Below are 57,671 nucleotides of genomic sequence, written 5' to 3' on the forward strand. Positions count from 1 at the left end.
AAGTTTAGTATATCTTGACCTTCAAAATTATCCATATATCAATGTTTTAAAGCTATAAGATACGGAAACTAAATGACTAACTCAATAAAAGATAATAAAACAGCCTATGAGTTTTTAAAAGGAGAAGGAGGTAGGGTTGTTACTTTAAGCGATGGAAATACAGTCACTTTATTTAATATTGATAAATACGAGAAACATTGTAAACAATATTTTAAAAAAAACAGAACAAAACTAAATAATTTATTATCAGAAGATATTCCTGAAGGGTTTATAAATAGACAATTAAATGATAGTAGATATATCAGTAAAGTTGTTAAAACTCTTTTAAGTAATATTGTTAGAGAAGAAGGAGAAAAAGAAGCTACAACAAAACGTCTTGTGCCAGTTACAGGCTCAATTACTTCTAGATTAAAACAAGATTGGGGTTTAAATGATAAATGGAATGAAATTGTTGCTCCTAGATTTATGAGATTAAATGAATTGACAAGCTCTAACGATTTTGGAGAATGGGATTCAAAAATTAATGCTTTTAGAACAAAGGTACCAGATGAAATTTCAAGAGGATTCAGTAAAAAAAGAATAGATCATAGACACCATGCGTTAGATGCTTTAATAATAGCTTGTTGTACAAAAAAGCATACTAATTATTTAGGCTCTTTAAATTCTGAAAGAGAAAATTACGGTTTAAAAGAGAGTTTGTTAATAAAGAATAAACAAGGAGATTTTACAAAACATTTTCAACTTCCTTGGGCAAATTTCTCTACAGAAGCTAAGGAAGACTTAGAAAAGATAATTATCAGTTTTAAGCAAAATTTAAGAATAATAAATAAAACGAATAATAAAACTTGGCAATGGGAACCATAAAGCGATGGAACTTTTAAAAAAATATTAAAAAAACAAAAAGACGCTACAAACTCAACTAATAAAACAAATTGGGCTATTAGAAAACCAATGCATAAAGAAACAGTATCTGGTGCTGTTAAAATAAAAAAGATAAAAAAAGGGTTTAGTAATATTACTAGTTATTTAGATAAACCTGACTTAATTGTTGATAAATCAATTAAAAGAAAAGTAAAGAGTTTATTAACTCTTTTTGATAATGATTTAAAAAAAGTTAGAAAATATTTAAAGGAATCACCTCTTTTAATTGAAAGAAAAGAAATTACTAAAACAAAAGTATTTGAATGGTCTGAAAATGCAACTGCTACTAGAGTAGCTTTAAATGAAAAGTTTACTAGAAAACAACTTGAATCTATTACTGATGGTGGTATCATAACTATTTTAGAAAGACATTTACAGAATTATATTGAGGATGACCAAAAAGAGCGATTTGATTTAGCTTTTAATACTGATGGTGTTGATGCTTTAAATAAAAATATAAAAGTATTAAATAATGGTAAAAATCATTATCCAATTTATAAAGTACGTTTGTATGAAGAAGGTAGTAAATTTAGTATTGGAGAAAGTGGTGCTAAAGGAACTAAGTTTGTAGAAGCTGCCAAGGGAACAAATTTATTCTTTGCAATTTATTATGATGAAGAAAAGAAAAAAAGAGTATTTGAAACCATTCCTTTAAATGAGGTTATAGCACATCAAAAGCAAACAGCATCACTTCCAAAAGAAAAACGATTACCAATACAGCCAAGTAATATAAAAGGGGGTTTTTTATTTACTCTTTCTCCTAATGATTTGGTCTATGTTCCAACAAATGAAGAATTAGAAAATAAATCTTTAGTCGATTTTAATAATCTATCTAATAAACAAGTTTCTAGAGTTTATAAGATGGTTAGTTCTACTGGTACAGAATGTCATTTTGTTAATAATCATATAGCCAAATTAATTAAAACCTATAATTCAAAAACTAAAACGGGTGAGTTTGGTAGTCTAAATAAGTCTGAATTGTCGATTGATAATATTAGGATAAAGGAAAGGTGTTTAAAATTAAATTTAAGTAGAATTGGTAATGTAAAAATTCTATCATGATAAAAAGAACTATCTATATTGGTAATCCATCCTATTTAAAACTGAAACAAAAGCAATTAGTTGTCCAAGAGCCAGAAACGAAAGAAATTAAAGGAACTGTGTCAATTGAAGATATTGCTTTGTTAATGCTAGATCATTATCAGATAACAATTTCTAATCAATTATTGATAAAGCTACAGGGCAATAATGTTGCCATAATTAGTTGCGATGAACATCATTTGCCTTTCGGTATGATGTTACCATTGTATGGTCATTCAGAATATTCTGAGAGAATTAAACATCAATTAGCAGCTTCAGAACCTTTAAAAAAACAACTTTGGAAACAAACAGTTGAGCAAAAATTAGAAAACCAAAAAGCTCTTTTAGATTTAAATAATAGAGTATCAGAACCATTGGCAGAATATAGATTAAATGTAAAAAGTGGAGATACTTCTAATAGAGAAGGTATTGCTGCTCAATTTTATTGGAAACATTTATTTGAGAATTTTTCTAGAGAACGTTACGGAGAAGAACCTAATAATTTATTGAATTTTGGGTATGCAGTTTTAAGAAGTATTGTAGCTAGAGCTTTAGTAAGTAGCGGACTATTGCCTGTTCTAGGTGTTTTCCATAAAAATAAGTACAATCCCTATTGTTTAGCAGATGATATTATAGACCTTTTGTAGATAAGCTAGTTTACAATTATATAGCTAATAACAATAACTATGAGCTAAATAAAGATGCTAAAGCAACGATTTTAGCAATTGCAACACAAGATGTATTTATTGATGGAGTTGTAAGACCACTATTTATTGCTGTTTCTACAACAACAGCTAGCTTGTATAAATGTTTTACAGGAGAGTTAAGACAGATAAAGTACCCCGAACTAGATTAATTAAAATGTCATCAAAAAGATATAATGCTTATAGAATTATGTGGATTTTAGTGTTTTTTGATTTACCAACAGAAACCAAGAGAGAAAGAAAGGTTGCAGGTCAATTTCGTAAAAAATTAATTGACGATGGGTTTACTATGTTTCAATTTTCTATTTACTTAAGACATTGTCCTAGTAGGGAAAATGCTAAAGTACTTACTAAAAGAGTGAAGTTAAGTTTACCAAAACACGGTAAAGTTTGTATTTTAGAAATTACAGATAAGCAATTTGGTAATATGGAATTGTTTCATGGAATAAAAGAAGTTGATTTACCTAAACCAAGTCAACAATTACAATTATTTTAATTAGGATAAAAAAAATCAAAATAAAATGCCTTTAAGCTTTTCTTGCAATAGTTATTTTTTATCTAAAAAAGGAATCCCAAAGTATTGATTTTACTCAATATTTTGGGATTGACCTTGTGATTGCTCACGTAAAAATACAATTTGAAATCAATTCACAACATTATGGCGTACGATAAGGATAAAATATACCTTGTGATTGCTCACGTAAAAATACAATTTGAAATCAATTCACAACTGCGCTCCTCTATTGATAAAGATGTGTCTTCTTGTGATTGCTCACGTAAAAATACAATTTGAAATCAATTCACAGTAAGTCATGAAGTTTTAAAAAAAAAATAAATTTAAAAAGAGTATGTATATAGAAATAAAGAGGTTATTTTTTTTAAAATAAGAATATTGACACAAAGATGTCTTGTTTTGAATGCTTATTATAGCAATTAATAGCTTTTAAGGTAATTTGTATTGTTCTACTATGATGAGTAAAAAAAATCAATTTGTTGTACCTATGTTGTACCTAAACAAAAAAAGTCAAGATATAAATCTTGACTTTTCGTACTATACTTGTAGCGAGAACGAGAGTTGAACTCGTGACCTCCGGGTTATGAATCCGACGCTCTAACCAACTGAGCTACCTCGCCAGGTGTTTTTTTTAACGGCTGCAAATATATATATCTTTTTCCTGATAATCAAAATAAATTTTCATAAAAATATTATATCATTTTTTGTTTTTTTATCATAGAGAAATATATATATTGCCTTTTCTAAACATTACGAGAATGAGTGATAAAATTAACTATGAGCTAGAGTTTGTGATACAATCATCACCACAAATGCTTTATCAATATATATCTACACCATCTGGATTATCAGAATGGTTTGCAGACAACGTGAATTCTAGAGGAGAGAAATTTACCTTTATTTGGGACGGATCTGAAGAAGTTGCTAATTTACTAAAGAAAAAAAGCGACGAATTTATCCGTTTTACCTGGGAAGAAGAAGAAGATGACAGCTGTTATTTTGAACTACGTATAAAAGTAGACGACATAACATCTGATGTTTCTTTGTTTATATCTGATTTTGCTGATGAAGATGAAGTAGAAGAAGGTAAATTATTATGGACAAACCAGATTTCTAGTTTAAAACAAGTTCTAGGATCTGCCTAGAAATTATGAAATAAACAATATCTTTGGCCTTGAATTTTTTTCAAGGCTTTTTTTATGATCAATTTTAACGGAGAATTACTAGAAAACAACGCATTATTTTTAAATGAAGAAAATAGAGGGTTGCGTTATGGCGATTCATTATTTGAAAGTATACGTGTTGTAAACGGTAAAATTTACTTTTGGGAAGATCACTACCTACGCCTTATGGCATCTATGCGTATTCTACGTATGGAGATACCTATGAATTTTACGATGGAATATCTAGAAGAACAAATTCTAGAAACCATAGAAGCTAGTCAAATGCAAAATAGTGCCGTGCGCATACGTATTACGGTGTATAGAGATAATGGCGGTTTGTACTTACCAGTTACAAATAATATTAGTTATATAATTGAGACTAAAGCACTAGATAACCCTTTTTATATACATAAAGAAGGAGCTTATGAGGTAGAGCTTTTTAAAGATCATTATGTTAATACGGGATTGTTAGCTACATTAAAGTCTAATAATAGAATTATAAACGTCTTAGGAAGCATTTACGCTAACGAAAATGGTTACGACAACTGTTTACTGCTAAACAATGCAAAACAGGTTGTAGAGGCTTTAAATGGCAATTTATTCTTGGTGAAAGGATCCGTTATAAAAACACCTCCTTTAAAAGATGGATGTTTAAATGGTATTACCCGTAAAAAATTAATCGCAAGTTTAGAGAAGCTAGAAAATTATACACTAGAAGAAGCATCTATTTCTCCTTTTGAATTGCAAAAGGCCGATGAACTTTTTGTAACAAATGCAATTACTGGTATACAGTCTATTACAAAGTACAGGAAAAAAGAATTTGATAATAAGGTTGCTAAAGATTTATTAGGTAAATTAAATGCTTTAGCTAGGTTGTCTTAGTTTAATGCAGGGTTTTCTGGAGCGTTAGACCATAGTAAATAATCGCCACCAAGCTCATCCATTTTTTCTTTCCAAAGATCAATGGTACATTTTTCTAAAATAGCACTTTTGTATATGTTGTGCGTTACAATCCAAGATTTAGAACTTAACTCAAAGTCTAACTGAAGAGAATCCCAACCAGAATAACCAAGGAAAAAGCGGATATCTTTATGGGTAATGGTATTGTCATTTATTAAACCTACTATTTTTTGAAAATTACCTCCCCAAAAAATACCGTTAGATATTTCTATACTGTCTTCTATAAGGTGTGGTACTTTGTGTATAAAGTATAGATTGTCTTGTTCTACTGGTCCGCCATTATATACTTTAAAAGAGGCTTTTATATCCTCTACTAAATCATTAATGGTATATTTTAATGGCTTATTAAGAATAAAGCCTACAGAACCTTCTTTGTTATGCTCTGCTAATAATACAATAGATCTGTTAAAAGAAACATCGCCTGTTAAAGACGGTTCTGCAACAAGAAGATTTCCTTTTTGTGGGTGGTTAGTTGGCATATAATCGTGTTTATTCAATTAAAGTAAATAAATTTTACGAGAAATAAAAAATAACCCCATAAAAAAAGCGCTTCTCAAGAGAAGCGCTTTTATATCTTAAAAAACTATTACTTAGTTTACAGAGTTGCTTAACTCAGTACCAGCTTTAAATTTAACAACGTTTTTAGCTGCTATTTTGATAGTTTTACCAGTTTGTGGGTTTCTACCGTCTCTAGCTTCTCTTCTTGTTACAGACCAAGATCCAAAACCTACTAAAGAAACTCTACCACCTTTTTTAAGTGATCCTTCAACGTTTCCTAAAAAAGACTCTAATGCTTTCTTTGCTGCTGCTTTAGTGATGCCAGCGTCAGCTGCCATTGCATCGATTAATTCTGTTTTGTTCATAATTAAATTAAATTAATTGTTGTTTAATAACTTATATTCTCCTAACAAATTTATATGGATTTAACTTTAACGCAAGTAAATTGCAGGGAAATACGCCATTTTGTTAATAACTAGGAGTGTTTGTTAATAAAGTAGGGGTTTTTCTACGCATTTTTGGATCAAAAAACGTGTTAGCTAGCCTAAATATGCAGTTTCTTTTAATTGTAAGCCGTTTAAAACATCGCTAGTTTTCATTCTTCGCTTGCCAGAAAGCTGTATTTCTAACAAATTAATGTAGCCATTTGGAACTGCAACTTTAATTGTTTTCTTATCAAAAACTAATTTACCAGGAGTTAGGTTGTGTTCTATTTCTTCTAATTCTGTTGTGTATACTTTTAGTGGGGTGCTACCATCATCATTATATAAGGTAGTCCAAGCTGCTGGGTATGGACTTAAACCTCTTATTAAATTGTAGGTTTTTGTGGCGTTTGCTGTCCAATCTATTTTACAAGTGTCCTTATGTATCTTGTAGGCTAACTTTAAATCGCTGTGATCTTCTTGTTTTTTGGTGTTTACACTGCCATTTTCAATCTGTTCTAATGTTTCTATCACTAGTTCTGCACCAAGGTTCATTAACCTGTCGTGCAATACACCTGCGTTTTCTGTTGTAGTAATGTTTGTTTTTTTGTGTAGTATGGTTTCACCTGTATCAATTTTATCATCAATAAAAAATGTAGTAACCCCTGTTTCTGTTTCTCCATTTATAATAGCCCAGTTAATTGGCGCGGCCCCACGGTACTGTGGTAATAAAGATGCGTGTAAATTAAATGTACCATACTTAGGCATTTGCCAAACAACTTTAGGTAGCATTCTAAAAGCGACAACAATTTGTAGGTTTGCTTGTAGGTCTTCTAGTTCCTTAATAAAGCTAGGGTCCTTTAAGTTTGTTGGTTGTAGTATGGTAAGGTTATTTTTTTCTGCATATTGCTTTACTGCAGAAGTGTGTATTTTTCTACCACGTCCAGCAGGTTTGTCTGGAGCGGTTATAACACCAACTACTGTATACTTGTTTTGTACTAAACTATCTAAAATGGTAACAGCAAAATCTGGTGTTCCCATAAAAACAATGCGTAAATTGCTCATATTATTGTATTGTATATTGGTTTTGTGTATTAATTGCTATTTTACTGTCTTCTAATAAAGACTGTAAGGTGTTTAAAACGACTTCTTCTTTATAAGGTAGTGCTTGTATGAGTTCTCTAGAGCTTAGGTTCGCAAAATTTAACTTTGTAATAATTTCTGCGGCAACTAGTTCTAAGATTAAATTATTTGTTGGTGGTCCCTGTTTTAAACAAACATCACATTTACCACATCGTTTCTTTTTTTCTCCAAAATAGGCTAGTAGTTGTACATTTCTGCAAATAGTATCAGTTTTAATATACGTTAACATTGCATCTATGTTGTTCACCTTTACCTGTTGTAACTCTTTTACCTTTTTAGAAAATGCATTTATAGTTAAATCATCTTCTCTTGGCACTAAAAAAGTAAGTTCTAAGTCACTGTTTTGTGCAGTGTAGGCTATAATTTCGTCTTTTTGTAATTTTTCTAAAGCTAACGTAATTGTATTTTCTTCTATGTTCAATTTTTTAGAAAGTAATACTGTGTTAATCTTTATTTCATATTCAAAAATACCACCATACGTCCTTAACAATGTTTGTATAATAGTAACCAAACTCTTATGGGTACTTAAATACTGATTAAGTGTGGGTTTTGTAGCTGTAAATTGAATAGTTGCTTGTTTGTTGTAATTCTCTTCTAAGGATATAACAGAATGCTGATCTAATATTTTTAGTGCATTATAAGTTAGCATACCCTTTAGTTTATAGGTGCTACAAAATGCATTAAAGTTTAGTTGAAACTTTTCTGGTCGATCTTCTCCGTAAGAAATCTGAAAATAATTATTTAACTTATTGTATAACAGTTTTAAAAATGTAATGTCTGGTAAAACACTTAAAAACTGTTGTTTTACTTGAGTTTCATCTTCTTTATTTAAAAGTAATACAGCATTAGATTCTTGACCATCTCTGCCAGCTCTACCAGCTTCCTGGTAGTAATTTTCTATACTATCTGGAATTTGGTAATGCACAACCAAACGAACATCTGGTTTGTCTATACCCATACCAAACGCATTGGTAGCTACAATAATTTTACTTTTATTTTTAAGCCAATTTGTAAGTCTATTTTGTTTTTCTTTTCTAGAAATACCGCCGTGAAAAAACGTAGTTGCAAACCCATTGTTATTTAAATACGCGGATATTTGCTCTGTTAAACGCCTAGATCTTACATAAACAATAGCACTGTTTTCAGTTTGCGCGCAAAGTTCTTTTAATTGATGTAACTTATCTTCGTTCCAAACAATTTTATAGGTAATATTATCTCTAGAGAATGAATCTTTAATAATTAAAGAATCTCTAAATTGAAGACTCTGTATAATATCTTCTGCTACTTTTTTTGTAGCTGTGGCAGTAAGCGCTAAAACAGGAACTGCTGGGAACATATCTCTTAATATGCCACAACTTTGATATGCAGGCCTAAAGTCGTTTCCCCATTGCGAAATACAATGTGCCTCATCTATAGCAATAAGGTTTACATTCATCTGTAAAATACGCTCCTTAATAAGATCTTGTTGTAAACGTTCTGGAGATAAATATAGAAATTTATAATTACCAAAAACACAATTGTCTAATAGGTTTATAACTTCATCTATAGAAATGCCGCCAGTAAGAGCAATGGCTTTAATGCCTTTTTTCTTTAGGCTATCTACTTGGTCTTGTATTAGGGCAATTAAGGGCGAGACTACGATGCAAATACCGTCTTGTACTAGAGCCGGAATTTGGTAGCAAATAGATTTTCCGCCACCTGTTGGTAGTAAAGCTAAAGCATCTTTTTGTTCTAAAACGGTCGTTATAATTTTTTCTTGCGAGCCCCTAAAGCTAGCATATCCCCAGTATTGTTGTAAAATATCTTGCGGACTTTTCTGCACTAGCTAATGTTTAAGGTTTCTAATATAAAATTAGTACGTTCTTCTACTGTTCCTGTTGGTACTATAATAGGGGTGTAGCCATAGTCTTTGTAGGTTTGATCTAATAATTGGTGAATGCGTTTTGCTTCTTCAAAATCCTCATACCTTTCATTGTCGTTCGAATGTATTTCTTCCCATGGTGGAAAAATAAAAACGACATCATATTTAGCAGCATTGCAAGTTTCCTTGTAATTTTCGCCATACATAATATCCGTTCCATTTAAATATGCCACAACATCTGGCACCCCGCGGTCTAGAAAAACAATATCTTTTTCTAAGGTATTTGCCGTGTTAAATTGGTCTAAACGGCCAGCTAATAATCTATCGCTAAATAATAAAGGATTGGTTATAAAAAGCTGCGTTATACCTTCTTCTCTGGCAGCCAATGTAACATCTCTAGAAATCTCATGCAGACAGGTGTATCCCAAAGCATCAATTTTATTAATAACTGTTGTTTTTCCGGTACTAGGACCTCCTGTAATAACTATCTTTTTTGGTTTCAATACGCTAATTTAATATAGCAAAGATAACTAAAATAGGAACTACATAAAAAGTGGTGTAAAATACAGTATTGCACTATATTTGTAAAAAAAATGGTATGAATACAGATAATCCAGAAGAATTTTACGCAAGATTAAAAGAGCAGTTAGATTTAAGTAACACTTGGCCAGCTGATTACCTCTATAAATTTATTATCCCAACAGATCCAGAAAAGTTTAAAAAAATAGAGCAAATTTTTGATAATACAGGTGCTGTAATAGTGTCTAAAAAGTCTAAAAATGGTAAATATACAAGTGTATCTATCACTGTAAGTATGAAAGATTCGGATGCTATTATTGCTAAATATATAGAAGTAGGTAAGATAAAAGGAGTTATATCGTTATAAAACCGCCTATAATTGGTGTTTGTTTTATTTATTTTAGTACTTTGCAGAACATAAACGTAGAACTTCACGTTTTAGAATATAAATTAGCATAAATCTTTTTAGTTTGAATTTAGTAGAAAACTTAGAGTATAATACTGAGCGCGATCAGCTCATTATTCCAGAATACGGTCGTCATTTTCAAAAAATGGTAGACTATGCAATATCTATAGATGATGTAGAAGAGCGCAATAAAGTAGCGAAAGCGATTATTAGCGTAATGGGTAATTTGCAGCCTCATTTAAGAGATGTGCCAGATTTTCAGCACAAACTATGGGATCAGTTATTTATAATGGCTGATTTTAAATTAGACGTAGATTCTCCTTTTCCTGTAACTACAAAGGAAATGTTGCAAGAGCGTCCAGAACCACTAGAGTACCCTCAGAATTTTCCAAAATATAGGTTTTATGGCAATAACATAAAACGTATGATTGATGTTGCAGTAGACTGGGAAGAAGGTGATATGAGAGATGGTTTGGAATATGCTATTGCAAATCATATGAAAAAATGCTATCTAAATTGGAATAAAGATGTAGTAGATGATAGCGCTATATTTAAGCATTTATACGATTTAAGCGACGGAAGAATAGATTTAGCTAAAAAAGAAGAAACGTTAACAGAAAGCGGGCAATTCTTAAAGAATAAAATAGCAAAGTCTAATGCTAGATATACCAACGCAAAAAGCAACCAAAGAAGTAACAATAATAACCGTGGTAAAAAACGGTACTAAATAATAAAATCTTAAATGGGGACATTTAAAATTGAGGGCGGTCACCGTCTACAAGGAGATATTACTCCGCAAGGAGCTAAAAATGAAGCTTTACAGATACTTTGTGCAGTGTTATTAACACCTGAAGAAGTACAAATTAATAACATACCAGACATTGTAGATGTTAATAAGCTGATAGCACTACTAGAAGATTTGGGTGTAAAAATTCAAAAAAGAGGTAAAGGGTCTTATACCTTTAAAGCAGATGATGTAAACTTAGATTACTTACAGTCTGACCAATTTAAAGAAGATGGTCGTGGATTACGTGGATCTATAATGCTAGTTGGTCCTTTATTGGCACGTTTTGGTAAAGGTTATATACCAAAACCAGGCGGAGATAAAATTGGCCGTCGTAGATTAGATACACATTTTGAAGGTTTTATTAATCTAGGTGCAAAATTTAGATACAACAAAGAAGAATATTTTTACGGAGTAGAAGCTAAGAAACTAAAAGGCACGTATATGCTTTTAGATGAGGCCTCTGTAACTGGTACGGCAAATATAGTAATGGCCGCTGTTTTAGCAGAAGGCACAACTACTATTTATAATGCTGCTTGTGAGCCATACTTACAACAGTTATGTAAAATGCTAAATCGCATGGGTGCTAAAATTACCGGTGTAGGATCTAATCTTTTAACTATAGAAGGTGTAGATGCTCTTGGTGGTACAGAACACAGAATGCTACCAGATATGATAGAAATTGGTAGTTGGATTGGCTTAGCTGCAATGACAAAAAGTGAACTTACGATTAAAAACGTAAGTTGGGATGATCTAGGGCAGATACCGTCAGTTTTTAGAAAATTGGGTATTACATTAGAACGCAGAGGAGATGATATTTATATACCAGAACATAAAGATGGTTATGAAATTCAAAACTATATTGACGGTTCTATTTTAACGATTTCAGATGCACCTTGGCCGGGCTTAACTCCAGATTTATTGAGTATTATTTTGGTAGTTGCTACGCAGGCAAAAGGAGAGGTTTTAATACATCAAAAAATGTTTGAAAGCCGTTTGTTTTTTGTAGACAAATTATTAGATATGGGAGCTAAAGTTATTCTTTGCGATCCACATAGAGCAACAGTTATAGGCCACGATTTTAAGTCTACTTTAAAGGCTACAACAATGGTGTCTCCAGATATTAGAGCAGGTGTATCTTTATTAATTGCAGCTTTATCTGCAAAAGGAACATCTACCATACATAATATAGAACAAATAGATAGAGGTTACGAAAATATTGATGAACGTCTAAGAGCTATTGGAGCAAAAATAATAAGAATGTAGTTAGTTATTTCCTAACCACATAGTAGTACTTTTTGAAGTATTATAAATTGTCCAACCTAATAAGAATGATACTAATATTATTCTTATTAGGTTTTGTTTTGATATAAACTTTTTGATACTTTCTGACGAATCTAAACCAGCTATTATTTTACCGTGTTTTGGTTCTATAATTGTGATGTGTTGTATCCACATAAACAGAATAACAAGTATGCTTATAATTGTATATGAATTTTGTCTGTCTATCAGTTGTAAAACAGAAGTAATTAAGTGTCCAGGAGCTAAAATAAGTGCAAACAAGAATATTCTGTCTCTTCCTGTGTGGTACCATTTTAGTAATTCTTCTCTGGAATAGTATGTTAGGGAAGGGTATATAATAAACTGTAATAAGCAAAAAACAATTACAGCCGAAAATTCAAACATAAGTCTTAATATATCTATCATTTTGATTGAGGTATTAGTCAATTTCTAATTAAAAAATAGGATAAATAAGATTACATTATAAGAGTTGTCTTAAAACTATATCTTTTATTATGTAACTTATGTTTAAAAATCTATAGTTTGAGCCTATTATTTGTAGACTCCAAATAGTTCATTTAGTTTCTTTTTTCTATGATTGAAAATTTCTTCTAATTTTGGTTTAACTAAAATAGGATGCATAAGCTGACCTAAAATTCCGAAAGGAACTTTATAGTCTATAATGTCTTCCATTTCTACCCCACCATCTATTTCTTTAATAAAATGTTTGTGATGCCAAAGTGCATATGGTCCAAAGCGTTGCTCGTCTACAAAATATTCATTGCGCACCATATGCGTAATTTCTGTAACCCATTTTGTTTTTATACCTAAGACAGGGGTAACTATATATTGTATAATTTGTCCTTGATACATAGGTCTATCTGCACCAGATAAAATAATAAATCCCATATAATCAGGGGTGATTGTTTTTAAATTTTCTGGTTTAGATAAAAATTCCCAAGCAGTTTCCAAACTAATTGGTAATTTTTGCTTCTCGTGTAAGGTATAAATTTTCATACTAGTTATATATTAAAATATAGGCATTTAATGAGGTAGCAATACAGAGCCAAATTATATAAGGCACTAATAGCAGCGATTTTGCTTTGGATTTGTTGTTGTACTTATTAATTATATATATAAGAACAAAAGTTAAAGACGTAATAATAACAAGACCTATTTTAATATTATGTTGATTAAAAAAAGCAAAATTCCAACCTACGTTTAAAAACCACTGTACAGCGTATATAATCATAAACTTAAGGCTATTACTAGCTTTTGCTAAGTAGCCTAAGTAAATGGCAAAACATATCATTATGGTAGTCCAAGCAGCACCAAAAACCCAGCCTGGAGGCGTCCAAGGTGCTTTGTTTAAGTTTAGGTACCAAGTAGATTGTGCTCCGTTATCCATAAGTAAAATTCCTAATGCTAAGGCACTAAAATTTAAAATTAGAAACAGGATGATGTACTTAGCTAGTTTCATTAGTATTTTTCATTAGTTCTACTATTTTGTCTTGTATAGCCTCGGCTTCTGCAAATTTAGCATCACTAGCGCTACGGTTGCTTGTAGAAAGAGCGTGATACTCTTTCATTAGTTGCTCGTATTGTTTTTGTAATTTAGTTATAGGGGATTTTTTTTTAAATAGACCAAACATAATTTACTTGCTTAAGTGTTTTGTTATTTTAGTGCTTAAAGGACTCGTAGTAGAGTAGTAGTAGTCTATAAAACGACCGTCTTCATCTATTAAGTATTTTTGAAAATTCCATTTTACAGATGTTGTTGTACTTCCGTTAAGTTCTTTTTGTGTTAACCATGCGTACAGTGGATGCTGGTCTTCTCCTTTAACGTTTATTTTTTCGGTCATTAAAAAAGTGACACCGTAATTTAGTTGACAAAACGTTTTTATTTCTTCTTCAGATCCAGATTCTTGACTTCCAAATTGATTACAAGGAAGACCAATAATCATTAGATTGTTTTGGTACGTATTATACAATTCTTGTAAACCCTCATATTGTCCTGTAAAGCCACATTTAGAGGCTACATTTACAAATAGTATTTTTTTTCCTTTAAAATCGGCTAAATTAATAGCGTTACCATCTAAACTGTATACTTTTATATCGTAAATACTAGCCTTTGGTTCTGATTTAGATTTGGTAGAACAGGCTGAAAATATAGTAATAAGTGAAAGCATAATTATTTTTTTCATTCTATAGTTTAAAGCTCACAATACCGCAATCTACTTCTAGTATTTGGCCAGACATACTTAATGTCTTATCACCTAGTAAAAAACTAGCCATATGTGCTACATCAGTAGGGTCTAAAAAACGTTTTAGAGGGTGTCTCTCTCTAATGTTTTCTATCATTTTCTCGTTGCGTAAAAGTTTTGCTGCTAGATCGGTATTTGTAACAGTTGGTGCAATTGCATTAATACGTACGTTTGGCGCTAGTTCTGCTCCTAAAGATTTAACAAGTCCTTCTACACCGGCTTTGGCAGTTGCAATACTTGCGTGATAAGGCATTCCTAGTTTTGTGGCTACTGTACTAAATAGAACTATAGATGGGTTAGTGCCTTTTTTTACAGCATTTAAATAATGTTTAATTGTTTTAACTGCACCAATTACATTAATTTCAAAATCTTCTTTAAAATCCTCAATACTGAGTCTTGTAATTGGTTTAAGGTTAATACTACCGGGGCAATATACTAATCCATCTATACAATCTATTTCTGGTAATTCATCTTTAAGCACATCGCATGTATGATGCGTTAGATTTGTATGTTCTAAATCTGGTACTGTTCTACTAATAACAATAACTTTATTTGTTGCTAATAGCTCTTTTGTAATGGCAAAACCAATTCCTTTGCTGCCACCAATAATAACTGTAGTTTTCATTAGTTTTTATTTAAAATTAGGCAAAGAATGTCTAGTTGGACAAGTGTAATTTGCCAATTATATAGGTTATTCTTAAATGTTTTACTGAAATAATGCTATGGTAGCGGCTGCATATTTAATCTTTTCTCAACCTTACGCTTTATTACTGTAAGACGTTTCATTAAATCCATTATCTCTTCGTCTTTGTTTTCTTTGTACAATTGGTTAAGCTCAAGAATAAGAGCTTTAGCCTCACGAGAAATTTCAACTCTCTCACTGTTAGAAAGCGACTTCATTTTTCTTTTCTCAAATTCTAATGCTTTATCTATAATCTCCATACTCTTAGTGTTTTAAATAGTTTTGTATTTCTGTTATTTTTGCGGAACTATTAAATTCTCCGCCGTAAAAAGATGTAATTGTGGTAGAGGCATCATCTTTAATACCTCTAGATGCAACACATAAATGTTTTGCATCTATTATTACAGCAACATCTTCTGTTTTTAATATTTTTTGAAGCTCAACACCAATTTGGTTTGTTAAGCGTTCTTGAACTTGTGGTCTTTTTGCATAGTATTGTACTATTCGGTTAAGTTTAGACAATCCTATTACTTTTCCAGACGATTTATAAGCAACGTGTGCTTTTCCTATAATTGGCACAAAATGATGCTCGCAATTAGAGTAAAATGTAATGTTTTTCTCTACGAGAATCTGATTATATTGGTATTTATTTTCAAATAAAGCAATTTTAGGCTTATTTATGGGATTTAAACCAGAAAAAATTTCATCAATATACATTTTGGCAACACGTTTTGGTGTTCCTTGTAAAGAATCGTCAGTTAGGTCTAAGCCCATAACATCCATTATTTCACCAAATAACACTTCTATTTTTTCCTTTTTTTGCTCATCACTTAGAGCAAAAGCATTTTTTTTAATAGGAGTATTTAATCCTGTGTATAAATGGTCGTCACCAATATCTTCTGCAGATACGCTATTTTTTATGTTTGTTATTTCTACTGTATCTAAACTCATTATAATATATAGTAATTTTAGCAATAAAGCACTATTTTTTTAAAAAAAATAACTTCTTTAATATCTTTTGCTTATAGTGTTATTAGTTATTTGTTTTTGTCTACTACATTTAAATCTTCCGCTTATAAAAGTTCTTAGTTTTGCGTGCTTTGTTTTACGTCCTTGTACACGTTTTCGCCACATTTTAAAACTACTAGGTTTCATTTCTTGTCGCATTACCGTTATTACCTCTTTTTCTGACAATCCAAATTGATGTTCTATAGCATCGAAAGTGGTTCTGTCTTCCCAGGCCATTTCTATTACACGATCTATTTGTTCTATAGTTAAGGTCATATTCTATGTGGCTAATTTGTTAATCATTCCGTTAAAAATAAATATATGAAAAGGCAATACGCTATACCAATATAATCGACCTCCTAAGCCTCTAGGTCTAAAAGTGGCTGTTTGTTTAAGTATATTGTCTTCAATTTTAAACTCAAGCCAAGCCTCTCCGGGTAACTTCATTTCCGCATATAGTAACAATTTTTGTTGTTCTTTATCAGCATAAATAACACGCCAAAAATCTAAGGCATCACCAGCACTTAAATCTGTTGTACTAGTTCTTCCTCTACGCAGACCAATACCACCAAATAACTTGTCTAAATAGCCTCTAAATTTCCATAAAATAGTAGCATAATACCATCCTGTAGATCCACCAATAGCCCAAATCTTATTAATAGTCTTCTTTTTATCTGTAACCTTACGTTCTTTATAGTCTGTAAAGCAACCATATTTAGGCACATTTATGTATTTGTGTAAATTTCCTTTAAGTCGACCACTACTTATAAGAGAATCTTTCCAGCTAGAAACAATACTGTTTTGTTCTATTTTTTCGAAGGCCAATTCTACGGCAGCTTTGTAGCTAATTGGTTCTATGTTTAAAATAGAATTAATAGCACTTGGTTTGCCTATGATTTCTACCCCCATACTTTTTACTAGAGTAGATGCTAGTTTATAAGATGTAGATGTTACAAAGTACAACCAGTATGATGATAATTTAGGTGTCATTACAGGAACCGTAATTATACGTCTCTTTAAGCCTCTTACTTTAGCAAATTGTAATAACATTTGTTTGTATGTAAGTACGTTGGGACCAAAAATATCTATTCCTTTATTGTATAATTCCTCCTTGCCAATTGCTTTGGACAAAAACAATAAAACATCTCTAACTGCTAGAGGTTGTGTTTTTGTATCTAGCCATTTTGGGGCAACCATTATAGGTAGTTTTTCTACCAAATCTCTAATAATTTCAAAAGAAGAACTTCCAGAACCAACAATTATACCTGCTCTAAATGTTGTTAATGCATATACATTAGAAGCTAACGTTTCTTCTACTAATTTTCTAGAAGACAAATGCATAGACAACTTAGGGTCATTTGTAATTCCGCTTAAATATATAACCTGCTTTGTTGCTGTTTCTTCAATATATCTTTTAAAGTTAATAGCGCATTGCTCCTCTAAAGATTTAAAATTAGTAGAGGAGTTAGACATAGAGTGTATTAAATAATATGCTATATCTATATCTTTTGGTATTGTATGCAACGTATTTTCTTGTAAAAAATCTGCCTCTACAACAGTTATAAGAGGTTCTTCTTTATACCATTCTTCTGCTCTTAATTTATCTCTAACCACGCATACAACAGTGTGGCCCTCTTCAATTAAAAGAGGCACTAGTCTTTTGCCAATATAACCTGTTGTACCTGTTACTAGAATTTTCATATTATTTATTTAGGTCTTTGGTATGTAAACCTTTTGTTTTTATTTGCTACAGCATAGGTGTCTAATCCATTAATTGCGGCTACATTTCCTTTAGATAAATCTATTAATCCATCTTTTTGTAATAACTCTTTGTTTACATGTAAGTTAACTATTTCGCCAATAACCATAATGGTTCCGTTAGCTTTAATAGGTATTTCTTCTACAAATTTTAACTCTAGTTGTACTGGTGCACCTTTTAGAAAAGGAGCATAACAATTGTTCTTATATTGGGGCTCTAGATTCGTTTTAGAAAATTCTGATACATCTTCAGGGTACTTAGCAGATGTATGGTGCGCGTCTTCTATAATATCTAAATGTATATGGTTTATAGTATATGTTTTTGTCTCTACTATGTTTTTGTAGGTATGTCTTGGGACTGTCGTAGGTCTGCATATAAAGCCAAACAAGGCAGGACTAGATCCTAAATGAATAACAGAACTAAAAACAGCTATATTCTCTTGTCCGTTAAGAGATTTAGTACCAATTAAATTGGCAGACTTATAGCCCGTAGCGCTGTTTATTAAATTAATTTTAAACAGGTGTTCTAGCTCTTCTATGTTTTGTTTAGAATACGATATCATTCTTTTAAAGGGCTAAATAATTATTAATCTTAATGTCTTTGGATTTTAGGTCAAACATTAAATTATAAAGGCCAAAAAAAGTTCTGTTTATGTATATAAAATGTTTAGAACCCCTGTTGCCATTCATTTTGCGTAATTCTGCGCTTTTACTATATTTTTCTCCTAGTTCTGCTATCTGATTAAAAAATACAGGATCGGAGAAATCAAACGTTTCTTCATGAAAAGGTTTGGTAAACAGACTTAACATTTCGTAAAAAAGAGCTGAGAAAAATTCAGTTTCTTCTTTGGTATCCTCTTCTTTTAAAATTTCTAATTCGTGCATTTTTTGAGAGAATAAAACAGGGTTATTAATAACCTCTGGTTTGGCAAGCTCAAAATAAGGTACATAAAAACTATTAGGAACCTCTTTTATACATCCAAAATCTAGTGCAATTAATTCTGCCTCTTTAGAAATTAGAAAATTTCCAGGATGTGGATCTGCATGTACTTTACGTAACACGTGCATTTGGTACATATAAAAGTCCCATAGTGCTTGCCCTATTTTATCTGCCTTTACTTGGTCTTTATTGTATGCCGTAAATTCACTTAAATGCTCACCTACCATCCAATCCATAGTAATAATACGTTCAGACGATAAATCTTCATAATACTTAGGAAACTTAAGGTTTGGTATGTGTTTACAAGCAGAAACCATAGCCTTACTTTGCTTCATTTCCAATAAATAATTGGTTTCTTCTATTAGCTTGTTTTCTACCTCAGTAAAATATTTATCAGAGTCTTTGCCCTTTATGTTAAACATTTTAATAGCGATAGGTTTTACCATAGCTAAATCTGTAGAAATACTATCTGCAACTCCTGGATATTGTATTTTTACTGCTAGTTTTCTAGAATCTAACTCAGCATAATGTACTTGTCCTATACTAGCAGCATTAACGGAGTTTAAATTAAATGTATCAAAAATCTCGTTAGGAGATTTTCCAAAATATTTTTTAAACGTTTTTTGTACTAATGGAGCAGATAATGGTGGAACAGAAAACTGAGCTAAAGAAAATTTTTCTACATAAGCCTGTGGTAATATACTTTTTTCCATACTAAGCATCTGTGCAACCTTTAAAGCACTTCCTTTTAATTCCTTAAGACTGTCGTATATATCTTCTGCATTATTTTTATTTAAACGATCTTTTGCCTCTGTTTCTGACTTTGTTAATTTATCTCCGTAATATTTAAGATAATTAACACCAACTTTTGCTCCTGTAGTAACTAATTTACTTGCACGTTGTATTTTAGAAGTAGGAATCTTGTCTAGCGTTTTCATAGGCTATATATTCATATTAATTTTTTCTTTGTATATAAACTTCCCTAAATCTATAATACTCTGTAGTGGTTTTGTGTCTAACAAATCAAACGTAGTGTTTACGCTTTTTTCAATAAAAATGTCTGTCTTTTCAAATGAAGATGAAGTGTCATCTAACCAAAATTTTAAAGTTATAATTAGTTGTATCCAACCAGATTCCCTAATTGTCTTATGCTGAATTTTTTCTAGTTTTTCTTGTTTTAGATCTATTGTCTTTATGTCTAGACTAGAAATGTAATGCCCAAAGCTTTCTTTCAGTTTGGCCAACATACTAACAGATTTTAGCTTGTTTTTGTGCCTATTAAGTGCATAAACAACGTAGCTTCTATTTGCCGTTAACATCTCAAAAAAAGTATAGTAAAAACTTAAAAGCTTTGTTCTATTGTCATAAGTAGCATAAGCTTCATCTGCTTCTAGTACTTTTAAAGTATGATTAAAAAAGGCATTAAATATATGCTTCTCTAATGTTTCAAAAGAATTAAAATATTTGTAAAATATAGATTCTTCAAAGTTATTAGTCTTACTAAATTTATAAATAGAAGAGGGTTCTTTTTCGTTTTCTAATACAAAATCCATATAAAAACTAACAATGTCATCTGCTGTTATATTCTTTTTTTTTGCCATAATTGTGGGTGTCTGTTCAACAAAGATATAAAAATGTCTAACTATTTGTGTTAAATATTAGACAAAATAAAATTATAATGGTTGTACTGTGTTTAAAACCCCTATTATGTTAGGGTTTACTTAAAATTTGTGGTTATCTAGGGAATAAGAAGTAATTTTGTAAGTCTTATAATTTTTTATAAAACAATAATGAAATTTAAATTAGTAATTTTATATACTTCAGCGGTTGTTATGGGTGCTATATGTTCGCAACTTACAGGTAAACTTGTAGGGGCTCTGCCTGAGGTTGTATCAGAGTCATCTGGGTTGTTGTATTATAACGGCGAGTTAATTACGCACAATGATTCTGGTAATACACCAACGTTATATTTTTTAGATAAAAATACATTTAAAGTAACTAGAAAAGTTGTTGTTTCCAATGCAAAAAATACTGACTGGGAAGATATTACACAAGATCAACATTTTATCTACGTTGCAGATTTTGGTAATTATAATGGAGACAGAAAAGATCTTTGTATTTATAAAATTTCTAAAAAAGATATAAATGCTTCAGATAAAGTAACGGCAGAGAAGATATATTATACATATCCAGATCAAGGCTCATACGCCAGAAAAAGTAGGAGTAATTTTGATGCAGAAGCATTGTTTAGTAAAGGAGATGATTTATTTGTTTTAACTAAACAATGGCAGGGTAATGGGACCAGTGCCTATAAAATACCAAAAAAAGAAGGCAGTTATACAGCGGTAAGCGTTGGCAATTATAAAACTAACGGTATGGTTACAGGAGCCAATTATAATACTAAAACAGACAAAGTTGTTCTCGTAGGTTATAATATGTTTATGTTGCCTTTTGCTGTGGAAGTTACTGGTTTTACAGATGCTAATTTATTTTCTGGTTCTGTTAAAAAAACACCTTTAGATATTGGATTTGCTCAAATAGAAGGGGTTACCAATTTAGAGAATAATACGTATTACATTTCTTCCGAATCCTTTTTAAAATTAGGTGTTTCTGCAAGTATTTTTAAACTTACCGAAATTAAATAAAATTTTCTTTTACTGTATTTCTTACATCTTAAATTTTAAGTTTTCTTTAACATTTAAAGACTTGGCTGTGCCGTAATTTTGAGGAAACTTAATAAACTATTATATAAAATGAAAAAAATTACATTAGTATTAATTGCTGTGTTTGCCTTAACGGGAGTACAAGCACAAATTGAAACGCCACAACCAAGTCCGTTTACCAAAATGGAACAGAAAGTTGGCTTAACAGACGTAACATTAGAATACTCTAGACCATCTGCTCGAGGTAGAGAAGTTTTTGGAAACTTAGTACCTTTTGATAAATTATGGAGAACAGGAGCTAATAAGAACACAATAATTACATTTAGTGACGCTGTTACTATTGGAGGTAAAGAAGTAAAAGCTGGTTCTTACGCTGTTTTTACAAAGCCGGGAGCTACTTCTTGGGAAGTTGTTTTTTATGCTGATACAAATAACTGGGGAACTCCAGCAGCTTGGGATGAGTCTAAAGTTGCTGCAACCATTAAAGCTGATGTTGTAAAAATGCCAATGAAAATTGAAACGTTTACAATGACTTTTGACGATTTAACTTCTGGTTCTGCTGTGTTGGGTATTTTATGGGAAGATGTTTATGTAGGTGCTAAGTTTGAAGTACCAACAGACAAAAAAGTAACTGCTGCTATTACGAAGTCTATGAATGGCCCGTCTGCACAAGACTACTATGCATCTGCTGTTTACTATTCTGCAGAGGGTAAAGATATTAACCAGGCTAAAACTTGGATGGAAAAAGCAATGAGTATGATGGATAAGCCTGCTTTTTACCAATTAAGACAATTGTCTTTGATCTATGCTAAAGCTGGAGATAAGAAAAAAGCTATAGAGACTGCTAAAAAATCTTTAGCTGGTTCTAAGGAAGCTAAAAATGCAGATTACGTTAAAATGAATGAAGACTCTTTAAAAGAGTGGGGAGCAAAGTAATTTTTGATCTATATAATTTAAAAACCCGTAAAGCTTTTAGTTTTACGGGTTTTTTTATGATTTCTATTGTATTGTTTCAACATTGTTTTCATTGTCGCTTCGCATCATTCTGTCAAAGCTTTCTAATAGTACAGCAATTGCAATTACAAGTATGCAACCAAAAGCATTTAACCATAGGTAAGACATCCAGTCTAACCACCAACCAACAATAACTATAACTTGGGTAATTATAGCAGCTACAAATACTGCATTTCCTTTTACATATTTAAAAAAGAAAGCGAGCAAGAATATACCAAGGACATTACCGTAAAATATAGATCCAATAATATTTACCAATTGTATTAAATTATCAAATAAACTAGCTACACAGGCAATTAGTATGGCAATAATACCCCAAACTAAAGTAAGTACCTTAGATGCTTTTAGATAGTGCTCTTCAGACTTACCTTGTTTAATACTTCTTTTATAGATGTCTAAGGCGGTAATTGTTCCTAAGGCATTTAGTTCTGACGCTGTAGAAGACATGGCTGCAGATAAAATAACTGCTAACAGTAAACCTATAATTCCTTGCGGTAAATAGTTTAGTATAAAATGAATAAATACATAATCCGTATCATTGGTTTCTACCTCTTTATCTGCCTGTTTTATTAAACTTTTTGCAGCATCTCTACCTAGTTTTTCTTGAGCATTTAAAGCAACAATTTCTTTTTTAGCGGCTTCTTGTGAGTTAAAGTCATTTTTGTCCAATGCAATAGATAAATTATTTTGGGCTATAATTTTTTTATCACTAATTACTTTATGCTCTTTTACTAATAAATTATAATCTTCGGCGTAAACAGAGTTTGTTACCTTAGAAGTTGCTGCCGGATTAAAGTTTAAAGGTGATGTGTTGTATTGATAAAAAACAAAAACCATAACACCAACCAATAAAATAAAGAATTGCATTGGTATTTTTAAAATACCATTAAAAATTAAACCAAGTTGACTCTCTCTTACAGATTTACCAGATAGGTAACGCTGAACTTGACTCTGGTCTGTTCCAAAATAAGACATAAATAGGAAAAACCCACCTGTTATACCGCTCCAAACAGTATACCTGCTTTGCGTATTAAAACTAAAATCTAAAATGTTTAATTTATCACTAGCGCTGGCAACTTTTAAAGCTTTGCTAAAAGTAATATCATCTGGTAAGTAATCTAAAATAAAGTAAAATGCAACAAACATCCCCAGCATTATAATAAACATCTGTTGTTTTTGGGTAACACTTACTGCTTTTGTACCTCCAGAAACAGTATAGATAATTACTAGAATACCAATTAAAATATTTAAGATCCTTAAATCCCAGCCAAGTACTGCAGATAGTATAATAGACGGAGCATAAATTGTAATACCAGCAGCTAAACCACGCTGAATTAAGAATAAGAAAGCTGCTAGCGTTCTTGTTTTAACATCAAATCTATTTTCTAGAAATTCGTATGCAGTATATACTTTTAATCTGTGATATAATGGTACAAAAACCATACATATAACTACCATTGCTAGGGGTAGTCCAAAGTAAAACTGAACAAATCCCATACCATCGTGGTATGCTTGTCCTGGTGTAGATAAAAATGTAATAGCACTGGCTTGGGTAGCCATTACAGATAGTCCAATTGTCCACCATTTGGACTGATTACCTCCTAAAACATAATCGTTTACATTTTTACTTCCTTTTGTTTTGTATACGCCAAACCCTACAATAAAAAGTAACGTTCCTATAAGTAAACACCAATCTATTGTAGCCATACTAATTGAAAATTTCCATTAGTACAAAAAATAAAACTCCATACCCTAAATTTAAAAGTAGTACCCAGGAATATTCTTTTTTCCAAATAAATTTATCTTCCATAGTATTTTAGTTGTTTTTAGGTAATGATAATAAATTTGCAAACAATTTATAAGCTCCAGGAACACCTGCTGGTAATTCTCTAAAAAAGCTTATCCCAGTATATACATAGTTTCCTTTTCCATAAGGAGCAATTAAAATACTACCTTCTTTTGCTGTTTCGCCTTTATCTGCCATTGCTAAAATAGGAGTAAACTCTTTTCCCCATTTATTAGGGAAATATAAACCGCGCTCTTGTACCCAGTTGTTAAAGTCTTTAGCTTCTATTTTGTTGGGTGTGTTTAGTACAGAATGCTTTTTTGCTAAAATACTCACGATTGCATTCTCGTCTGTAACTCTATCTCTAGAAAGCTCTAGAGTATAAGGAGAAAGGTTATCTACTCCTAGACTTCCGCGACCAGCTGTGTTGTATTGGATCACTAAATTACCTCCGTTTTTTACGTAATCTAATAGAAAGTGTTGCTTAAATTTTAATTGATTTACTACATTATAAGCCCTGATACCAACAACTATAGCGTCAAAATCTTTTAAAGATTCTGTGTTTATGTTGTCAGGATCTATCGTAGAAACAGAGTAGCCAATTTGTTCTAAACTTTCTGGGATTTTATCACCAGCGCCTGCAATATAACCAATGTTTTTTCCTGTTTTTTTAATGTCTAAGCGTACAACTTTAGCTTCAGAAGGCAATAAAACAGATTGTGTTGGAATATGATCATAAGAAATAACAACTAACTCTTTACTAAGCTCTTTGCCGTTAATTTTTATAAGGGGAGAGATAGAACTTTCCGCCTCGTACGTAGGAGGAGTTACAGTAAACATAAACGTTTTTGTGTCACCTCTTTTGTCAATAGTAAAAGCTTGTTTTGCATTGCTAACTTTCCATCCTTTAGAAAAACACAATTCTAGTTCTCCTGTAATAGTATCTGTTAACGCCTTTATGGTAACAGGTATTTCTTTAGCAGAGCCATCAGAAAAAATAATGACTTTATCTTTTATACTAGCACTGGCCTCTGGCAAAACTTCAAAAGGTCTATATAGCTCCCCTTTATCTGGTTCTGAGTAGTGAAATACAACTGGCTTTGTAATGGTTAAGCTGTAGTTATTTATGCTAAGCTCAAAATCTGCATGAAATGCCCTTGGTGTTTCTGGCTTGCCAATTAATGTTTTGTCATTCACAGTATACATGCCTAAAGTTCCTTTTTCCATTAACCAGTAGGGACTAGTGTAACTTGTATTTTTTGGTACCGTAATGTCTAAAGTTAAATTTTCTTTAGCATTATTTTTTAGTGCAACATTAGGAGATAGGGTAGTAGTGCCAATACGCACAGATTTTAGTGTAATGTCTGCAATACTTCTATTTAACGCCTCTATAGAAACTTTAAATTCACCATTTGGAGTGCTATTTGTTTTATCAGCATTTGCTTCTAAATACAAACCAGCAACAGCAGAAATTATATTTTTAAGCTCTTCAGATTTTATGGTTTTCCAATGTGTATCTGTAGATTTTTGTAATAATTTATATGCTTCTATTAGTTCTGGTAAGTGTGTTGTAGGGTTTTTAAAATTGAAATTTTCTTCAATTTTATTTAAGATTTTCCCAACAGCGACGCCACCATCAATTCTAGACCAAGTTGTATTTATTCCTTCAAAAATATCTTCATTCTTAGGCATATCACCTTTTAGAAGCTCAATATATTCGTCCTGGCTACCTCTAGTAGAAATACGGCCAAAACCTTGGCACAAATGCTGACTACTAGCCAGTGATGCAATTTCGTTGTTAGATACACCTAACATTGGATAAAAAACACCAACATCTAATTTTAATAATTTACTCTTATCTGCTTTGTCAAACGCTTCTTCGCTGCCGTAAAACCACCAAGATGTATTAAAAAATAAACGCTGTGGTTGCCAAGTGTCTGTTGTTTTTAATTGTTCTGGATATGCTTTTGGATCATTAACCAAGTCAAAAGCCTCTACACTTAACATTGCAGAAGTTGTGTGGTGACCGTGTGTAGACCCAGGGTTTTTATGGTCAAACCTGTTTATAATTACATCTGGTTTAAATTGTCTAATTATTTGTACAACGTCTCCTAAAACCTCTTTTTTGTTCCAAATTGCTAAAGTTTCGTCTGGATGTTTAGAGTATCCAAAGTCATTTGCTCTAGAAAAAAATTGTTCGCCGCCATCTTTACTACGGGCACCAAGTAATTCTTGTGTACGTAAAACGCCTAATTGCTCTCTAATTTCTGGTCCAATTAGATTTTGCCCTCCGTCTCCACGAGTTAATGACAAATACGCTGTTTTTGCTTTTACATTGTTAGATAGGTAAGATATTAACCTAGTGTTTTCATCATCTGGATGTGCTGCTATGTATAAAGCAGATCCTAAGAAGTTTAACTTTTCTAAAGAATGATATATTTCTGAAGATGAACTTTTTTTAGGAGCTTGTGAAATTCCTAAATTGATGCATAATGTAAAAATTACGCATGATACCAATAGATGGCGCATAAATGTTAATTTTGGTTGATGCTCAAATATAACAAGTTCTGCGCTTTAGAAAGTTAATTTTAAAGGTTCTTTAACAACGTTTTTAAAAGGGTTATTAACATTTTTTAATTTTGATGAAGAATTATTAAAACCATTTTTTTCTATTGATGAAAAATATTGATACCAAAGAGACTAAAACCATTACACCTAAAAGTATAAAATAACCATCATCTGTATGTAATTCTGGCATATTTTTAAAATTCATACCATAAATACCAGCCAAAAAAGTAAGTGGTATAAAAATTACTGAAAATATAGTTAAGGTTTTCATAACCTCATTTAGTCTGTGGTTTTGTATGCTAAACATTAGGTTTAAAGAACTCTCGAGTTGACTAAGATTAAAGTCAATTTCATCACTCATTAAACCAATTTGTTCTTTTATTTCTATAAAATATTTAATATCAAAATCAAAACAGTCAATATTTTCAAGTTGATTTATAGCGTCTTTAATGCTAATCGTCATTCTCTTAATTTGATTTAACTGTCTTTTATTATTTTCAACTTTTATTGCAAACTCTGGTGTTGGCTTGGTATCATTTAAATTATCTAAACCAATATTTGCCTCCGTAAGCTTGTCATAAGCAATATAGTAGTTGTCTATAATAGCTTCCATTAAAAGGTAAAACAAGTAATCTGCACCTTTTTTTCTAATAATACCTAAGTTTTTTTCTATACGCTCTCTTAAATGCTGAAAATGGTCGCCTTCTACCTCTTGTATGCTCCAAACATAAGTTTCACCAACAACAAAAACCATCTGCTCAAACTTGGTTTCATTGCTTTCTGCCGAGTAATAGGGCGATTTTAAGGTTAGAAAAAAACAGTCATCTAACTCTATAACCTTATTTCTATGATTGTTGTCTATGACTAAGTTAATTAAAAACTCATCCATATTATTATCAGCAATTATTTTACGCACGGCCTGCGAATGCTGAAAACCATAAATGTTTAACCACGATATTACAGAAGTATTTTTTGTAATATCTATTTCTTTTAAATCCTCTCCTTTAAGCAAGTTATAGCTGTCTTTGGAGTAATTTATTAAAGATGAGTTAACTAAAAAATCTTCAATATTAAAAGTGTTCTTATCTGAATACGGATTTACGTTGCGTCTATTTTTCCTTTTCATATAATAACTATTTAGATGTAATCTCCTTCAGTAGTTTCGTCGTTATCTTCTTTATTAATAATTACTACTCCTTTTTGCAATAGTAAATTGTTAGGATAGGTAAGTAACTCACCATTGTCTTTTTTTAGATAAATATGATATGCTTTGATATCTAAAATATCTACTTCTTCCGCAAAATCGCCGTCTAATATTTTTATACGATCTCCTATTTTAAATGGAAAAGAGAAAAATAAAATAACACCAGCAGTAATATTACTTAAAATAGACCAAGAAGCAAATAGGGCAACCCCTAATACAGCAAAAACAGATGAAAATATAATACCTAAATCTTCAAAATTAACTTGCCAAATGTACACTAGGGTTCCAAAACATATAAACATCAATAAAATAGTTACATACCTAATAATTAACTTGGTGCGTACTTTATTTATATCACTTATTCGTCCAATTTTACGAATTGCTTTTGCAATAAGAAAACGTATAATAATAAAGGCGCAAAGGCAAATTAAAGTATTAATAAGCTGATTTTCATGCGTGTCTATAAAATGTTTCATAATCCTAAACTATCTCTAAAATGTAAGTCTTTATTGCCGTTTTGTTGCCAATAGGCAGTATTTATTCTTTTATTTAATGTTGCTTTTGTTGTTAGCATTTTAATAGTAGCTCCAAAACCACTTTTATGTGTCTCTGTAAAGCTTTCTATAGTGTGCGGAAAAGCAGTGGTAAATGTAATACTTAAATTGCGTTGCAACTCTGGATAATCTAGACTATAAATTGTTAAATTTTCTTTGGCAGTTTTGGTAACATTTGCCTTGTATGCCTTTAACTTGTTATGAGAAAATCTAATGTATTGAAAAGAAGGTATAATAGTTAATTCTCCTGTTGGTAGACTAGTAGGATCTATTCTAATTTTTGCCCATAGATCGTTCTCTAAAATGTTTTTATCTAAGCTAAATTTTTTGTCACCTTCACTCTCAAAATAAGAAAAAGAAGAAATTTCAAATTTATCTTTGTTGTTTAACTGAGAAAATACTTGTCCGCACCATTCTTGTACCGAATTTGTAATTTTTATAGCACTAGAGTTGTCTGCTACGGGGTAAAATGTACTAGACATAACAGAATATGGATAAATACCAGTATAAAACTTTTTACTGCTATTTAATTTTAAAACGGGAATATTTGTTTTATCTGGGGTATCTGCTTTTACTTGTTTAGTTGCGCTAAAAGGTTCTGTAACGTACACCAAAACGGCAGAACCACTTCTAAGCTCGCCATATCTTGCTTGTTCTAATTTGTAAGATGTAATTTCTGCTGTACCATTGTACCAGTATTTTTTAAACGCGTTAGACACTGGCTTTGCTTCAACTTTGTTTTCTGTAGGCTCAACTGCTATGCTAGTTGTTTTTTCTTGTTCTTGTACTTTTTCTTTGCATGCATAAGTACATACTAACGCAATAGCAATTATACTTAATCCTAATAATTTTTTCATAACAAATACATTTTAAGTAAAATTACTTAAAATGTTATGCATTTGCGATAGTTAACAAAGTTTTATAAACTAAATGCGTTGGTAAGCCAACAACATTAGGGTAAGAGCCTATTATTTCTTCAATAGCAATTAAACCAATCCATTCTTGTATACCATAAGCACCAGCTTTGTCTAGTGGGCTAAAGTTGTCTACATAATAGGTAATCTCTTCTAAAGTAAGCGCTTTAAATTTTACTTTCGTAATATGGTTTTTTGTAATTTGTTTATTCTTTGATGTAAAACAGACAGATGTTGCTACTTGGTGCCAAGAGTCAGATAATTTGGTAAGCATGGCAATAGCGTCTACAGCATCTTTAGGTTTTCCTAATTGCTCGTTATTGTGCCAAACAATAGTGTCAGATGTAATTAAAATATCATTTTCTTGTAGAGATTCCTTAAAAGGTTCTGCTTTTAAAGCAGCTAAATAATCTGTAATTTCTTCTGCTTTTAAATGAACAGGAAAAACCTCTTCAATAGGTCTAACATCAACCCTAAAATTAATGTCTAATTCTTTAAAAAACTGATGCCTTCTTGGAGATCCAGAAGCCAAAATAATGTTGTAATATTTTAGTTTTTTAGAAAGCATTATTAATCGTTTTTGGCACTGTAATTATCATTCCATTTTCCTTGAGCTTTAAGGACTTGCTCTATAACATCTCTAACACAGCCATTACCTCCATTTTTTTGAGAAATGTACTTGCTTACGGCTTTAATTTCTGGGATAGCGTCTTGCGGACAGGTAGGCATGCCAACTAATTGCATTGGTGGTACATCTGGCATATCATCGCCCATGTACAATACGTTTTTAACATCTATTTTATGAGCCGCTAAATACTCGTTTATAGGTTCTAATTTTAAATGTGCGCCTAAGTAAATATCTTTAACGCCTAAACTTTTAAATCTAACACGTACTCCTTCACTTGTACCGCCAGAAATAATACATACATTAAATCCTTTCTGTATCGCTGTTTTAAGAGCGTAACCGTCTTTAACATTCATTTTACGTAATAATTCGCCTTGTTCTGTAACAAGTACAGAACCGTCTGTAAAAACGCCGTCTACATCAAAAACAAAAGTGGTAACATTGTGTAAATATTCTTTATAACTTTTTTCCATAAGAGTTGGTAATAGATTTGCTTATAACGCTATATATATCTTTATGCGTATTGTTTGTTAATTCTGTTAAATGACGTTGCATTGTGCTAATGTCGTTACGTTTTGCAGGTCCTGTTTGCGCCTCGTAAGGAGATAATTTGTTTAGCTTTGCAGTAGTTTCTTGTATTAAGGGCGATAAAATTGAAAAAGGAACATTGTTTTCTTCGCAGATCTCTTGTCCAATTTGATACATATGATTGCTGAAATTATTGACAAAAACAGCAGCTAAATGAATGGACTTCCTTTGTTCTGATGATATTTTATGTACACTACTAGAAACATTTTCTGCTAATTGAAGAAGTACAGCTTCATCGGCCTTATTTTCTGCTTCAATACAAATAGGAATTTCTTTAAAATTTACGGTAGCTCCTTTGCTAAATGTTTGTAATGGATAAAAAGATCCTTTTCGATTTTTAGCATCTAAAACTCCAATAGAAACACTACCAGAGGTGTGCACAACTAGTTTGTTTTCTAGTGTTAATTGTGCAGATACCAAAGCAATGCTGTCATCCGAGGTTGCTATAATGTATACATCTGCATCGGGTAATTGTTTGCTATCTGTAGTAGTTTTTACGCTACTTTTAAAAGGGAGCAAGGCTTCTTCCGTACGGTTATAAAGCATTGTTATAGCTACATTGTCTAGCTTGCTAAAGGCAGTATATAAATGAGTGCCAATATTTCCTAATCCTATAATTACTACGCTAATCATACCACAAAAGTAAAGCTAATCTGTTTAATTTATTTATTCTGTACAACCAATTGTAATAGCGTGTGCATGTCCCGCATTTGTGCTTGTCGCAATTGTAATTGCATTATTAGTCTTTAGGCTAGTGAAATTCTCAGTAGTAATTGTTAACATATGCATATGCCCAGCAGAACCTTCTAAATTATAGGTTTTTGTTGTTCCGTTAATTATGTCTTGCTTAGTAACATCTAATGCATGTCCGTGATTACCAACAACAGTAGTTAAAGCACCATTTTCTATACAGTTTCCTCTAGGTCCTTCTTCTTCATCTTTAGAGTTGTCATCACTAGAGCAACTTAAAACCACAAACAAAAGAATACATAAAGTTGTTACTAAAACAGACTTTTTAAAAGGGGTAACTATATTCATAATTATACTTTTTTTATCTAATTACTAAGGCTTTGTTGCTTAGTTTTGTAACGAATACCACGTTAAATTGTGCGCTAACGTATTAAAGTCTTTGCAAAAATGGAAAAATTACAACTTACAACTAAGGAAAATGTGTTTTTATTAGTTTCTAGTTTTTATGCTAAAGTAAGAAAAGATGAAACTCTTGGACCTATTTTTAATGGTATAATTACAGATTGGGATCATCATTTAGAGCATTTAACTAAATTTTGGAGCAATCAATTATTTATAGAACGCGGTACCTATAAGGGCAATCCTATTGCTGTGCATCAAAAAGTAGATGCGTATACAGGCAACACTATAAATGAGTTGCACTTTGGTATTTGGATTAACCACTGGTTTGCAACAATAGACGAACTCTTTGAGGGAGAAAATGCAAACATTGCCAAAAACAGAGCCCGTAATATGGGGTCTAACATACATATTCATATTTTTAATGCAAGAAATAACCAAGGTTAATTTATTGCTAAATATTATGGTTTCATTAACACATTTAATGCCTATATACATCTAAAAAGACGTAAAAAGGACGTATTTTTGCAGACCAAATTCACTAAGTATTATCAAGGATGATAGATTTAATAAAGAAGTTCTTTTTCTCTACGCGTTTAATGTCATTTCTATTTATTGCTTTTGCTACAGCAATGGCTCTAGGGACATTTATAGAAAGCTGGTATAGTACAGATACAGCAAGAATTTGGATATACAATACCGTTTGGTTCGAGGCTATAATGGCCTTTTTTGTAATTAACTTTATAGGTAATATTGCAAAATATAAATTATTACGTAAAGAAAAATGGGCTGTATTATTATTGCACCTTTCTTGGATATTTATCATAATTGGAGCCTTGGTAACAAGGTACATTAGTTTTGAAGGAATGATGCCTATACGTGAAGGGGATACCGAAAATGTATTTTATTCTGATAAAACTTATATTTCTACTATAGTTTATGGTGAAAAAGATGGTGTTAAAATGCAGAAGAAACAAGAATATCCTATTCTTGTTACGGCAGAAGGTTTAATGTCTGACTTACCAATTCACACAAATTTTAATAAAACAGAGTATACTATAAATTATGCTGGTTTTATTGATGGTGCTAAAGAAGGTTTAATAATTGGTGATGAAGGTAAAAATTTTCTAAAAATAGTAGAATCTAGTACAGGCGGTCGTCATGATCATTATTTAGAAGAAGGAGTTGTACAAAGCATACATAACATTTTATTTGCGTTAAATAAGCCAACTAAAGGCGCTATTAACATTACAGCAACAGACTCTAGCTATACCATACAATCTCCTTTTGAAGGAACTTTTATGCGTATGGCAGATAGGTTAGAAGGTGGTGTTAAAAAAGATACCGTACAAAAATTACAATTACGTTCTTTATATCAATTGGCAGACATGCAATTTGTAATGCCAGACTCTCTAGTGAAGGGGGAAAACGGAATTATTCGTATACCAGATGAAGAGCGCACCGAAAATATGGCAGATGCTTTAATCTTAGATGTTACTGTAAATGATAAAACGGTGCGTAAGAAATTATTAGGTTCTAAAGGGATGATGCAGTTTGCTGACCCTTTTAAAGTTGGTGATTTAGAATTTAGATTGGCTTATGGTTCTAAAATATACCAATTGCCTTTTGGTATTAAATTAAATGATTTTTTAGCAGAAAAATATCCGGGCACAGAAAAAGGCTATGCATCTTTTATGAGTAAAGTAACCATTGAAGATGAAAAACCATTTGATTATGATATTTTTATGAATCATATTTTAGACCATAAGGGATATCGCTTTTTCCAGGCTGGTTTTGATCCTGATGAGCAAGGAACTAAACTGTCTGTTAATCATGATCAATGGGGAACTTGGATTACTTACATTGGTTATTTTATGTTATATGCAGGTTTAATGGGTATTATGTTTTTTGGTAAAACAAGATTTAAAGACTTAGCGGTTTCTCTAGATAAGATTAAAGCTAAAAAAGCAAAACTTACATCTGTTTTAGTTTTAGGTGCATTATTAAGTTTTACTTCTCAAAATGTAAATGCACAAGAGCATAGTCCTGGAGATGGACATAACCATGCAGCAGTTCCTAGTAAAGAAGCTGTAGATTCTATAATTATTGCAACTGCAGTATCTAAAGATCACGCAGAGGAATTTGGCAAGTTGGTTATACAAGATGAAGGTGGACGGATGAAGCCTATAAACACATTTACATCAGAATTACTGCGTAAATTAAGTTTAAAGGATAGATACTTAGGCTTATCATCAGATCAAGTATTTTTGTCAATGATGATGAATCAGCAATTATGGGCAAATACACACATTATTGCTATAGATAAAAAAGGTCAAAACGATAGTATTCGTAAAATAATTGGGGTTCCAGCCGGTCAGCGTTACGCTACTTTAATGGACTTTTTTGATGAAAAACAAAGTTATAAATTAGATCCTTTTTTAAACGAGGCAACATCTACAAATAATCCAAATAAATTTCAGCAAGATTATAAAGATGCAAATATTAGATTAGGTCTTTTAAATAGAGCTTTAAGTGGAGAAATAGTAAAAATATTTCCATTGCTAAATGAAGATAATAATAAATGGATATCTGCCTTAGAATATAGAAGCAATAGCGAACAATTTCCGGTACAAGATAGCTTGTATGGTAACTTTATACGAAATTCTGTTCCTTATTATATTATGTCTCTTCAAAAAGCAAGACAATCTGGTGATTATACAGAGGCAGATAAAATATTGGCAGCCTTTAAACAAAATCAGCTGAACAATGGTAAAGATGTATTGCCGTCAGAAACAAAAATAAAAACAGAAGTAATTTATAATAAGCTTAATATATTTAATGTATTATACAAGTCTTATGCCGTAGTTGGCTTATTGTTATTCTTTATACTTATTTTTCAAATCTTTAAAGATCGTAGTATTTGGCGAGTAGCTGTTTACTTTTTTAAAGGAACAATTTGGTTATTATTTTTATGGCATACAGCAGGTTTAATATTGCGTTGGTATATATCTGGACATGCACCTTGGAGTGATGCTTACGAGAGTATTATTTATGTAGGTTGGGCTACTTTAGGTATGGGCTTGTTATTTGCGCGTAAAAGTAATTTAACAATTGCAGCTGCTACTTTTGTTACTGCTATGTTATTGTGGATTGCGCACCAAAACTGGGTAGACCCATCTATATCTAACCTAGTGCCCGTTTTAGATAGTTATTGGTTAATGATACACGTTGCTGTAATTGTAGGTAGCTACGGTCCTTTAACTGTTGGGATGATTCTTGGTGTAACATCATTAATATTAATCATGTTAACCAATAAAAAGAATAAAGCCCGTATGGATCTTAACTTAAAAGAGTTAACCATAATTAACGAGCTTGTATTAACCACAGGATTAGTAATGCTTACTATAGGTAACTTTTTAGGAGGTATGTGGGCTAACGAAAGTTGGGGACGTTATTGGGGCTGGGATCCTAAAGAAACTTGGGCATTGGTATCTATTATGATTTATGCCTTTGTTGTGCATATGAGAATAGTACCAGGTTTACGTAGTAGATGGCTTTTTAACTTTGCAAGTATTGTAGCTTTTGGAAGTATTATGATGACGTATTTTGGTGTAAACTTTTACTTAGCAGGTTTGCATAGTTACGCAAGTGGAGCGCAGGTAATTACACCAGTATTTATATGGTATACAGTAGCGGGAGTAGTAGTACTTGGTGCGCTTAGTTTTTGGAGGTATAAAGTAAACTATTCTAAATAGTTTACATACCACCGTTAGCTTTTAAATCCGTAAGACATTGTGCATCTAAAGTTGGTATTTTTCCTCCTGTTATAGAGTTTAAAAGACCTTCACCAGTTTCTGCTGTCCAATACATTAAACAATTGTCTACATCACAATGTTTACCGTGAGCCGTGTCTTGGTGATTGGTTTGCATTGCAGTGCCAACGTTTACCAAGCCCAATAAATGGCCAAATTCGTGATTTAAAACGGTTGTAGATAATACAGTTCTGCTTGGAGATAAAGGTTTGTTGCCAAAGTTTTTTACGGTATTTTCAAAAATTGCAAAAGAGGTATTTTGGTAAGCAATTCCTAAAACGGAGTTGTTTTCTGTATTGCCAGCATACTTAGCATCTAAATAAATACCAAAAACAGCAACTTTATCACTCGTGTTATATTGAGTTCTTAAATTATTTTCCATTGCTTTTATTTCATCAAGCGTGTAGGCAGATTTTGTAGGTACAGTAATTTCTTCAAGTCGAAACTCCCAACCCTTAGATTTGTTTAATCGATCTGTAACAAAAGCCTTAAAATTTTCTATGGTTTCTTCTGTGGGTTTGTAATCTTTTACATAAAAAATTTCGAAAATAGTAGATTTGTAGGTGGCATTGGCAAGTAAGTCGTTAGCGGAATCACCCACGTTTTTCCTGTTTCTATTTTTTATTTCTTCTGTAATAATACCAGTATTGTTTTGGTTAGAGGAGGAGTCAGATTCGCTATCTGTAGAGCAAGCAATACATAAGCTTGTAAGTAAAAGGCTGTAAACAGTTGTTTTAAAGTTCATTTGTTGTTCTTTATTCAATTTTTTGTAGTGTTGTTATATTTATATACGTCTATTAATGCAAAATGGTTTTGTTAGGTGGTTTAGGTTCTAAATTTGTAACTTTGGTTAGAAGACTAAATTTAAAAAAGTAGAATAAGATGAAACACTCTAAAGCAGGATTAAACACAATATGTACGCATACAGGAGAAGTAGAAGATAAACAGTTTAAAGGTGCTGTATCTCCGCTTTTTATGAGTTCTTCTTATGCTTTTGAAGGTGTAGATGTTAAGCGCTACCCTAGATATTTTAATACGCCTAACCAAGAGGCTTTGTGTAAAAAAGTAGCAGCATTAGAGCATACAGAAGCCGGATTAATTTTTGGTAGTGGAATGGCGGCAGTAAGCACATCATTATTGGCTTTTTTACGTGCTGGTGACCATGTTGTATTGCAGAACACATTATATGGCGGTACGTACAATTTAATACAAGAAGAATTTTCAAAATTTGGAATAGAATACTCTTTAACAGACGGTTTAAAGTCAGAAGATTTTGAAGCCAAAATAAAAGATAATACCAAGGTGATTTATATAGAAACGCCATCTAACCCTTTGCTTACTATTACAGACTTAAAGGCGGTTGCTAATTTGGCTAAAAAACACAATTTGGTGTCTATGATAGATAATACTTTTGCCAGTCCTGTAAATCAAAATCCAATAGATTTTGGAATTGATATAGTAATACATAGTGCCACAAAATATATGGGAGGCCATTCTGATATTTGTGCCGGAGCCGTAGCATCTTCTGCGGAAAATATAGATAGGATTTTTCAATTAGCAAAGAATTTTGGTGGTAGTTTAAGTGACTATACAGTTTGGTTGTTAGAACGTAGTATGAAAACTATGGGAATTAGGGTAAAAGCCCAGAATGAAAATGCGCAAAAAATGGCAGAATATTTACACCAAAATAAAGATGTAGAAATGGTGTATTATCCTGGTTTAAAGTCGCATCCAGATCATGAGTTGGCAAAATCGCAAATGAAAGGTTTTGGAGGTATGTTATCTTTTGAACTTAAGAACGACATAGATGCTATGGATTTCCAGAATGCACTTGAACTTATAAAACCATCTATGAGTTTGGCAGGAGTAGAGAGTACTGTGTTATCGCCAACACAAACTTCTCATGCCTTATTAAGTGCAGAAGAAAGAAAAAAACAAGGTATAAAAGATGGTTTAATACGTTTTTCTGTTGGTATAGAAGAAGTAGAAGATTTAATAGCAGATATAGAACAAGCATTGACTAAAGTAAAATAGATTAGAGCAGAAATGAAATTAGATATATTGGTTTTTGGGGCACACCCAGATGATGCAGAATTAGGAGCAGGAGCTACAATAGCAAAAGAAATTGCTAACGGCAAAAAAGTAGGAATTGTAGATTTAACCAGAGGTGAGTTGGGTACTAGAGGTACAGCACAAACAAGAGATGAGGAAGCTACAGAAGCAGCAAAGATTTTAGGTGTTACTGTTAGAGAAAATTTAGCTTTTGAAGATGGTTTTTTTGTGAATGATAGAGCACATCAAATAGAGATAATAAAAATGATACGTAAGTATCAGCCAGAAATTGTGTTATGTAATGCTATTGATGATAGGCATATTGACCATGGAAAAGGAAGCAAATTAGTTAGTGATGCTTGTTTTTTAAGTGGTTTATTAAAAATTGAAACAGAAGTAGAAGGGGAGTCTCAAGAACAATGGAGACCAAAACACGTGTACCATTACATACAATGGAAAAATATAGAGCCAGACTTTGTTGTAGATGTTACTGGTTTTATAGCTATTAAGGTAAAATCTGTTTTGGCATACAAAACGCAATTTTACGATACAAACAGTACAGCTCCAAAAACACCAATAACGAGTCAGAATTTTTTAGACAGTGTAACGTATAGAGCTCAAGATTTAGGACGTTTAATAGGAGTAGACCACGCAGAAGGCTTTACTGTAGAACGTTTTGTAGCGGTAAATAGTTTAGATGATTTAATCTAGCGATTACGCTTCTTTAGGTAGTTCAAAATAAAATGTACTGCCAATACCTAAGGTACTTTCTACCCAGATGGTACCTTGGTTATTGGTAATCATTTCTTTGCACAAAGGTAATCCTAAACCAGTACCTTTTTCATTGTTAGTACCGTATGAAACTGACATTGTACTATCGTTAGAAAATATTTTATCTATTAATTCTGGCTTAATACCAATACCTGTGTCTTTTACACTAATAATCCAGGTTTTTTCAGTTTCTTGGGCGTCTATACTAATAGATCCTTTGGTTTTTGTGAATTTAATAGCATTGCTAAGCAAATTACGTATTACTACACTCATTTGATTCTTATCTGCCCAAATAACAGTATTCTCATTAATATTGTTGCTAATACTTATCTCCTTTTTATCTGCCAGTTCTTTTAATAAACTAATATTGTTCTTCGTTAAACTATAAATTTTAGCTTTGCTAGGAGATGTAGAACCTCCATTCATTTGGGTTCTACTCCAGGAAAGTAAATTGGTTAATGTAAAAAATAATGCATCAACATCACTTTTTAACTTAGGTATAAATCGTAAAAAATCTTCTGCTTCTACATCTTTAGAAACAAACATATCTAAAAGGCTTTGTAGTGCGGCAATAGGGTTTCTTAAATCGTGACCAATAATAGAAAATAGTTTATCTTTTGTTTTGTTGATATTTTCTAACTCAATTTCTCTTTTCTTTAGAGTTTCTGTTTGCGTTATTAATTGGTCGTATAATCTTTTTCTGGTATTTCCCTGTAATTTAATAAGTAGTAATATAAAACTTAGAATAACTAAGGCGGCAATGGCTAAGTATAAATAGTTTTGATGTTTGTCTATCTCTTTTTTTACGCTTTCTTGGGCTTCTCTCTTATCTCTTTCGTACTCCGTTCTTGTTTTTAAGACACCTAGACTATTGGAATTTTCTCTTTTCAATATAGAATCAGAAATGCTTTTAAATTTCTCTAAATTCTCTAGAGCAAGTTCAGGTTTGTTACTTTTTTTATAAATAAGATAAAGTGTGTTGTAAGATTCTTCAGCTTCTTCTAATAATTTTAATCTTTGGGATATTACAATTGCTTTATTTGCGTTTTCTTCTGCTTCTTTTATTTGATTAAGACTAAGATGGGCTTTTGCTCTGGCATTATATAATGACATTACGGTTCGGTCATCTGTTATCTCTTTTAAAATATCTTCGCTATTATTTAGCCATTTAAAAGCTAAGTCGGGACGATTTTGCTTAATTAAAATTCGTGCTTTATTAATATAACAATAGGCCAGCCACTCTTTGTAGTTTTCCTTTTGAAAAGTTTCAATACTACTGTTAATATATTTTGTAGCTAAGTCTAGTTGGTTGGTTCTTATGTAGATATCAGATATATTAGCTTTTGTCTCTGCAATATAGACTGGATTTCCTATTTTTAAATTTAGTTCTTGAACTTCTTTGTATAGTTCAAGGCTTTGTTTGTAATCTTTTTGAGATGCGTATAAGCTCGCTGTGTTATCCTTTATAAAGGAAAGTAGTTTTAAATTTCCATCTTTTTCCGCAATATCAGATCCTTCTAAATATGCTTTAAGGGCATCACTGCTTCTGCCGAGATAGGAATATTCTGCGCCTAATTGATTTAATATGTTTATTTGACCCTTAATGTATTTAGCTTTTTTTGCTAACTTCAATGCCTCTTCTAATTGTTGCATTGCTAAATTTGGATTTCCTTGGTAAGAGCTATGATAGGCAAAACCAGATAAAGCTTTTGCTTTACCTATATCGTAATTAATATTGTTACTTAGTTTGTATACTTTTTCTGAAATAGATTTAAGGCTATCAATGTTCTCGTACTGATAAAAAGTACCAAGAGTATAAAGTATATCTATGTAATCTTGTTTGCCTTTTTTGGAATCTAGGTTTGTTTCAGCTTTTTTAACCAAAGAACGAATACTATCAATTTTAGTCTGTGAGTGACCATAAAACGCACAGAAAAAAAATACAATAAGGGTATATTTTATTTTTCTTTTATTCTCAGATAAACGGTTGGTCATATTATATGTAGAAAAAATTAAATAGCATTACAAGATATTGATAACTAAAGAATTTAACAAGTAAATTTAGTAAAATGAATTGTATGTGCTTTTTAGGATGAAAAACTATTAAAAATGTAATTTTTAGTAGTTTTAATTTAAATTTTCATAATATTCATTATCCTTAGGAATTGTAAAATAAAAACTAGTTCCTTTTTCTAATGTGCTTTCTGCCCAAATTGTTCCTTTGTTATTGGTAATCATTTCTTTGCAAAGCGGTAGCCCTAGGCCTGTTCCTTTTTCGTTGTTTGTGCCGTAAGAAACCGCTATAGAGTTGTCATAAGAAAATAGATTATCTAGTAGACTTGGTTTTATGCCAATTCCGGTATCTTTAATGATAACAATCCAGTTTGTCTTGGTTTCTTTAGAGCTTATAGTAATAGTGCCATTTTGCTTGGTGAATTTAATAGCATTGCTAAGTAAGTTACGTATAACAACGCTCATTTGATTTTCGTCTGCCCAAACAAAAACTTTTGTATCCATATTGTTAATTATGGAAATATTTTTAAATTCGGCTAATTCAGCAAGCAAATTAGTGTTTTCCTTTGCTATTTTAAAAAGGTTGGTTAGGGTAGGCGTGGTAGAACCACCATTCATTTGTGTTTTACTCCAAGATAGTAGGTTTGTTAGTGTAAAAAATAGCGCATCAACATCTCCCTTTAATTTAGGTATAAAACTTAAAAAATCTTCTGCTTCTACATCTTTAGAAACAAACATATCTAATAGACTTTGTAGTGCGGCAATAGGGTTTCTTAAATCGTGTCCAATTATAGAGAATAACTTGTCTTTTGTTTTATTTATAGTTTCTAACTCGGCTTCTCTCTTTTTTAATATATTAGTTTGTTCTATTAATTGTTTGTATAGCTTTTTTCTGGTATTTGCTTGCACCTTAATAAGTAAAAGAATAAAAATTAAGATAGCTGATGCAATTATAGAAGCATATAAATAGTTTTGATGTTTTTCTAGTTCTTTCTTTACTAATGCTTCTGCTTCTTTTTTCTCTCTCTCGTATTCGGTTCGGGTTTTTAAGGCACCAAGGCTATTTGTGTTTTCTTTCTTTAGAATAGAGTCAGATATACTTTTGTATTTTTCTAAATTTTTTAGAGCTAACTCTGTTTCTCCGCTTTTTTTATAGGTAAGGTATAGCGTGTTGTAAGAATCTTCAGTTTCTTCTAATAAGCTTAATCTATTAGATAGTTCTATGGATTTCCAAGCAAAACTCTCTGCTTTGTTAATATTATTTAAACTTAAGTAAGCTTTAGCTTTAGTATTGTATAAAGATATTAGTGTTCTATCATCAGTCAATTCTTTTAAGATGTCTTCACTTATATCTAACCATTTTAGAGCTAGTTTTGGCTCGTTTTGCTTAATTAGAATTCTTGCTTTGTTTATGTAGCAATAAGATAACCAACCCTTGTCATTTACTTTTTCAAAAGCTTTAATGCTAAAGTCTAAGTATTCCGTTGCTATGTCTAATTGATTTGTTTTAATATAAATATCAGATATATTCGCATTTGTTTCTGCAGTAAATAAGGGATGGTTTATTTTCTTATTTAAAGCTTCTACCTCTTTGTATATTTCTAGACTTTGTTTATAGTCTTTTTGTGACGCATAGAGACTCGCTGTATTGTCTTTTATAAGAGATAGTGTTTCTATATTGTTCGATTCTATAGCAAGATCTGTTGCTTTTAAATATGCTTTTAGTGCATCTCCGTTTTGACCTATATAAGAATACTCTGTGCCAATCTGATTAAGAATGTCTATTTGGAGATTTTTTTCCCCCACTTTTTTTGCTTTTTGTAAAGCTTGTTTTAATTGCCGTAAAGCTAAATCTGAATTACCTTGGTAAGAACTATAATAGGATAAGATTGATAGAGCATCCGATATACCCTTATCATAGGATATAGTTTTACTCAATTTTAACGCTTTATCTGCTATTACTTTTAAACTATCAATATTTTCATATTGATAGTGGCTCGCTAAATACACTAATAAATCTATATAATACTCCTTTTGATCTTTTGTTTCTACTTGTTTTTCTGCGGCAACTACTAATTTTCTTATACTATCTACTTTGGCTTGGGAGTAGCTAAGTTGTGTAAATAGAAAAAGAAATACAAGTATAAACGTTATGTTGCTATATGGTTGGTTATTCATAGGTTGGTTGGGACAATGATGGGATACTACAAGGTAGACATAACTTAAGATTTGAGCAAGTTATTTTAATCAAAAAAATATGTCTTGCAATTTATAAAATGTATAGTTTTTAAGATTGATTATCTGCTTTAGGAATAGTAAAGTAAAAAGTAGTTCCTTTTCCTAATTTGCTTTTTGCCCATAAATTACCACCATTGTTTTCTAACATTTCTTTACATAAAGAGATGCCTAAACCAGTTCCTTTTTCGTTATTAGTACCAAATGTAGTATGACTTTGGTTTGTAGCAAGAACTTTACTTAAGTCTTCTTCGCTCATACCAATACCAGTATCTTTAATGGTAACTTCTATAAATTGATATTTCTCTTGGGCGTCAATAGTTATTTTACCTTCTTTTGGGGTAAATTTTAGGGCATTGCTAATAATATTTCTGATAACAATATCTATTTGATTGGGGTCAGAAAAAATTAAAATATTTTCTGGCATATTGTTAATTAGAGCTATAGACTTGGTTTTAGCAGTTTCTGATAACAGATTAATATTGTTTTCTACCAGTTTATTTAGTTCTACTAGTGTAGAATTTGTGGTAGCTCCATTCATTTGTGTTTGTCCCCAAGAAAGTAAATTATTAAGAGTAAATGATATATGATCCACATCTTTAATAAGTTTAGGAACAAAATCTCTAAACTCTGTAACGGCTAGATCTCCAGATTTCATCATTTTTAAAACATCTAATAACGCACCTATGGGCCCTCTAAGGTCATGGGCAATTATAGAAAAAAGCTTATCTTTTGTTTGGTTAATCTCCTCTAATTCCTCTTCTCTATTTTCTAAAACTATTTGTTTTAACTGTAGTTCAGAGTTAAGTCTCTTGTGGGCTTTTCTGCTCTTAGACATCATAAATGTGATAATACCCCAAATTACTAATATGGAAACTCCAATGTAAACTATACTTCTAATTTTTGCACTCTCTAATTTATCTACAACCGCACTTGTTTCTTTTTGTTTGTCACGGTTCATTTTAGTTTTAAGCATAGAAAGACTATGCTTGTTTTCTTTTCTAGATAAAGAGTCTGTTACTTGTTTGTATAATTCATGGAAAAAAAGAGATTTTTCAAATTTATTTTTACGTTTGTTAATTTTATGAAGAATATCGGCAGTGCTAACTATATTGGTTATAGAGTTCATTTTTTGTGCCTCGGTATAAGCTGTTAGCGCATAGAACTCTGCATTATCATCATTTTCTAAACCATAATAAGCATAAGCTAAACCGCTAAGTAAGTATAATTTATCTCTATTGTTTTTAATTTTATTGAAAAGAATATAACTTTGGTCGTACCACCGTATTGCCCAAGAGTATTTTTCTTGTTTTAAATAGATATCTCCTTTTATTCTATAAGCTTGTGCTATCCATCTTATATTGTTATACTCCTCAAAAATGCCAATACTTTTATTAATATGATACATAGCATTATCTATGTTGCCTAACTCGCTTTGTAGCGCAGCATAATTACATAATGTTTTAGCGGTGGTATAATCATCCTTAACAATAAGATTTAGTCGTATAGACTCATCTAAAAACACCAAGGCTTGCTCGTAATCTTTTTGTGCTGTATATAGGTTCGCTATATTTTCGTTTAATACAGAAAGCATTCTGCTATTATTACTTTTTTCTGCTAATTCTACGCCTTCTAAATATATGGCTAGTGAGTTTGCATAATCACCGAAGTAATAGTAAGATTTCGCAAAATTGTTCATTATAGAAAGCTGTAAATGGCTATTGGTAATTAGTCTACTTTCTTTTAAAGCTTTTTTGTAGAGTAAAACGGCCTTTTCACTATTCCCGTTATCAGAATAATAATTAGCTGTTTGTAATAGCGAGTTACTTATTCCGTATTTATAATCTAGCTCTTCACTTAACTTAAGGGCTTCATTTGCTAATATTAATAAACTATCAGAATTATAGAACCTTAATTTAGCGGCTCTATCATTAATAGAATTAATATATATGGTGTCTTTAGTAATTAGATCGCTAAAGTTAGGCTTGTAGCTATTATTGGCAAGCAAAAGACTACTATGCATAAAAACACAAAGTAGCGCTAAGGGTATAAACTTAAGGCTGTAATTATTAAAAGACACTTTGTAGTTTTTTAATGGGGACATTAATATGTATAAAACTTAGTATTCATTAACATAAACGTGAATTTATAAGGATGCTTGTTCATTTGCTAAATAATGTTGTGAAAGGACATTATTTGTGTGTTTTATCTGTTATTGTATGCCTTTTAACGAAACAAATAAAAATAAAAACGAGGATAAAAATACGATAAATATTGATAATTAGTCTTTTACAAGTTTTATTTAATTTTTTTTAAAATATCCTCTAAATTATTTTGATAGATTAGTTAAAAAAAATTATCTTTGCATCCGCTTACAAATGGTGGATGTAGCTCAGCTGGTTAGAGTATCGGTTTGTGGTACCGAGGGTCGCCGGTTCGAACCCGGTCTTCCACCCAAAAAGCAAAGCCTTGTCAATTTTGACAAGGCTTTTTTGTTTTTAATACTTTCTTTACAGTAAAATCTAGGGTAAAAAAAAAGCCTTTGTAAAAAAACAAAGGCCTTATTCTTAATCTAAAATATTATTTATTCTGTAGGCTTATCTACAACTAATCTGTTTGCTCTGTTTGCAATTTCCCAAGCTGTGTAAAAAACTAATCTAGTTCTGTTTTCTAATAAGTCGTAATTAATTTTATCTGGTGTGTCAGACGGTTGGTGGTAGTCATCATGTGTACCATTAAAATAAAAAATAATTGGAATATTATTTTTAGCGAAGTTATAGTGGTCACTTCTGTAGTAAAAACGATTAGGATCGTTTTCATCATTATAAGTATAATCTAAAACAACATTTGTATATTTTTTATTTACTTCTTCAGATAGGTTATGTAATTCAGTGCTTAGTTTATCAGAACCAATAAGGTAAATATAGTTTCTGTCTCCTTCACGCTTAGGGTCTATTCTACCAACCATATCAATATTTAAATCTGCAACAGTATTTGCTAAAGGAAAAATAGGGTCTACATCTGTATAGTGCTGAGAACCTAATAAACCTTTTTCTTCACCAGTAACATGTAAAAATACTACAGAACGTTTTGGTCCATTACCATCTAATTCTGCTTTTCTAAAAGCTTCTGCTATTTCTAATAAAGCAACAGTACCAGAACCATCGTCATCTGCACCATTATTTATTTGTCCGTCTGCAGTTACACCAATATGGTCTAAGTGAGAAGATATTATAAGGTATTCATCTGGTTTTTCAGAACCTTTAATATACGCAACAACATTTTCAGACATTACATCAGTGTTTCCACTTTTTAAATCTAATTTTAAATCTGTAGCAACTGTTTTAGGAGAATCATCTTTAGCAATATCTTTTACCAGAGCATTTGCTAATTTAGCATTTACTAAAATAGTTGCAAACTCGTTAGGGGTAGTAGGTTTTGGAGAAATTCTCTCTCTACCGCTTTTTTGCATTTGAGCAAAGTATTGTTGGTATCTTGGGTAATTTGTTTCGTCATAAAAAACAATTCCAGCAGCACCTTTTTCAGTAGCTAGTTCAACTCGTTTAGCTAAAGCTTCTGAAGGATTACTCCAAGAAGATTTTTCGCTAGAACCAGATAATGTAAATGTACCATCTGCCTTTTTAGGCTCACCTGTTTTTGCTACAACAATTTTTCCTTTTACATCTAAATCGCTATAATCAGAGTAGTCGCCTTCTTCTATACCAAAACCAGCATAAATTACAGAAGTGTAATCTCCTGTAGATGCAGTTGTAGCAACGTAATCTTCACCTAATACATAAGTAGTACCGTTAATACTAAGTGTACCTGTAGGTAGTTTAGAAATTTCTAATGGTACATCCTGGAAATAGTTACCGTCTGCTTTGGCAGGTTTAATCCCTAAATCAATATATTCTTTTTTGATGTAAGCAATAGCTTTCTTTTGACCTGGCTTTCCAGTTTCGCGACCTTCAAACTCATCAGAAGCATAAGTGTATAAGTGAGTTTTTAATTCAGCTTCTGTAATTGTGTTACCGTAAGTCTCTGGATTTACTACTTCGGCTTTTTCAACTTTTTGTTCACCTGTAGTTTTCTGAGTAGAATTACAGCTTACAGCCAAAGCTAAGGCTATAAATGCTAGTTTTTTCATGTTTGGATTTTTAATTGTTCTTGTAATGTGAAAAGTACTAAAAAAAGGGGAGATAAGTAATAGTTGTCTTTCGGATTATTAAAAATGCAATTAAAATAAAAATAGATTAATAAATTGTTTTAATTGCTGGTTTTTGCGTGTGATATTCTTATTTAAATAACAGAAAGCATACTAATGCTTTATTTAATTTGAGTGTTGTACATCTTAGAATCTGACTATTTATTCAAAAATAAAAGTAGTCAATCGGTATTATTAGAGTTTCTTAGTGTTTATGGTATTTTAGGATTAACATCTAGTTAAGAATTTTACCTCGTATGCAATATCTCTTTAATATAAAAGTTATTTTAATCTAAGTATAGTATTGATTTATAGTTAATTATACTTTTTTGTTAAATTTTAGACATTCATAAATTAATTTATTATATGTATTTAATTGATTTTTAGACTTTTATACGTTAATTAAAGTCTGTTTGTTTTTTTTGTAATTTTTGGATGACGATTTACGTAAATTATAACCTATAATATTTTGTAATTATGATTATTTTTGAAACAAGCGGAGTGTGTTGAATAAAAGCGACAAGAAACTTTAATTGCCCACAATGCGAGTTAGATTATGAGTATAGGCTAAAAAAGTTATTCAGTTTTTTTCATTGTGCTTTATACCTCTTATTTCCTTAGATGGTAAAAGAGGGTATGTAGAGTGTAGCCATTGTAAGGGTACATTTATATAGCTGGAGTTTTAGACGGAAAAAACTTCAGATAAAAAAGCCTTTACAGCTATGCATGAACAAGCCATGCGGCACGTAATGGTTAAGGTGATGTTATAGATGCAAATGAGAAAGTAGCAGTTTTGCTTATTATTAATACATGTGGTCATAATGATATGTCTTCTTTTCAGTTAGAAGATTGTATAGAGAAAGTAGAAGTAGATGAAGAGGATATATCTACTTACCTAAAAAATGTTGGTCCATCATTAAATGACCATAGTAAAGAGTTGCTATTTTAAATGAGTGAAATAATGGAAATGTCTTCTGCTCATATAAAAGATCTTATGGCTAAAGCAGTAGAAAAAATAAACTAAGAATATTAATTACCAAATAACCAATTGCCATTTATGAAAAATTCGTTTGCAGATCGCTTAAATTACAAAGCAGAACGCTTTTTAAGCAAGGGAGGCTCATCAATATTTAAAAGCCTTTTAATCATATTTATTGTAGTTTTTGTAGTACTTGTAGGTTTACGTTTAATACTTATAAATATTTTTCCAAGTTTAGATTATACAGGAAATATTTTTAGAGATATCTGGGTTACATTTTTAGAAATGACAGATCCTGGTAATATGAACCAAGATAACGATGCGCCAACCTTTTTAAAGGTGTTAACAGTTTTATCTGGTCTAACAGGTGTTATTTTGTTGTCAATGCTTATTGGTTTTATAACAACAGCTTTAGACACTATGTTGTATGATTTTAGAAAGGGTAGAGGTAAAGTTATAGAAAATAACCATACCATTATATTAGGATGGAACGAGCGTGTTGTAGATGTAATTAGAGAATTAATTTTGGCAAACGAGAGCGAGTCTAAGGCATCTGTGGTTATTTTATCTAATGAAGATAAGGAAGAAATGGATAATCTAATTACCAAGCGTCTGCCAGATATGATGACTACAGAGGTGATTACGACACAGGGAGATTATGCCAATATTAACGAACTTAAACGTATAAATTTAGAGTCAGCCAGGTCTATTATTATACTAGCAGGCTGTTCAGAAAGTGCTACTTTAAGTAAAAAGAAATCTAGTGATGTGCAGTCTGTTAAGTCTATTTTGGCAATTACAGCCTGCCAGAACGGTAAAAATGAATTGCCTATAATTGCAGAAATATTTACTAAAGAAAAAAGAGATATAATAAGCTTTTTTGAAGACGATAATATTATAGCTATTGATAGTTGGAATATTATGGGTAAACTTTTAATACAAACATCTTTAACTAGTGGTTTAGATACAGTGTATAAAGAGATTTTATCTTTTGATGGTTGTGAAATATACTTTTATAAAGACCAGTGGAATAAAGTGCCTTTTGGGGAGTTAAGTTATTATTTAAAAGATGGTATTCCGCTAGGTATTTACTCAGAAGATGATGGCTTGGTACTTAGGCCACCAGTAGATACTGTGCTTAATAATGGTGATTCTGTAGTGATTTTAGCAGAAGATGATTCTACTATTTCTTTTGAGGGCAAGCAGTACTTTTTTCCTAATAGAGATAAGAAAATAATAGATGTTCGTTTGGAGCAAAAGAAAAAACGAATTTTAATTTTAGGATGGCACAAGGTGGCTGAAGTTTTTATAGAAGAAGCTACAGATTATCTATTAGATGGGTCAGATTTTGATATTTTGTTTGATGCGCCTACGGAGGAACTTACAACTGTTATTGCCGAAATTTCAGATACATATCCAGATTTTAATATCAACCTACATGATTCTAACCCCTTAGATTTAGATAATCTAGAGAAAATTAATCCAGAGTCTTATGATACTATTGTAATACTATCGCAAAGTATGGAAGAACAGTCCGCGGATAAGATAGATTCTGATACTTTAATTATTTTATTATTACTACGTAAAGTTGTAAAAAATGCTAACGGATTGCATATTATAACTCAAGTTTTAAATTCTGAAAATCAAGAGATTATAACGCAGACAAATGTTGATGATTTTATAATTAGTAATAAATTAATTACTATGATCTTGGCACAGTTAAGTGAAGAAGCTTTAATGAAAACGTTTTATGATGATATTTTCTCTGAAGATGGTAGTGAAATATATGTGAAGCCTGCAACACTTTATTTTGATACTTTTCCGCAGAAAATAACCTTTGCAGATGCTATTTTTTGTGCACAACAAAGAGATGAAATCTGCTTGGGTATTAGAAAAGGAGATTTAAGTAAGTCTCTTAAAAATAATTTTGGTATTACGTTAAACTTGTCAAAAGACACGGAAATAGAATTATTAGAAAACGACTTTTTAATAGTCTTGTCTGAAGATGAATTGTAATTAGTTACTATTATAAAAAAAAGGTGTTTATTCAACTGAATAAACACCTTTTTTAGTATCATAAATATTTTTAGATAAGACCTGTAAACCAATGAGATATCTGAGATAAACCATTAGAAACCTCATTTATGAATGGGATGTCATAGCTTAGTCCTTTGCCTACGGAATAGACAACAAACAGGACATAAAGTAGTAGTAGTAATTTTGCGTGTATGCCTTTTATTCCTTTTTTAGAAAGAATAAAGATAAAGAATACGATAATAGTTAATATTAGTAATAATACACGTAGCTGTCCTATGTTTTCAATAGTTTCGGGACTCATTTCTATAGGACCGTAGATTAAAGTAAACAAGAACAAAGGGAATCCAAGAGCAAAACAAACGTCAAAAATATTACTACCTAGCGCATTAGCAACAGCATCATCATAATTGCCTTTCATAGCATCTTTATAAGACATAATTGTGTCTGGAACACTTGTAGCAGCAGATGCCAGCACAACAGAAACAAAATAAATTGGCATACCAGTTGCAGCACCAAATTCTTGACAAGCTTCTACTAGCCAAAAACAAGCTAAACCTATAAACAATACAGAAACTATTAATAAACCAATCGCTTTTACTTTGTTTATTTTAGAATCTCCAAGAACTAAAGTTGCTAGATCACCCTTAAACAAAGCAACAGCTCTATTGCCACCATCGGCTTCTTCTTCATAATCATTTTCTACCTCTCCTGGGCCTTGACTTAAGAGCATGTATCCAACGTAGACAAAGTATAATGCCATTAAAATAAGACCGTGTGTCCAATTTAAAGATGTACCGCTAATAACAAATATTAAGGCTAATTCGGCTAATATTAATGCGATACCATCTCGATAGATTACTTTTTTAGAAATCTCTATTTGTGAAGTTATCTTTTTACCTATAACAACTAGTATAACAACAGCAGGGATAATCATAGCATTAAAGACTGCACTACCAGCAGTGGTGCCAATACCTCCAGAAAAACCGTCCTTATCTTTTAAAACAAATAAAAAGAAAAGTGTAGTAAAGAGTTCTGGTAAGCTACTTCCTATGGCATTTATAGTTGCACCTTTTATGCCTTCTTTCATATTTCTACCCAAATAATTAGATGCCATTTCAAAGCCATCGCAGGCCCTCCAAATAATAATACAGGTAATTAAAATAAGTCCTAGAGAAGTAAATATTGCCATATATGGTTTTCTGTTTTGGGTAAATTTAAAGAAATTAAATAGAAAATGTTAAAAAATATTTTCTTCGAGTACATTTGGTTTTCATAGCTTAGCTGTTCTTCTTTTTTAATCGAAGTTAAAAGGGAGTTAATATGTAACCTTTGTTACCTTCTATTTGTTAGAAAATATAGATATTTACGACTCTTATTTATAGTATGACAAAATATTTAGATGCTTTTATCAACGCTTTTTCAGGTTCTTTAAGTTGGACCTGGAAATCTATAGTTTTTGATGTGCCTTGGTACACCAACTATTTTTGGGGATTATTACTTATCTCTCTGGTGGTTTGGAGCTTAGAAATTTTGTTTCCTTGGCGTAAAAATCAATCTATATTTAGAAAAGATTTTTGGTTAGATTTTTTCTATATGTTCTTTAATTTCTTTGTCTTTTCTATAATTATCAGCGGCTTTTACAAAGTGTTAGAATTGTTGTTTAGTTCTAGTGGTATTCCAATAAAAAGCTTGGCGATTATAGACTTATCTAAGCTGCATATGGCTTGGCAATTACTAATTTTCTTTATTGTTTTAGACTTTGTACAGTGGTTTACTCACGTATTGTTACATAAGTTTCCTGCATTATGGAATTTCCACAAAGTGCATCATAGTGTAAAAGAAATGGGGTTTGCTGCCCATTTACGTTACCATTGGATGGAAAATGTATTGTATAAACCGCTAAAAACCTTTGGTGTTTTAATTTTGGGTGGTTTTGAGCCAGAACAAGCGTATATAGTGCACTTTTTTGCAATTACTATAGGTCATTTTAATCATTCTAATATAAAAATTACGTGGGGACCATTAAAATACATATTTAACAACCCGGTAATGCATCTGTATCATCATGCATATACAATACCAGAAGGTTCTTATGGTGTTAATTTTGGAATTAGTTTAAGTCTTTGGGATTACATTTTTAAAACAAACTACATACCAGAAGATAGTGGTAATGTACGTTTGGGTTTTGAGGGAGACGAACATTTTCCCAAAGGATTTGTAAAACAGAATTTATATGGTTTTACAAAAGATAAAAACAATATACATTAATTCCATTCTAAAGCACTGCGTTCTTCCCAGTAATTAGAAGGGTTAGTTTTTAGTTCTTTTAATTTTCCTAAATCCTTCTTGCTCAAAACAAAATCTAAGGCTTTGTGGTTGCTGTCTAGTTGTGTTGTGTTAGATGCGCCGCTTAGTATATAGGTTGGCTCTAATGAATCAATAATAAAACGTAATGCAATGGCGTCTACACTTACGTTGTAATTGTTAGCGAGGACTTCTAGGGTTTTGTAATTATCTTGGTAGTTTGTAAATGTATCATTCTTAAAAACTCTACCGTTGGCCAATGCCTCTTTTACTATTACAGTTTTATTTTCTTTTAATACTTGCTTTAAAATAGGGTAGGTAGCCTGTTCAAAAACATTATACGTTACCTGGAAACTTGTAAATAAATCTTCTCCATTAACTTTTACGTTTAAAGCTTTTTCTATTACACTACGTTGTTGTGCTCCGCTGGTAGAGATTCCAATGGCTACTCCTGTTTCTTTTTTAATAGTGTGTAATTCCTCTAAAACTGTGGTGTTGTCTAAAATACCACTTTCTAAAGTAGTGGAGTGTACTTGGTATATACCTAGTTGGGGCAATAATTGTTTAGAGACTTGCCATTGTTCTAGTAATTTAGATATGGAGTGCTCTTTAATTTCGTGTTTGCCACTGTAGCCTACTTCCCAGTTGGCTACATAAGTATAGCCCCATTTTGTGCCTAAAACAAGGTCTTTGTATTTTCTTTGATTTTTCCATTCCAATAGAAATTCTTCTCCTTTGCCGTAAGATGGTGCTGTATCAAAATAGCGTAAACCTAGGCTATAAGCGTGGTCTAGCATAGTAAAGGCATTTTCTTTAAATGCTGCAATAGACTTGTTTACATTAGCTGTTCTAATGTTTATGTAATCTGGTCTGCCTAAAGCAGCTAGGCCAAGTCCTATTTTAGTGATTTTCAAAATTGATGCTTTATTTAACCCAAAGGCTGTCTGTAAAATAGTGTTTGCAATCTAAAAAGTTAGTAGCAACAGAGTATCCTGTTTTTGTTGCTAAATCTTCAATGTCTGTAAGATTGTATTTTTTAGATAATTCGGTCCAAATAAGTTCATTCTGATTAAAATCTATCATTTTATCTAGTTTTTTTAGATAAACCTGTTGTTTTTTTAAGCTTATAATGTAACTTTTTACTTCTCCGTTTGTTGGATTGTAATGGCAATAAAAATCAAAATCATCAATTTTAAAATCAGCCTCTAATTCCCTGTTAATGCGTAGTAAAAGGTTAAGGTTAAAACGTTTTGTAATTCCGTCTTTATCAAAATAAGCATTGTGTATGGTAATAGGATTCTTTTTTAGATCGATACCAATTAACAGCTTATCTTTAGGCTTCATGTTGTTATTAAAAAGCTGTAGTAATTCTGTTGCTTCATTATAAGAGTAATTGCCAATGTTACTACCCAAAAATAGGAGTAAGCTAGGTGTGGAGTCTTGTTTAAGTTCTTTAAGCATTTTAAAATAGTCACCAATTTTAGGCTTAATAGAAACATTTGGTAAACGCTCTTTAAGTTTTTCGGTTAACATATCTATAGCTTCTTTACTAATATCTATTGGTATATAGTGAAAAGCAATATTGTTTTTCTCTAAATACTCTAGTAGTTTAAAGGTTTTAAACCCATCACCAGCACCAAATTCTATAATGTTAAAAGGCACATTAAACTCTAGTGCATCTACAATTTGTTTTGCTTGAAGCGATAAAATCTCGAATTCACTATCTGTTAAGTAATACGATTGCATGTGCATAATTTCCTGAAAAATTCTGCTTCCAGCATCGTCATAAAAGTACTTAGAAGATAGGTGTTTTTTTGGCGCAGTAAGGCCATCTAATATATCTTTGTCAAAGGTATAGTCCATATTATTGTGCAAGTCTTATTCCAGAAAATAACCAACGCATATCTGGCTGAAAAAAGTTTCTGTATGTTTTTCTACTGTGGTTCTTTGGTGTTGCTATAGAGGCTCCTCTAAGCACGTGTTGGTTAATCATGAATTTACCATTGTATTCGCCTAAAGCACCAGGAGCTTTAGAGAAATTTGGATAAGGTAAATAGGCGCTATTGGTCCATTCCCAAAGCTGCCCGTAATTTAGGTGTTCTGCCGCAACTTCCCACTCAAACTCCGTAGGTAAGCGCATTTGTTTCCATTCTGCATAGGCATAGGCTTCAAACATACTAATGTGTGTAACCGGTTTATTTGGTTCTACAGGTTTAAATCCGTCTAGGGTATAATAATGCCAAACCCCTTTAACCTTGTGCCAATATAGTGGTGCTGCAATCTCATTTTTAGTAATGTAATCCCAGCCTTCTGCATGCCAAAGATTAAAATTGGTATAACCACCGGCTTCTATAAAAGCAATATATTCTGCGTTTGTAGTTAGGTTATTGCTAATTTTAAACTTGTGAATGTACGTTTTATGCATCCCTAGTTCATTATCAAAACTAAAACCATCGGCGTTGTGACCTATTTGGTATACACCTTCATCTATGGTAATAAACTCTTGTTTTTCAGTAATATCTTTTAATGCTATATTATTCTCTAGGGTAGGGAATGTAGGCTGATTGCCAAAAATGTATTTAATATCATAATAAAACAACTCTTGATGTTGCTGCTCGTGGTTTATACCAAGTTCTATAATTTCTAAGGCTTCTTTAGGTGGGTTACGCTCTAAAAAAGCAGTCATTTTAACATCTACATAACTTCTATAAGCATAAATTTCTTTTACGGTTGGGCGTGTCATTAATCCCCTATTAGGACGTAAAACACGTTCGCCTGCGTTGTTGTAATAGCTATTGAAAAGGTATGCAAAATCATCGTTGTAAACGGTGTATTTTGTACTAAATTCTTTTAAAACAAACTGCTCAAAAAACCAAGTGGTATGCGCCAAATGCCACTTAGGAGGCGACACAAAGTCTGTTGGTTGCACAGAATAATCTTCGGTTTCTAAGCCGGAGCATAATGTTATAAAGCGGTTACGAGTGTTTAGGTATGCGTCTTTTAAATTAATCATTTACTACTTCGGTATCTATTATAATGTCACTTTGTAATGTTCTGTGAACAGGGCATTTAGATGCTATCTCTTTAAGTCTTTGTTTCTGTTTTTCATCTAGGTTACCAACAAATTTTAATTTCTTAGAAAGATGATCATACTTGGTAGGTTTGTCTACATCTAGCATTAAATCTGCGCTGTGTTTTTTTGCATACGTAATATAAACAAAAACTTCTTGTAAATCCCATTTTTTGCGTTGCGCGTACATTTTTAAAGTCATTACGGTGCACGCAGCTAAACCAGCACTTAGAAAATCGTAAGGAGAAGGGCCAAAGTCATCTCCTATATCTTCCGGTTCATCTGCAATTAGAGTATGCTTTTTGGTCTGTATGGTTGTGGTAAAATTATCTTCAACTAAATTTAAATGACCAACCAGTTGTTCGCCTTCTGTAGAGAGCATTTTATTCTCTTTAGGCTCAAAGTAACGCTGTACCCAAGTTCCAATTACATTACCAGCATAAATACTGTCTTTGCTGTTTGTAAGTAGGTGATCTGCCTGGTCTAAACTAACAAAGCTTTTAGGGTGGTGTGCGTTTAAATAAAGCTCCTGTGCGTTATCTACGCTAACAGTGGCATCTATAGGTGAGTGCAGTATTAATATTGGCTTACGGAGCTCTTTTGTAATCTTAGGCAAATCGGTTTTGCTAAAATCTTCTGCAAATTCTCTATTTATTTTAAAAGGTCTGCCGCCTATGTTAACCTCTACTGCTCCTTTTTCTGGTATGCTGCTAACATCGTGAGTAAATAAATGTGTTACGTGGCTAGCAGTAGATGGTGCGCCAATAGTGGCAACAGCTTTAATATTATCTAGCTTAGAGGCTGCAACGATAACAGCTGCACCGCCAAGTGAATGACCAACAAGTAGGGAAGGAGCATCATACTGTTCTGTTAAGTAATTATTTACGGCAATAAGATCGTCTACGTTAGCAGAAAAATGACTGTCTGCAAATTCACCTTCACTACGACCAAGCCCTGTAAAATCGAACCTAAGAACACCAAAACCGTGCGTAGTTAAAGATCTACTTATGTTTTTTACAGCTGTTAATGTGCTACTACACGTAAAGCAATGGGCAAAAATGGCAAAGTAATTTGGTTTTTGGTTTGCGGGCAGTTCCAAGTATGCCTGTAACTGTATTCCGTTTTTATTTTCTATATGTAATCTAGTGCTTTTCATAGAGTAGTTTTTCGGTGTTAATTTGCTTAGAAAATGTACGTAATAACATTTGTAGTTTAGGTGTAATGTAGGTTTTGCAAAACGGCTTATTAGGATTGTTGTAATAGTAATTTTTAAACTGTTCTTCAGAAGGTTTAAATGCTGAAAACGGATAAACTTTTGTTATAATTTTATTTTCAAACTCGGGTTGAAAATCGCTTACGATAGCATTAATTTCTTTTGCTTGTTCTGATGAAAACACATAAAATGCCGATCGGTATTTTTTACGAAACGAATGGTTTGATGTGCTTTTATGAGTTAATAAATGGATGTTAACCAGTGTTTTAATGCTTATCTCCTCAATATTAAGTTGAAGTAGTATAGCTTCAGAGAAATTAGTGTTTTCTCCGGTTGAAGAAACAAAACCCTGTTGCAAATTATACACACCAATAAGCGACTTAAAAACAGCTTCTGTACACCAATGACATCCGCCACCTAATGCAATTTTATAAAATTGTTTTTCTATCATTCTAAGCGCTGAAAATATTATTCTACTACCTCAACACCTTTCCAAAATGCAACATAACCTTCTATTGGTTTTGCCATTTTAGATACCTCTGGGTAATGCCACGCGGCATCTTTATTTTCTTTGCCATCTACAGTAACTGTATAGTAATGTGCTTTACCTTTCCAAGGGCAGGTTGTATGTGTTTGTGTCGCATTAAAAAACTCCTGTTTAATGCTCTCTTTAGGAAAATAATGATTGTTTTCTATTACTACAGTGTCATTACTTTCTGCTATTACGGTATTGTTCCAAATTGCTTTCATAAGTTGTATGTTGTCTTGTATTAATTTATAGTGTCTAAATTTTGTCGGTTAAACCTTCTTAAAATTACAATAACTCCTAGTTGCTTAATTCGTAATTGATTAAAGGATAATGTTCTTTGTTTTAGCGGTACTCAGGATTTTCAAAACTCCATTTTTTGCCATTATCCCAGGCTTCTCTGGAGTTACCATAACTAGGATATCCGCCTTGTTCTTTTAGCATCTTAGCTAAATGCATAAGGTTGTAGGTCATAAAAGTTGTATTTCTGTTTGTAAAGTCGGACTGTAAGCCAACAGGCGTATTTAATTTTTCTCCTTTCC

General features: G+C 31.7%; 57 protein-coding genes, 2 tRNA genes and 1 pseudogene (1 of these 60 running past the window's edge). 19 read left to right on the forward strand and 41 right to left on the reverse strand.

The window, feature by feature from the left end:
- The first annotated feature begins 72 nt into the window (after positions 1-72).
- The 4 genes and pseudogenes from cas9 to cas2 all read left to right on the forward strand — a co-directional run bounded on the left by cas9 (position 73) and on the right by cas2 (position 3,201).
- Complete coding sequence (gene cas9 / locus M4I21_RS00005; RefSeq protein WP_249556903.1) at positions 73-864, forward strand: type II CRISPR RNA-guided endonuclease Cas9; 792 nt, start codon at positions 73-75, stop codon at positions 862-864.
- Between the two features lie 87 nt (positions 865-951).
- The gene (locus M4I21_RS00010; protein ID WP_249556904.1) at positions 952-1,983 is read left to right on the forward strand and encodes a hypothetical protein; all 1,032 of its coding nucleotides are present in this window, start codon (positions 952-954) and stop codon (positions 1,981-1,983) included.
- Positions 1,980-2,857: pseudogene (gene cas1 / locus M4I21_RS00015) on the forward strand (type II CRISPR-associated endonuclease Cas1). Before M4I21_RS00010 ends, cas1 begins: the two are co-directional and overlap by 4 nt.
- A 5-nt stretch (positions 2,858-2,862) precedes the next feature.
- Positions 2,863-3,201, forward strand: coding sequence for a CRISPR-associated endonuclease Cas2 (gene cas2, locus M4I21_RS00020; protein ID WP_249556905.1), 339 nt, complete (start codon positions 2,863-2,865; stop codon positions 3,199-3,201).
- A gap of 564 nt (positions 3,202-3,765) precedes the next feature.
- Here cas2 and M4I21_RS00025 read toward each other — a convergent pair.
- Positions 3,766-3,839 (reverse strand) — tRNA-Met (locus M4I21_RS00025).
- 138 nt (positions 3,840-3,977) lie between these two features.
- Here M4I21_RS00025 and M4I21_RS00030 point away from each other — a divergent pair.
- Together M4I21_RS00030 and M4I21_RS00035 are read left to right on the forward strand one after the other, a co-directional pair.
- Positions 3,978-4,364 carry an START-like domain-containing protein gene (locus tag M4I21_RS00030; protein ID WP_249556906.1) on the forward strand — a complete coding sequence of 129 codons (387 nt, stop codon included), beginning with the start codon at positions 3,978-3,980 and terminating at the stop codon, positions 4,362-4,364.
- 54 nt (positions 4,365-4,418) lie between these two features.
- On the forward strand, positions 4,419-5,264 hold the full coding sequence (locus tag M4I21_RS00035; RefSeq protein WP_249556907.1) for an aminotransferase class IV: 846 nt from the start codon (positions 4,419-4,421) through the stop codon (positions 5,262-5,264).
- Here the strand turns inward: M4I21_RS00035 and M4I21_RS00040 are convergent.
- The 5 genes from M4I21_RS00040 to M4I21_RS00060 all read right to left on the reverse strand — a co-directional run bounded on the left by M4I21_RS00040 (position 5,261) and on the right by M4I21_RS00060 (position 9,769).
- Entirely contained in the window at positions 5,261-5,821 is a 561-nt protein-coding gene (locus tag M4I21_RS00040; RefSeq protein WP_249556908.1) for a YqgE/AlgH family protein, read from the reverse strand. The two genes, M4I21_RS00035 and M4I21_RS00040, sit on opposite strands and share 4 nt — an antisense overlap.
- 111 nt (positions 5,822-5,932) lie before the next feature.
- A complete protein-coding gene (locus M4I21_RS00045; protein WP_072302490.1) occupies positions 5,933-6,205 on the reverse strand; it encodes an HU family DNA-binding protein in 273 nt (90 codons plus the stop codon).
- A 174-nt stretch (positions 6,206-6,379) separates the two neighbouring features.
- Positions 6,380-7,327, reverse strand: coding sequence for a methionyl-tRNA formyltransferase (fmt, locus tag M4I21_RS00050; RefSeq protein WP_249556909.1), 948 nt, complete (start codon positions 7,325-7,327; stop codon positions 6,380-6,382).
- A gap of 1 nt (position 7,328) precedes the next feature.
- A complete protein-coding gene (locus M4I21_RS00055) occupies positions 7,329-9,227 on the reverse strand; it encodes a RecQ family ATP-dependent DNA helicase (protein ID WP_249556910.1) in 1,899 nt (632 codons plus the stop codon).
- Positions 9,227-9,769, reverse strand: coding sequence for an AAA family ATPase (locus M4I21_RS00060; protein WP_249556911.1), 543 nt, complete (start codon positions 9,767-9,769; stop codon positions 9,227-9,229). Before M4I21_RS00060 ends, M4I21_RS00055 begins: the two co-directional genes overlap by 1 nt.
- Before the next feature lie 95 nt (positions 9,770-9,864).
- On the opposite strand from M4I21_RS00060, the gene M4I21_RS00065 reads away from it, so the two are divergent.
- From M4I21_RS00065 to murA, 3 genes are all read left to right on the forward strand, one after another.
- Positions 9,865-10,152 carry a DUF493 family protein gene (locus M4I21_RS00065; protein ID WP_249556912.1) on the forward strand — a complete coding sequence of 96 codons (288 nt, stop codon included), beginning with the start codon at positions 9,865-9,867 and terminating at the stop codon, positions 10,150-10,152.
- 103 nt (positions 10,153-10,255) lie between these two features.
- Positions 10,256-10,918, forward strand: coding sequence for a DUF4290 domain-containing protein (locus tag M4I21_RS00070; RefSeq protein WP_249556913.1), 663 nt, complete (start codon positions 10,256-10,258; stop codon positions 10,916-10,918).
- Positions 10,919-10,933: 15 nt separating this feature from the next.
- Positions 10,934-12,241, forward strand: coding sequence for a UDP-N-acetylglucosamine 1-carboxyvinyltransferase (gene murA, locus M4I21_RS00075; RefSeq protein WP_249556914.1), 1,308 nt, complete (start codon positions 10,934-10,936; stop codon positions 12,239-12,241).
- On the opposite strand, the gene M4I21_RS00080 is transcribed toward murA, so the two are convergent.
- The 13 genes from M4I21_RS00080 to M4I21_RS00140 form a co-directional block, all read right to left on the reverse strand.
- Entirely contained in the window at positions 12,242-12,682 is a 441-nt protein-coding gene (locus M4I21_RS00080) for a hypothetical protein (RefSeq protein WP_249556915.1), read from the reverse strand.
- A 126-nt stretch (positions 12,683-12,808) separates the two neighbouring features.
- On the reverse strand, positions 12,809-13,273 hold the full coding sequence (locus tag M4I21_RS00085) for an SRPBCC family protein (protein WP_249556916.1): 465 nt from the start codon (positions 13,271-13,273) through the stop codon (positions 12,809-12,811).
- 1 nt (position 13,274) lies between these two features.
- A complete protein-coding gene (locus M4I21_RS00090) occupies positions 13,275-13,736 on the reverse strand; it encodes a TspO/MBR family protein (protein ID WP_249556917.1) in 462 nt (153 codons plus the stop codon).
- Positions 13,723-13,908: a Lacal_2735 family protein gene (locus tag M4I21_RS00095; RefSeq protein WP_249556918.1), complete on the reverse strand. Its 186-nt coding sequence runs from the start codon at positions 13,906-13,908 to the stop codon at positions 13,723-13,725. Before M4I21_RS00095 ends, M4I21_RS00090 begins: the two co-directional genes overlap by 14 nt.
- Positions 13,909-13,911: 3 nt before the next feature.
- Complete coding sequence (locus tag M4I21_RS00100) at positions 13,912-14,460, reverse strand: glutathione peroxidase (RefSeq protein ID WP_249556919.1); 549 nt, start codon at positions 14,458-14,460, stop codon at positions 13,912-13,914.
- A gap of 1 nt (position 14,461) precedes the next feature.
- On the reverse strand, positions 14,462-15,145 hold the full coding sequence (locus M4I21_RS00105; RefSeq protein WP_249556920.1) for an SDR family NAD(P)-dependent oxidoreductase: 684 nt from the start codon (positions 15,143-15,145) through the stop codon (positions 14,462-14,464).
- Between the two features lie 95 nt (positions 15,146-15,240).
- Positions 15,241-15,462, reverse strand: coding sequence for a hypothetical protein (locus tag M4I21_RS00110; protein WP_072302478.1), 222 nt, complete (start codon positions 15,460-15,462; stop codon positions 15,241-15,243).
- A 4-nt stretch (positions 15,463-15,466) separates the two neighbouring features.
- Positions 15,467-16,153, reverse strand: coding sequence for a GTP cyclohydrolase I FolE (gene folE, locus M4I21_RS00115; protein WP_249556921.1), 687 nt, complete (start codon positions 16,151-16,153; stop codon positions 15,467-15,469).
- Positions 16,154-16,210: 57 nt separating this feature from the next.
- A complete protein-coding gene (locus M4I21_RS00120; RefSeq protein WP_249556922.1) occupies positions 16,211-16,486 on the reverse strand; it encodes a TIGR03643 family protein in 276 nt (91 codons plus the stop codon).
- Positions 16,487-16,489: 3 nt separating this feature from the next.
- The gene (locus M4I21_RS00125) at positions 16,490-17,911 is read right to left on the reverse strand and encodes an SDR family oxidoreductase (protein ID WP_249556923.1); all 1,422 of its coding nucleotides are present in this window, start codon (positions 17,909-17,911) and stop codon (positions 16,490-16,492) included.
- Positions 17,912-17,916: 5 nt separating this feature from the next.
- Entirely contained in the window at positions 17,917-18,531 is a 615-nt protein-coding gene (locus tag M4I21_RS00130) for a flavin reductase family protein (RefSeq protein ID WP_249556924.1), read from the reverse strand.
- Positions 18,532-18,535: 4 nt separating this feature from the next.
- Entirely contained in the window at positions 18,536-19,846 is a 1,311-nt protein-coding gene (locus M4I21_RS00135) for an ABC1 kinase family protein (protein WP_249556925.1), read from the reverse strand.
- Positions 19,847-19,849: 3 nt separating this feature from the next.
- A complete protein-coding gene (locus tag M4I21_RS00140) occupies positions 19,850-20,509 on the reverse strand; it encodes a TetR family transcriptional regulator C-terminal domain-containing protein (protein ID WP_249556926.1) in 660 nt (219 codons plus the stop codon).
- Between the two features lie 189 nt (positions 20,510-20,698).
- Here M4I21_RS00140 and M4I21_RS00145 point away from each other — a divergent pair, with 189 nt between their 5' ends.
- Both M4I21_RS00145 and M4I21_RS00150 read left to right on the forward strand, forming a co-directional pair.
- Positions 20,699-21,553, forward strand: a complete 855-nt coding sequence (locus M4I21_RS00145) for a glutaminyl-peptide cyclotransferase (RefSeq protein ID WP_249556927.1) — start codon at positions 20,699-20,701, stop codon at positions 21,551-21,553.
- 108 nt (positions 21,554-21,661) lie between these two features.
- The gene (locus M4I21_RS00150) at positions 21,662-22,507 is read left to right on the forward strand and encodes a DUF2911 domain-containing protein (protein ID WP_249556928.1); all 846 of its coding nucleotides are present in this window, start codon (positions 21,662-21,664) and stop codon (positions 22,505-22,507) included.
- Positions 22,508-22,570: 63 nt separating this feature from the next.
- On the opposite strand, the gene M4I21_RS00155 is transcribed toward M4I21_RS00150, so the two are convergent.
- The 9 genes from M4I21_RS00155 to M4I21_RS00195 all read right to left on the reverse strand — a co-directional run bounded on the left by M4I21_RS00155 (position 22,571) and on the right by M4I21_RS00195 (position 31,862).
- Positions 22,571-24,292 carry a sodium:solute symporter family protein gene (locus M4I21_RS00155; protein ID WP_249556929.1) on the reverse strand — a complete coding sequence of 574 codons (1,722 nt, stop codon included), beginning with the start codon at positions 24,290-24,292 and terminating at the stop codon, positions 22,571-22,573.
- Positions 24,293-24,401: 109 nt separating this feature from the next.
- The gene (locus M4I21_RS00160; RefSeq protein ID WP_249556930.1) at positions 24,402-26,900 is read right to left on the reverse strand and encodes a PIG-L family deacetylase; all 2,499 of its coding nucleotides are present in this window, start codon (positions 26,898-26,900) and stop codon (positions 24,402-24,404) included.
- Between the two features lie 124 nt (positions 26,901-27,024).
- Positions 27,025-28,065, reverse strand: a complete 1,041-nt coding sequence (locus M4I21_RS00165) for a magnesium and cobalt transport protein CorA (RefSeq protein ID WP_249556931.1) — start codon at positions 28,063-28,065, stop codon at positions 27,025-27,027.
- 11 nt (positions 28,066-28,076) lie between these two features.
- Positions 28,077-28,619: a mechanosensitive ion channel family protein gene (locus M4I21_RS00170; RefSeq protein ID WP_249556932.1), complete on the reverse strand. Its 543-nt coding sequence runs from the start codon at positions 28,617-28,619 to the stop codon at positions 28,077-28,079.
- The gene (locus tag M4I21_RS00175) at positions 28,616-29,554 is read right to left on the reverse strand and encodes a septum formation inhibitor Maf (RefSeq protein WP_249556933.1); all 939 of its coding nucleotides are present in this window, start codon (positions 29,552-29,554) and stop codon (positions 28,616-28,618) included. The genes M4I21_RS00170 and M4I21_RS00175 overlap by 4 nt, the downstream gene beginning before the upstream one ends.
- A 34-nt stretch (positions 29,555-29,588) precedes the next feature.
- The gene (locus M4I21_RS00180) at positions 29,589-30,179 is read right to left on the reverse strand and encodes a Maf family nucleotide pyrophosphatase (protein WP_249556934.1); all 591 of its coding nucleotides are present in this window, start codon (positions 30,177-30,179) and stop codon (positions 29,589-29,591) included.
- 2 nt (positions 30,180-30,181) lie between these two features.
- A complete protein-coding gene (locus tag M4I21_RS00185; protein ID WP_249556935.1) occupies positions 30,182-30,709 on the reverse strand; it encodes a KdsC family phosphatase in 528 nt (175 codons plus the stop codon).
- The gene (locus M4I21_RS00190; RefSeq protein WP_249556936.1) at positions 30,693-31,457 is read right to left on the reverse strand and encodes a Rossmann-like and DUF2520 domain-containing protein; all 765 of its coding nucleotides are present in this window, start codon (positions 31,455-31,457) and stop codon (positions 30,693-30,695) included. The genes M4I21_RS00185 and M4I21_RS00190 overlap by 17 nt, the downstream gene beginning before the upstream one ends.
- Positions 31,458-31,490: 33 nt before the next feature.
- Positions 31,491-31,862 carry a hypothetical protein gene (locus M4I21_RS00195; RefSeq protein WP_249556937.1) on the reverse strand — a complete coding sequence of 124 codons (372 nt, stop codon included), beginning with the start codon at positions 31,860-31,862 and terminating at the stop codon, positions 31,491-31,493.
- Positions 31,863-31,961: 99 nt separating this feature from the next.
- On the opposite strand from M4I21_RS00195, the gene M4I21_RS00200 reads away from it, so the two are divergent.
- Together M4I21_RS00200 and M4I21_RS00205 are read left to right on the forward strand one after the other, a co-directional pair.
- A complete protein-coding gene (locus M4I21_RS00200) occupies positions 31,962-32,360 on the forward strand; it encodes a group III truncated hemoglobin (protein ID WP_249556938.1) in 399 nt (132 codons plus the stop codon).
- A 110-nt stretch (positions 32,361-32,470) separates the two neighbouring features.
- Complete coding sequence (locus M4I21_RS00205; protein ID WP_249556939.1) at positions 32,471-35,668, forward strand: cytochrome c biogenesis protein CcsA; 3,198 nt, start codon at positions 32,471-32,473, stop codon at positions 35,666-35,668.
- A 1-nt stretch (position 35,669) separates the two neighbouring features.
- On the opposite strand, the gene M4I21_RS00210 is transcribed toward M4I21_RS00205, so the two are convergent.
- Entirely contained in the window at positions 35,670-36,488 is an 819-nt protein-coding gene (locus M4I21_RS00210) for a membrane metalloprotease (protein ID WP_249556940.1), read from the reverse strand.
- A gap of 119 nt (positions 36,489-36,607) precedes the next feature.
- On the opposite strand from M4I21_RS00210, the gene M4I21_RS00215 reads away from it, so the two are divergent.
- Both M4I21_RS00215 and bshB1 read left to right on the forward strand, forming a co-directional pair.
- Positions 36,608-37,759, forward strand: coding sequence for a trans-sulfuration enzyme family protein (locus M4I21_RS00215; protein ID WP_249556941.1), 1,152 nt, complete (start codon positions 36,608-36,610; stop codon positions 37,757-37,759).
- Between the two features lie 12 nt (positions 37,760-37,771).
- Positions 37,772-38,488, forward strand: a complete 717-nt coding sequence (bshB1, locus tag M4I21_RS00220) for a bacillithiol biosynthesis deacetylase BshB1 (protein ID WP_249556942.1) — start codon at positions 37,772-37,774, stop codon at positions 38,486-38,488.
- Positions 38,489-38,491: 3 nt separating this feature from the next.
- Here bshB1 and M4I21_RS00225 read toward each other — a convergent pair whose 3' ends face one another.
- The 3 genes from M4I21_RS00225 to M4I21_RS00235 form a co-directional block, all read right to left on the reverse strand.
- Entirely contained in the window at positions 38,492-40,543 is a 2,052-nt protein-coding gene (locus tag M4I21_RS00225) for a tetratricopeptide repeat-containing sensor histidine kinase (RefSeq protein ID WP_249556943.1), read from the reverse strand.
- Positions 40,544-40,675: 132 nt separating this feature from the next.
- The gene (locus tag M4I21_RS00230) at positions 40,676-42,739 is read right to left on the reverse strand and encodes an ATP-binding protein (protein WP_249556944.1); all 2,064 of its coding nucleotides are present in this window, start codon (positions 42,737-42,739) and stop codon (positions 40,676-40,678) included.
- Between the two features lie 109 nt (positions 42,740-42,848).
- A complete protein-coding gene (locus M4I21_RS00235; RefSeq protein ID WP_249556945.1) occupies positions 42,849-44,900 on the reverse strand; it encodes a tetratricopeptide repeat-containing sensor histidine kinase in 2,052 nt (683 codons plus the stop codon).
- A 276-nt stretch (positions 44,901-45,176) separates the two neighbouring features.
- On the opposite strand from M4I21_RS00235, the gene M4I21_RS00240 reads away from it, so the two are divergent.
- A tRNA-His gene (locus tag M4I21_RS00240) sits at positions 45,177-45,252 on the forward strand.
- A 128-nt stretch (positions 45,253-45,380) separates the two neighbouring features.
- Here the strand turns inward: M4I21_RS00240 and M4I21_RS00245 are convergent.
- A complete protein-coding gene (locus tag M4I21_RS00245) occupies positions 45,381-46,943 on the reverse strand; it encodes a M28 family peptidase (protein WP_249556946.1) in 1,563 nt (520 codons plus the stop codon).
- 850 nt (positions 46,944-47,793) lie between these two features.
- Between M4I21_RS00245 and M4I21_RS00250 the strand changes: the two genes are divergently transcribed.
- Positions 47,794-47,949, forward strand: coding sequence for a hypothetical protein (locus tag M4I21_RS00250; protein ID WP_249556947.1), 156 nt, complete (start codon positions 47,794-47,796; stop codon positions 47,947-47,949).
- A gap of 108 nt (positions 47,950-48,057) precedes the next feature.
- Positions 48,058-49,995, forward strand: coding sequence for a CASTOR/POLLUX-related putative ion channel (locus M4I21_RS00255; protein ID WP_249556948.1), 1,938 nt, complete (start codon positions 48,058-48,060; stop codon positions 49,993-49,995).
- Between the two features lie 70 nt (positions 49,996-50,065).
- Here the strand turns inward: M4I21_RS00255 and M4I21_RS00260 are convergent, their stop codons facing one another.
- Positions 50,066-51,205, reverse strand: coding sequence for a sodium:calcium antiporter (locus M4I21_RS00260; RefSeq protein ID WP_249556949.1), 1,140 nt, complete (start codon positions 51,203-51,205; stop codon positions 50,066-50,068).
- 194 nt (positions 51,206-51,399) lie between these two features.
- Between M4I21_RS00260 and M4I21_RS00265 the strand changes: the two genes are divergently transcribed.
- Positions 51,400-52,284, forward strand: coding sequence for a sterol desaturase family protein (locus tag M4I21_RS00265; protein ID WP_249556950.1), 885 nt, complete (start codon positions 51,400-51,402; stop codon positions 52,282-52,284).
- Here the strand turns inward: M4I21_RS00265 and M4I21_RS00270 are convergent.
- From M4I21_RS00270 to M4I21_RS00300, 7 genes are all read right to left on the reverse strand, one after another.
- Positions 52,281-53,234 carry an aldo/keto reductase gene (locus tag M4I21_RS00270; protein WP_249556951.1) on the reverse strand — a complete coding sequence of 318 codons (954 nt, stop codon included), beginning with the start codon at positions 53,232-53,234 and terminating at the stop codon, positions 52,281-52,283. The genes M4I21_RS00265 and M4I21_RS00270 overlap by 4 nt on opposite strands.
- Before the next feature lie 10 nt (positions 53,235-53,244).
- A complete protein-coding gene (locus M4I21_RS00275) occupies positions 53,245-54,183 on the reverse strand; it encodes an L-histidine N(alpha)-methyltransferase (protein ID WP_249556952.1) in 939 nt (312 codons plus the stop codon).
- A 1-nt stretch (position 54,184) separates the two neighbouring features.
- Positions 54,185-55,333 (reverse strand): ergothioneine biosynthesis protein EgtB, encoded by a 1,149-nt coding sequence (gene egtB, locus M4I21_RS00280; protein WP_249556953.1) that lies wholly within the window; start codon positions 55,331-55,333, stop codon positions 54,185-54,187.
- Positions 55,326-56,546, reverse strand: a complete 1,221-nt coding sequence (locus M4I21_RS00285) for a bifunctional alpha/beta hydrolase/OsmC family protein (protein WP_249556954.1) — start codon at positions 56,544-56,546, stop codon at positions 55,326-55,328. The genes egtB and M4I21_RS00285 overlap by 8 nt, the downstream gene beginning before the upstream one ends.
- A complete protein-coding gene (locus M4I21_RS00290) occupies positions 56,533-57,054 on the reverse strand; it encodes a peptide-methionine (S)-S-oxide reductase (protein ID WP_249556955.1) in 522 nt (173 codons plus the stop codon). The genes M4I21_RS00285 and M4I21_RS00290 overlap by 14 nt, the downstream gene beginning before the upstream one ends.
- Before the next feature lie 17 nt (positions 57,055-57,071).
- On the reverse strand, positions 57,072-57,353 hold the full coding sequence (locus M4I21_RS00295; RefSeq protein ID WP_249556956.1) for a DUF427 domain-containing protein: 282 nt from the start codon (positions 57,351-57,353) through the stop codon (positions 57,072-57,074).
- A gap of 121 nt (positions 57,354-57,474) precedes the next feature.
- Positions 57,475-57,671, reverse strand: the final stretch of a protein-coding gene (locus tag M4I21_RS00300) for a flavodoxin family protein (protein WP_249556957.1). Its footprint extends 538 nt past the window's final position; only the last 197 of its 735 coding nucleotides appear in the window; the start codon falls outside the window, past its right edge; the stop codon is at positions 57,475-57,477.

Source organism: Cellulophaga sp. 20_2_10 (assembly GCF_023476645.1).
GTDB lineage: Bacteria > Bacteroidota > Bacteroidia > Flavobacteriales > Flavobacteriaceae > Cellulophaga.

Coding starts and splice junctions, on each gene's coding strand:
- cas9 (WP_249556903.1), top strand. CDS start 73: ATGACTAACTCAATAAAAGATAATAAAACAGCCTATGAGTTTTTAAAA.
- M4I21_RS00010 (WP_249556904.1), top strand. CDS start 952: ATGCATAAAGAAACAGTATCTGGTGCTGTTAAAATAAAAAAGATAAAA.
- cas2 (WP_249556905.1), top strand. CDS start 2,863: ATGTCATCAAAAAGATATAATGCTTATAGAATTATGTGGATTTTAGTG.
- M4I21_RS00030 (WP_249556906.1), top strand. CDS start 3,978: ATGAGTGATAAAATTAACTATGAGCTAGAGTTTGTGATACAATCATCA.
- M4I21_RS00035 (WP_249556907.1), top strand. CDS start 4,419: ATGATCAATTTTAACGGAGAATTACTAGAAAACAACGCATTATTTTTA.
- M4I21_RS00040 (WP_249556908.1), bottom strand. CDS start 5,821: ATGCCAACTAACCACCCACAAAAAGGAAATCTTCTTGTTGCAGAACCG.
- M4I21_RS00045 (WP_072302490.1), bottom strand. CDS start 6,205: ATGAACAAAACAGAATTAATCGATGCAATGGCAGCTGACGCTGGCATC.
- fmt (WP_249556909.1), bottom strand. CDS start 7,327: ATGAGCAATTTACGCATTGTTTTTATGGGAACACCAGATTTTGCTGTT.
- M4I21_RS00065 (WP_249556912.1), top strand. CDS start 9,865: ATGAATACAGATAATCCAGAAGAATTTTACGCAAGATTAAAAGAGCAG.
- murA (WP_249556914.1), top strand. CDS start 10,934: ATGGGGACATTTAAAATTGAGGGCGGTCACCGTCTACAAGGAGATATT.
- M4I21_RS00080 (WP_249556915.1), bottom strand. CDS start 12,682: ATGATAGATATATTAAGACTTATGTTTGAATTTTCGGCTGTAATTGTT.
- M4I21_RS00085 (WP_249556916.1), bottom strand. CDS start 13,273: ATGAAAATTTATACCTTACACGAGAAGCAAAAATTACCAATTAGTTTG.
- M4I21_RS00090 (WP_249556917.1), bottom strand. CDS start 13,736: ATGAAACTAGCTAAGTACATCATCCTGTTTCTAATTTTAAATTTTAGT.
- M4I21_RS00095 (WP_249556918.1), bottom strand. CDS start 13,908: ATGTTTGGTCTATTTAAAAAAAAATCCCCTATAACTAAATTACAAAAA.
- M4I21_RS00100 (WP_249556919.1), bottom strand. CDS start 14,460: ATGAAAAAAATAATTATGCTTTCACTTATTACTATATTTTCAGCCTGT.
- M4I21_RS00105 (WP_249556920.1), bottom strand. CDS start 15,145: ATGAAAACTACAGTTATTATTGGTGGCAGCAAAGGAATTGGTTTTGCC.
- M4I21_RS00110 (WP_072302478.1), bottom strand. CDS start 15,462: ATGGAGATTATAGATAAAGCATTAGAATTTGAGAAAAGAAAAATGAAG.
- folE (WP_249556921.1), bottom strand. CDS start 16,153: ATGAGTTTAGATACAGTAGAAATAACAAACATAAAAAATAGCGTATCT.
- M4I21_RS00120 (WP_249556922.1), bottom strand. CDS start 16,486: ATGACCTTAACTATAGAACAAATAGATCGTGTAATAGAAATGGCCTGG.
- M4I21_RS00125 (WP_249556923.1), bottom strand. CDS start 17,911: ATGAAAATTCTAGTAACAGGTACAACAGGTTATATTGGCAAAAGACTA.
- M4I21_RS00130 (WP_249556924.1), bottom strand. CDS start 18,531: ATGATATCGTATTCTAAACAAAACATAGAAGAGCTAGAACACCTGTTT.
- M4I21_RS00135 (WP_249556925.1), bottom strand. CDS start 19,846: ATGAAAACGCTAGACAAGATTCCTACTTCTAAAATACAACGTGCAAGT.
- M4I21_RS00140 (WP_249556926.1), bottom strand. CDS start 20,509: ATGGCAAAAAAAAAGAATATAACAGCAGATGACATTGTTAGTTTTTAT.
- M4I21_RS00145 (WP_249556927.1), top strand. CDS start 20,699: ATGAAATTTAAATTAGTAATTTTATATACTTCAGCGGTTGTTATGGGT.
- M4I21_RS00150 (WP_249556928.1), top strand. CDS start 21,662: ATGAAAAAAATTACATTAGTATTAATTGCTGTGTTTGCCTTAACGGGA.
- M4I21_RS00155 (WP_249556929.1), bottom strand. CDS start 24,292: ATGGCTACAATAGATTGGTGTTTACTTATAGGAACGTTACTTTTTATT.
- M4I21_RS00160 (WP_249556930.1), bottom strand. CDS start 26,900: ATGCGCCATCTATTGGTATCATGCGTAATTTTTACATTATGCATCAAT.
- M4I21_RS00165 (WP_249556931.1), bottom strand. CDS start 28,065: ATGAAAAGGAAAAATAGACGCAACGTAAATCCGTATTCAGATAAGAAC.
- M4I21_RS00170 (WP_249556932.1), bottom strand. CDS start 28,619: ATGAAACATTTTATAGACACGCATGAAAATCAGCTTATTAATACTTTA.
- M4I21_RS00175 (WP_249556933.1), bottom strand. CDS start 29,554: ATGAAAAAATTATTAGGATTAAGTATAATTGCTATTGCGTTAGTATGT.
- M4I21_RS00180 (WP_249556934.1), bottom strand. CDS start 30,179: ATGCTTTCTAAAAAACTAAAATATTACAACATTATTTTGGCTTCTGGA.
- M4I21_RS00185 (WP_249556935.1), bottom strand. CDS start 30,709: ATGGAAAAAAGTTATAAAGAATATTTACACAATGTTACCACTTTTGTT.
- M4I21_RS00190 (WP_249556936.1), bottom strand. CDS start 31,457: ATGATTAGCGTAGTAATTATAGGATTAGGAAATATTGGCACTCATTTA.
- M4I21_RS00195 (WP_249556937.1), bottom strand. CDS start 31,862: ATGAATATAGTTACCCCTTTTAAAAAGTCTGTTTTAGTAACAACTTTA.
- M4I21_RS00200 (WP_249556938.1), top strand. CDS start 31,962: ATGGAAAAATTACAACTTACAACTAAGGAAAATGTGTTTTTATTAGTT.
- M4I21_RS00205 (WP_249556939.1), top strand. CDS start 32,471: ATGATAGATTTAATAAAGAAGTTCTTTTTCTCTACGCGTTTAATGTCA.
- M4I21_RS00215 (WP_249556941.1), top strand. CDS start 36,608: ATGAAACACTCTAAAGCAGGATTAAACACAATATGTACGCATACAGGA.
- bshB1 (WP_249556942.1), top strand. CDS start 37,772: ATGAAATTAGATATATTGGTTTTTGGGGCACACCCAGATGATGCAGAA.
- M4I21_RS00225 (WP_249556943.1), bottom strand. CDS start 40,543: ATGACCAACCGTTTATCTGAGAATAAAAGAAAAATAAAATATACCCTT.
- M4I21_RS00230 (WP_249556944.1), bottom strand. CDS start 42,739: ATGAATAACCAACCATATAGCAACATAACGTTTATACTTGTATTTCTT.
- M4I21_RS00235 (WP_249556945.1), bottom strand. CDS start 44,900: ATGTCCCCATTAAAAAACTACAAAGTGTCTTTTAATAATTACAGCCTT.
- M4I21_RS00245 (WP_249556946.1), bottom strand. CDS start 46,943: ATGAAAAAACTAGCATTTATAGCCTTAGCTTTGGCTGTAAGCTGTAAT.
- M4I21_RS00255 (WP_249556948.1), top strand. CDS start 48,058: ATGAAAAATTCGTTTGCAGATCGCTTAAATTACAAAGCAGAACGCTTT.
- M4I21_RS00260 (WP_249556949.1), bottom strand. CDS start 51,205: ATGGCAATATTTACTTCTCTAGGACTTATTTTAATTACCTGTATTATT.
- M4I21_RS00265 (WP_249556950.1), top strand. CDS start 51,400: ATGACAAAATATTTAGATGCTTTTATCAACGCTTTTTCAGGTTCTTTA.
- M4I21_RS00275 (WP_249556952.1), bottom strand. CDS start 54,183: ATGGACTATACCTTTGACAAAGATATATTAGATGGCCTTACTGCGCCA.
- egtB (WP_249556953.1), bottom strand. CDS start 55,333: ATGATTAATTTAAAAGACGCATACCTAAACACTCGTAACCGCTTTATA.
- M4I21_RS00285 (WP_249556954.1), bottom strand. CDS start 56,546: ATGAAAAGCACTAGATTACATATAGAAAATAAAAACGGAATACAGTTA.
- M4I21_RS00290 (WP_249556955.1), bottom strand. CDS start 57,054: ATGATAGAAAAACAATTTTATAAAATTGCATTAGGTGGCGGATGTCAT.
- M4I21_RS00295 (WP_249556956.1), bottom strand. CDS start 57,353: ATGAAAGCAATTTGGAACAATACCGTAATAGCAGAAAGTAATGACACT.